50 protein-coding genes and 2 pseudogenes (1 of these 52 only partly in view) are annotated in these 56622 nt (G+C 73.2%); 32 read left to right on the top strand and 20 right to left on the bottom strand.

Annotated features, from left to right (window positions below):
- On the bottom strand, window positions 1–871 hold the 5' end (the start) of the coding sequence (locus tag ACFWBY_RS18310) for a penicillin acylase family protein (RefSeq protein WP_385338774.1). 1571 nt of this gene lie to the left of the window's left edge; only the first 871 of its 2442 coding nucleotides appear in the window; it begins with the start codon at window positions 869–871; its stop codon lies off the left edge, out of view.
- A 186-nt stretch (window positions 872–1057) separates the two neighbouring features.
- Here ACFWBY_RS18310 and ACFWBY_RS18305 point away from each other — a divergent pair, with 186 nt between their 5' ends.
- On the top strand, window positions 1058–2560 hold the full coding sequence (locus tag ACFWBY_RS18305; RefSeq protein WP_385338777.1) for a fatty acyl-CoA synthetase: 1503 nt from the start codon (window positions 1058–1060) through the stop codon (window positions 2558–2560).
- 90 nt (window positions 2561–2650) lie between these two features.
- Here ACFWBY_RS18305 and ACFWBY_RS18300 read toward each other — a convergent pair whose 3' ends face one another.
- Together ACFWBY_RS18300 and paaK are read right to left on the bottom strand one after the other, a co-directional pair.
- Window positions 2651–3475: a YhjD/YihY/BrkB family envelope integrity protein gene (locus ACFWBY_RS18300; protein ID WP_385338779.1), complete on the bottom strand. Its 825-nt coding sequence runs from the start codon at window positions 3473–3475 to the stop codon at window positions 2651–2653.
- Between the two features lie 190 nt (window positions 3476–3665).
- Window positions 3666–4979, bottom strand: a complete 1314-nt coding sequence (gene paaK, locus ACFWBY_RS18295; RefSeq protein ID WP_385338782.1) for a phenylacetate--CoA ligase PaaK — start codon at window positions 4977–4979, stop codon at window positions 3666–3668.
- Window positions 4980–5085: 106 nt separating this feature from the next.
- On the opposite strand from paaK, the gene ACFWBY_RS18290 reads away from it, so the two are divergent.
- Window positions 5086–5970, top strand: coding sequence for an alpha/beta fold hydrolase (locus tag ACFWBY_RS18290; RefSeq protein WP_385338785.1), 885 nt, complete (start codon window positions 5086–5088; stop codon window positions 5968–5970).
- Between the two features lie 78 nt (window positions 5971–6048).
- Here the strand turns inward: ACFWBY_RS18290 and ACFWBY_RS18285 are convergent, their stop codons facing one another.
- Window positions 6049–7716, bottom strand: a complete 1668-nt coding sequence (locus ACFWBY_RS18285; RefSeq protein WP_385338787.1) for an acyl-CoA synthetase — start codon at window positions 7714–7716, stop codon at window positions 6049–6051.
- 174 nt (window positions 7717–7890) lie between these two features.
- On the opposite strand from ACFWBY_RS18285, the gene ACFWBY_RS18280 reads away from it, so the two are divergent.
- From ACFWBY_RS18280 to ACFWBY_RS18245, 8 genes are all read left to right on the top strand, one after another.
- Window positions 7891–8691: a crotonase/enoyl-CoA hydratase family protein gene (locus tag ACFWBY_RS18280; RefSeq protein ID WP_385338789.1), complete on the top strand. Its 801-nt coding sequence runs from the start codon at window positions 7891–7893 to the stop codon at window positions 8689–8691.
- Window positions 8692–9120: 429 nt separating this feature from the next.
- Window positions 9121–10089: an OB-fold domain-containing protein gene (locus ACFWBY_RS18275; RefSeq protein ID WP_385338792.1), complete on the top strand. Its 969-nt coding sequence runs from the start codon at window positions 9121–9123 to the stop codon at window positions 10087–10089.
- Window positions 10089–11147: a thiolase domain-containing protein gene (locus tag ACFWBY_RS18270; RefSeq protein WP_385338795.1), complete on the top strand. Its 1059-nt coding sequence runs from the start codon at window positions 10089–10091 to the stop codon at window positions 11145–11147. Before ACFWBY_RS18275 ends, ACFWBY_RS18270 begins: the two co-directional genes overlap by 1 nt.
- Window positions 11144–12319 (top strand): thiolase domain-containing protein, encoded by a 1176-nt coding sequence (locus tag ACFWBY_RS18265; protein ID WP_385338798.1) that lies wholly within the window; start codon window positions 11144–11146, stop codon window positions 12317–12319. Before ACFWBY_RS18270 ends, ACFWBY_RS18265 begins: the two co-directional genes overlap by 4 nt.
- Window positions 12320–12451: 132 nt before the next feature.
- Window positions 12452–12679, top strand: coding sequence for a DUF397 domain-containing protein (locus ACFWBY_RS18260; RefSeq protein WP_385338914.1), 228 nt, complete (start codon window positions 12452–12454; stop codon window positions 12677–12679).
- Window positions 12680–12789: 110 nt separating this feature from the next.
- Window positions 12790–13206, top strand: coding sequence for an ACT domain-containing protein (locus tag ACFWBY_RS18255; protein WP_385338800.1), 417 nt, complete (start codon window positions 12790–12792; stop codon window positions 13204–13206).
- A gap of 125 nt (window positions 13207–13331) precedes the next feature.
- The gene (locus ACFWBY_RS18250; RefSeq protein ID WP_385338803.1) at window positions 13332–16274 is read left to right on the top strand and encodes an ATP-binding protein; all 2943 of its coding nucleotides are present in this window, start codon (window positions 13332–13334) and stop codon (window positions 16272–16274) included.
- Window positions 16275–16525: 251 nt separating this feature from the next.
- Complete coding sequence (locus ACFWBY_RS18245; protein WP_385338806.1) at window positions 16526–17026, top strand: hypothetical protein; 501 nt, start codon at window positions 16526–16528, stop codon at window positions 17024–17026.
- 38 nt (window positions 17027–17064) lie between these two features.
- Here ACFWBY_RS18245 and kstD read toward each other — a convergent pair whose 3' ends face one another.
- Both kstD and ACFWBY_RS18235 read right to left on the bottom strand, forming a co-directional pair.
- Window positions 17065–18861 carry a 3-oxosteroid 1-dehydrogenase gene (gene kstD, locus ACFWBY_RS18240; protein WP_385338809.1) on the bottom strand — a complete coding sequence of 599 codons (1797 nt, stop codon included), beginning with the start codon at window positions 18859–18861 and terminating at the stop codon, window positions 17065–17067.
- A 228-nt stretch (window positions 18862–19089) separates the two neighbouring features.
- Window positions 19090–20214: an aminoglycoside phosphotransferase family protein gene (locus tag ACFWBY_RS18235; RefSeq protein ID WP_385338812.1), complete on the bottom strand. Its 1125-nt coding sequence runs from the start codon at window positions 20212–20214 to the stop codon at window positions 19090–19092.
- A 230-nt stretch (window positions 20215–20444) separates the two neighbouring features.
- Between ACFWBY_RS18235 and ACFWBY_RS18230 the strand changes: the two genes are divergently transcribed.
- Window positions 20445–21926: a hypothetical protein gene (locus ACFWBY_RS18230; protein WP_385338815.1), complete on the top strand. Its 1482-nt coding sequence runs from the start codon at window positions 20445–20447 to the stop codon at window positions 21924–21926.
- Window positions 21927–22041: 115 nt separating this feature from the next.
- Here ACFWBY_RS18230 and ACFWBY_RS18225 read toward each other — a convergent pair whose 3' ends face one another.
- The gene (locus ACFWBY_RS18225; RefSeq protein ID WP_385338818.1) at window positions 22042–23469 is read right to left on the bottom strand and encodes a PP2C family protein-serine/threonine phosphatase; all 1428 of its coding nucleotides are present in this window, start codon (window positions 23467–23469) and stop codon (window positions 22042–22044) included.
- Window positions 23470–24097: 628 nt separating this feature from the next.
- On the opposite strand from ACFWBY_RS18225, the gene ACFWBY_RS18220 reads away from it, so the two are divergent.
- The 3 genes from ACFWBY_RS18220 to ACFWBY_RS18210 all read left to right on the top strand — a co-directional run bounded on the left by ACFWBY_RS18220 (window position 24098) and on the right by ACFWBY_RS18210 (window position 28950).
- The gene (locus ACFWBY_RS18220; RefSeq protein WP_385338820.1) at window positions 24098–26395 is read left to right on the top strand and encodes a molybdopterin cofactor-binding domain-containing protein; all 2298 of its coding nucleotides are present in this window, start codon (window positions 24098–24100) and stop codon (window positions 26393–26395) included.
- A gap of 15 nt (window positions 26396–26410) precedes the next feature.
- On the top strand, window positions 26411–26866 hold the full coding sequence (locus ACFWBY_RS18215; protein ID WP_385338823.1) for a (2Fe-2S)-binding protein: 456 nt from the start codon (window positions 26411–26413) through the stop codon (window positions 26864–26866).
- 122 nt (window positions 26867–26988) lie between these two features.
- Entirely contained in the window at window positions 26989–28950 is a 1962-nt protein-coding gene (locus ACFWBY_RS18210) for an APC family permease (protein ID WP_385338826.1), read from the top strand.
- Here ACFWBY_RS18210 and ACFWBY_RS18205 read toward each other — a convergent pair.
- The gene (locus ACFWBY_RS18205) at window positions 28865–30097 is read right to left on the bottom strand and encodes a helix-turn-helix domain-containing protein (RefSeq protein WP_385338829.1); all 1233 of its coding nucleotides are present in this window, start codon (window positions 30095–30097) and stop codon (window positions 28865–28867) included. The genes ACFWBY_RS18210 and ACFWBY_RS18205 overlap by 86 nt on opposite strands.
- 202 nt (window positions 30098–30299) lie before the next feature.
- Here ACFWBY_RS18205 and ACFWBY_RS18200 point away from each other — a divergent pair, with 202 nt between their 5' ends.
- The 9 genes and pseudogenes from ACFWBY_RS18200 to ACFWBY_RS18160 all read left to right on the top strand — a co-directional run bounded on the left by ACFWBY_RS18200 (window position 30300) and on the right by ACFWBY_RS18160 (window position 38737).
- A complete protein-coding gene (locus tag ACFWBY_RS18200) occupies window positions 30300–30863 on the top strand; it encodes a TetR/AcrR family transcriptional regulator (RefSeq protein ID WP_385338832.1) in 564 nt (187 codons plus the stop codon).
- Window positions 30864–30920: 57 nt separating this feature from the next.
- Window positions 30921–31562 carry a DUF6461 domain-containing protein gene (locus tag ACFWBY_RS18195; RefSeq protein ID WP_385338835.1) on the top strand — a complete coding sequence of 214 codons (642 nt, stop codon included), beginning with the start codon at window positions 30921–30923 and terminating at the stop codon, window positions 31560–31562.
- 168 nt (window positions 31563–31730) lie between these two features.
- Window positions 31731–31973: pseudogene (locus ACFWBY_RS18190) on the top strand (helix-turn-helix domain-containing protein); the annotation flags it as partial.
- 235 nt (window positions 31974–32208) lie between these two features.
- Window positions 32209–32607 carry a hypothetical protein gene (locus ACFWBY_RS18185; RefSeq protein WP_385338838.1) on the top strand — a complete coding sequence of 133 codons (399 nt, stop codon included), beginning with the start codon at window positions 32209–32211 and terminating at the stop codon, window positions 32605–32607.
- Window positions 32608–32654: 47 nt separating this feature from the next.
- Entirely contained in the window at window positions 32655–33449 is a 795-nt protein-coding gene (locus ACFWBY_RS18180; protein WP_385338917.1) for a transcriptional regulator, read from the top strand.
- Between the two features lie 71 nt (window positions 33450–33520).
- Window positions 33521–33937 (top strand): roadblock/LC7 domain-containing protein, encoded by a 417-nt coding sequence (locus ACFWBY_RS18175; RefSeq protein WP_385338840.1) that lies wholly within the window; start codon window positions 33521–33523, stop codon window positions 33935–33937.
- 97 nt (window positions 33938–34034) lie between these two features.
- Window positions 34035–34409 (top strand): hypothetical protein, encoded by a 375-nt coding sequence (locus ACFWBY_RS18170; RefSeq protein ID WP_385338843.1) that lies wholly within the window; start codon window positions 34035–34037, stop codon window positions 34407–34409.
- A gap of 161 nt (window positions 34410–34570) precedes the next feature.
- Entirely contained in the window at window positions 34571–38134 is a 3564-nt protein-coding gene (locus tag ACFWBY_RS18165; RefSeq protein WP_385338846.1) for a CDP-glycerol glycerophosphotransferase family protein, read from the top strand.
- Between the two features lie 120 nt (window positions 38135–38254).
- Window positions 38255–38737: a VOC family protein gene (locus ACFWBY_RS18160; protein WP_385338849.1), complete on the top strand. Its 483-nt coding sequence runs from the start codon at window positions 38255–38257 to the stop codon at window positions 38735–38737.
- Between the two features lie 65 nt (window positions 38738–38802).
- On the opposite strand, the gene ACFWBY_RS18155 is transcribed toward ACFWBY_RS18160, so the two are convergent.
- Window positions 38803–39534 (bottom strand): NAD-dependent deacetylase, encoded by a 732-nt coding sequence (locus tag ACFWBY_RS18155; RefSeq protein WP_385338852.1) that lies wholly within the window; start codon window positions 39532–39534, stop codon window positions 38803–38805.
- Window positions 39535–39648: 114 nt separating this feature from the next.
- On the opposite strand from ACFWBY_RS18155, the pseudogene ACFWBY_RS18150 reads away from it, so the two are divergent.
- Window positions 39649–39771 (top strand): annotated as a pseudogene (locus ACFWBY_RS18150) (ATP-grasp domain-containing protein); the annotation flags it as partial.
- A 42-nt stretch (window positions 39772–39813) separates the two neighbouring features.
- Window positions 39814–40704, top strand: a complete 891-nt coding sequence (locus tag ACFWBY_RS18145; protein ID WP_385338854.1) for a GNAT family N-acetyltransferase — start codon at window positions 39814–39816, stop codon at window positions 40702–40704.
- Window positions 40705–40834: 130 nt separating this feature from the next.
- On the opposite strand, the gene ACFWBY_RS18140 is transcribed toward ACFWBY_RS18145, so the two are convergent.
- From ACFWBY_RS18140 to ACFWBY_RS18130, 3 genes are all read right to left on the bottom strand, one after another.
- On the bottom strand, window positions 40835–41302 hold the full coding sequence (locus ACFWBY_RS18140) for a subtilase-type protease inhibitor (protein ID WP_385338857.1): 468 nt from the start codon (window positions 41300–41302) through the stop codon (window positions 40835–40837).
- A gap of 190 nt (window positions 41303–41492) precedes the next feature.
- Window positions 41493–41951 (bottom strand): Crp/Fnr family transcriptional regulator, encoded by a 459-nt coding sequence (locus ACFWBY_RS18135; protein ID WP_385338860.1) that lies wholly within the window; start codon window positions 41949–41951, stop codon window positions 41493–41495.
- A 131-nt stretch (window positions 41952–42082) separates the two neighbouring features.
- Complete coding sequence (locus tag ACFWBY_RS18130) at window positions 42083–42385, bottom strand: hypothetical protein (RefSeq protein ID WP_385338863.1); 303 nt, start codon at window positions 42383–42385, stop codon at window positions 42083–42085.
- Window positions 42386–42782: 397 nt separating this feature from the next.
- On the opposite strand from ACFWBY_RS18130, the gene ACFWBY_RS18125 reads away from it, so the two are divergent.
- Entirely contained in the window at window positions 42783–45512 is a 2730-nt protein-coding gene (locus ACFWBY_RS18125) for a DNRLRE domain-containing protein (protein WP_385338866.1), read from the top strand.
- A gap of 88 nt (window positions 45513–45600) precedes the next feature.
- Here ACFWBY_RS18125 and ACFWBY_RS18120 read toward each other — a convergent pair whose 3' ends face one another.
- Complete coding sequence (locus ACFWBY_RS18120) at window positions 45601–46050, bottom strand: DUF3224 domain-containing protein (protein ID WP_385338868.1); 450 nt, start codon at window positions 46048–46050, stop codon at window positions 45601–45603.
- A gap of 131 nt (window positions 46051–46181) precedes the next feature.
- On the opposite strand from ACFWBY_RS18120, the gene ACFWBY_RS18115 reads away from it, so the two are divergent.
- Window positions 46182–47462 (top strand): helix-turn-helix transcriptional regulator, encoded by a 1281-nt coding sequence (locus ACFWBY_RS18115; protein ID WP_385338870.1) that lies wholly within the window; start codon window positions 46182–46184, stop codon window positions 47460–47462.
- A gap of 113 nt (window positions 47463–47575) precedes the next feature.
- On the opposite strand, the gene ACFWBY_RS18110 is transcribed toward ACFWBY_RS18115, so the two are convergent.
- The 3 genes from ACFWBY_RS18110 to ACFWBY_RS18100 form a co-directional block, all read right to left on the bottom strand.
- Window positions 47576–47830, bottom strand: a complete 255-nt coding sequence (locus tag ACFWBY_RS18110) for a hypothetical protein (protein ID WP_385338873.1) — start codon at window positions 47828–47830, stop codon at window positions 47576–47578.
- Window positions 47831–47959: 129 nt separating this feature from the next.
- Complete coding sequence (locus tag ACFWBY_RS18105; protein WP_385338876.1) at window positions 47960–48334, bottom strand: S26 family signal peptidase; 375 nt, start codon at window positions 48332–48334, stop codon at window positions 47960–47962.
- 73 nt (window positions 48335–48407) lie between these two features.
- Window positions 48408–48962, bottom strand: coding sequence for a hypothetical protein (locus tag ACFWBY_RS18100; RefSeq protein WP_385338878.1), 555 nt, complete (start codon window positions 48960–48962; stop codon window positions 48408–48410).
- A 129-nt stretch (window positions 48963–49091) separates the two neighbouring features.
- Here ACFWBY_RS18100 and ACFWBY_RS18095 point away from each other — a divergent pair, with 129 nt between their 5' ends.
- Window positions 49092–49433: a hypothetical protein gene (locus tag ACFWBY_RS18095; protein WP_385338881.1), complete on the top strand. Its 342-nt coding sequence runs from the start codon at window positions 49092–49094 to the stop codon at window positions 49431–49433.
- On the opposite strand, the gene ACFWBY_RS18090 is transcribed toward ACFWBY_RS18095, so the two are convergent.
- The 3 genes from ACFWBY_RS18090 to ACFWBY_RS18080 form a co-directional block, all read right to left on the bottom strand.
- On the bottom strand, window positions 49400–49945 hold the full coding sequence (locus ACFWBY_RS18090; RefSeq protein WP_385338884.1) for an AAA family ATPase: 546 nt from the start codon (window positions 49943–49945) through the stop codon (window positions 49400–49402). The two genes, ACFWBY_RS18095 and ACFWBY_RS18090, sit on opposite strands and share 34 nt — an antisense overlap.
- Before the next feature lie 119 nt (window positions 49946–50064).
- Window positions 50065–50901, bottom strand: a complete 837-nt coding sequence (locus tag ACFWBY_RS18085) for a MerR family transcriptional regulator (RefSeq protein ID WP_385338887.1) — start codon at window positions 50899–50901, stop codon at window positions 50065–50067.
- 137 nt (window positions 50902–51038) lie between these two features.
- Window positions 51039–51563: a hypothetical protein gene (locus tag ACFWBY_RS18080; protein ID WP_385338890.1), complete on the bottom strand. Its 525-nt coding sequence runs from the start codon at window positions 51561–51563 to the stop codon at window positions 51039–51041.
- Between the two features lie 503 nt (window positions 51564–52066).
- On the opposite strand from ACFWBY_RS18080, the gene ACFWBY_RS18075 reads away from it, so the two are divergent.
- Window positions 52067–52369, top strand: coding sequence for a hypothetical protein (locus tag ACFWBY_RS18075; protein WP_385338893.1), 303 nt, complete (start codon window positions 52067–52069; stop codon window positions 52367–52369).
- 95 nt (window positions 52370–52464) lie between these two features.
- A complete protein-coding gene (locus ACFWBY_RS18070) occupies window positions 52465–53196 on the top strand; it encodes a peptidoglycan-binding protein (protein WP_385338896.1) in 732 nt (243 codons plus the stop codon).
- 19 nt (window positions 53197–53215) lie between these two features.
- On the opposite strand, the gene ACFWBY_RS18065 is transcribed toward ACFWBY_RS18070, so the two are convergent.
- Window positions 53216–53959 carry an SDR family NAD(P)-dependent oxidoreductase gene (locus ACFWBY_RS18065; RefSeq protein ID WP_385338899.1) on the bottom strand — a complete coding sequence of 248 codons (744 nt, stop codon included), beginning with the start codon at window positions 53957–53959 and terminating at the stop codon, window positions 53216–53218.
- Window positions 53960–54186: 227 nt separating this feature from the next.
- On the opposite strand from ACFWBY_RS18065, the gene ACFWBY_RS18060 reads away from it, so the two are divergent.
- Window positions 54187–55263 carry an RNA ligase (ATP) gene (locus ACFWBY_RS18060; protein ID WP_385338902.1) on the top strand — a complete coding sequence of 359 codons (1077 nt, stop codon included), beginning with the start codon at window positions 54187–54189 and terminating at the stop codon, window positions 55261–55263.
- A 251-nt stretch (window positions 55264–55514) separates the two neighbouring features.
- The gene (locus ACFWBY_RS18055) at window positions 55515–56549 is read left to right on the top strand and encodes a LacI family DNA-binding transcriptional regulator (RefSeq protein ID WP_385409672.1); all 1035 of its coding nucleotides are present in this window, start codon (window positions 55515–55517) and stop codon (window positions 56547–56549) included.
- Window positions 56550–56622 lie beyond the last annotated feature (73 nt).

The raw sequence follows: 56622 nt of genomic DNA, 5'->3' as shown, positions 1-56622 counted from the left end.
TCAGCTCGCCGGGGATGGTCTGCTGCGACTGCCAGAACCGGCGGCCGCCCTGCCAGGGGTAGTGCGGGTTTCCGAGCAGCAGGCCCCTGCCGTTCGCCGTGGTGGAACCGGCGAAGGCCACCGCGTTGGAACCCATGTCGTAGCGGGTGGTGTCGAAGAACTCCCGGGCCGCGTCGGCCGCGTCGGCCGGGTCGACCTCGCCGCCGCCTGCGCGGGTCCCCGCGACCGGGGGCCGCGCCGCCGTGATGCCGTCCACGGCGCGGCCCTGGCCGCCGAGCACCGACACGGCGAAGCCGCGGGCCGCGACATCGGTGACGGTGACCGGGCGGACCCAGGGCGCGCCCTTGCACGCCGGGTCGGTGATCTTGTTCTGGGCGAGCCAGGCGTTGTAGCCGGCGGCCCAGCCGCGCATCAGCTCCTTGACGTCCTTGCCCGGCCCGGCCGGAGCGGGCGCGGAGAGCAGCTTTTCCACGACTCCGGATGCGCGGACGCCCTTGAAGTACAGGTCGCTGGAGAGGTTCCCGGCCGCGGAGGAGAGCGAGCCGTCGGGCGCGGCGTCCGGGCCGAACCAGCGCGAACGCTCCCCGGAGACGGTCAGGAACCCGTCGGCGAGCACGCACACCTGGTCGGCGGCCTGCGCCCAGCCGGTGCCGAATCCGAGGTGGGCATAGTCCTGGGCCAGGATGTGCGGGATGCCGTTCTCGGTGTACCGGACGACGGCGGACAGGCCTCCACCGGACGGCCCCGAGCCCCGTTCCTGGGCGGCGGCCTCGGGTATCGCGGCGGTGGCGGCCAGGAGCGCGGCGCCGGTGACGGCGACGCGGCGGAGGAGCGGGCGGGTGCGACGGTGCCCGTGAGAAAAGTGCAACATACCTCCCAAGTAGCCTGCGGATGGGCGGGATCGCCCGTGCGGTGGGGGCGGTGCTTGTGTGCTCCCACACTCACGCAGGCCGACTGACACCCTGTCAACATCCCGTTTGGTATCCATGGGGGAGCGGACCGGCATCCGGGGGCCGCGGTCATTGACCCGTGCCGACGAGGGGGCGAGGATCCCGGTATGACGCCAGTGCGGAACAACACGGTCGACGGACTGGTCCACGACAGCGCGCGGCGCGTCCCGGACCGCACGGCGGTCCGCTACCGCGAACGGACCTGGACCTACGCGGAGCTCGACGCCGCCGTCTCCACGGGCGCGGCCGTGCTGCGCGGCCGGTACGGGCTGACCGAGGGGGACCGGGTCGCGACGTTCGCGCACAACAGCGACGCCTACCTCCTCGCCTTCCTCGCCTGCGCCCGGGCCGGGCTCACGCACGTGCCCGTCAACCAGAACCTCACCGGCGAGGACCTCGCCCACATCCTGGAGGACTGCGCGAGCTCCCTCGTCCTCGCGGACCCGGACCTGGCCGGACGGATCCCCGACGGGTTCGCCGTACGGCCGCTGCGCGACGCGCCCGGGTCCTTCCTCGCGGAGCTGGCCGAACCCGCGCCCTTCGCACGGTCCGGGGACCCCGCCGGGCTGGCGCAGCTGCTGTACACGTCCGGGACGACCGCCCTGCCCAAGGGCGCGATGATGACGCACGAGGCGCTCTGCCACGAGTACGAGAGCGCGATCGAGGCCCTGGACCTGGCGGAGGAGGACCTGCCGGTCCACTGCCTGCCGCTGTACCACTCGGCGCAGATGCACGTCTTCCTGCTGCCGTACCTGGCGGTGGGCGCGCGGAACACGATCGTCGACGCGCCGGACGCGGCGGAGATCTTCGACCTGGTCGAGGCGAGGGCGGCGGACAGCCTGTTCGCACCGCCGACGGTGTGGATCGCCCTGGCCGCCCACCCCGACTTCGCCGTCCGCGACCTGACCGCCCTGACCAAGGCGTACTACGGCGCTTCGATCATGCCGGTGCCGATCCTGGAACGGCTGCGCGCGCGGCTGCCGGGGCTCGGCTTCTACAACTGCTTCGGACAGAGCGAGATCGGGCCACTGGCCACGGTGCTCCGGCCGCAGGAGCACGAGGGGCGGATGGACTCCTGCGGTCGGCCGGTGCGCCACGTCGAGGCGCGGGTCGTCGGCGAGGACGGGGCGGACGTGCCCGACGGCACCGCCGGAGAGGTGGTGTACCGGTCCCCGCAGCTCTGCCGGGGCTACTGGAACGACGCGGAGGCGACGAAGAAGGCCTTCCGGGACGGCTGGTTCCGCTCGGGGGACCTGGCGGTCCGGGACGCGCAGGGGTACTACACGGTGGTGGACCGGGTGAAGGACGTCATCAACTCGGGCGGCGTACTGGTCGCCTCCCGGCAGGTCGAGGACGTGCTGTACACCCACCCGGGCGTGGCCGAGGCGGCGGTGGTCGGCCTGCCCGACGAGCGGTGGATCGAGGCCGTCACGGCGGTGGTGGTCCCGCGCGACGGGGTGACGGAGGCGGAGCTGCTCGCCTACGCCCGCGAGAAGCTCGCCCACTTCAAGGCCCCCAAGCGGGTCCTCTTCGTGGACGCCCTGCCCCGCAACGCGAGCGGCAAGATCCTCAAGCGCGCCCTCCGCGACCGCTTCTCGGCCCCCGCCTGACCGCTTGCCCGGACTGTTTGCCCGCCCGCCCGCCCGGACCGTCCGCGCGACCTGACCCCCGCGGTGGTCGGGACGAGCCGGTGGAGCGGGCTACGGCTCCGTCGGGTGGCCGTCGTCCCGGAAGCGGCGCAGGACGAGGTGTTCGTGGACGAGGCGTCCGAAGAGGGCGCCGCCGTAGACCACGAAGCCGACGCCGACCAGCCACGACTGGACGACCAGGAGGGTGCCGAAGGGGCCGTAGGTGACGGCGTTGGAGGCGATGAGCGGGGAGAACACCAGCTGCGAGAACACCCGCAGTCCGAGCAGGCCCAGACTCGTGGCGGCCGCGCCCGGGAGCAGGGCGCGCCAGCGGACCCGGCCGCCGAGGAGGAGCCGCTGCGAGCTCCAGAAGAACAGACAGGTGCCGATGAGATCGCCCGTGGTACCCAGCAAGGTGCCGATCGCGTCGTTCGACGGTGTGGGGATCGCGACCAGCAGCGCGAGGTAGCAGACCAGCAGGGCGAGCCACACCACGTGCCGCCACATGGTGTGCCAGCGGGCCGTCGGAAGGTCCCAGACCTTCTCGTACCCGGTCTGCACGGCGGAGCCGAAGGTCAGGCCGAAGACGGCCAGCGCGGCCAGACCGAACGCGGTGGTCCGCTCCAGCGCCAGGTCCGCGGCGCCGAACAGCATCTCGACCCGCTCCCTGGAGAACGCCGTCACCCCGAGGGCCTGGCCGAGCCAGCGGCCGAAGCCCGAGCCGCTGCCCGGCGCGGCGGCCGCGACCACGACGAGCAGGGGCACCAGGGTGAGGAAGCCGAGGGCGGCGAAGCCCATCGCCCGGTGCATCAGCTCCATCTCCCGGCCACGGCTCCACGCCAGCCCCGCCGGGGAGGCCTGGAGCCGGTCATGGAGCCGCCGGAAGAACGAGGTCACGCCTCTTCCCCTACCCGGACGGGCCCGCCGGTTCCCGGGTGGCCCCCCGAAGTGGGCCCGAAGGGGTGGACCCCGCGACGGATCCGGCGGAGCGGCGCCGGTGACGCGGCCGGGACGGGCCCAGCGGTGCGGCCGTGACGGGTCGAGCGGTACCGGTCCGGTGCGCGGCCGGTGCCCCGGAGTCCGCGGCTCAGGCCTCCCGGAGGTCCACCACGCGCTTGATCTTCCCGACCGACCGCTCGAGGGTCTCCGGATCCACCACCTCCACGGCGACCGAGACGCCGACGCCCTCCTTGACGGCCCGGACCACGGCGGCGGCCGCGGCGTCCCGCTGACCGGCATCGCTCTCCCGGCGCGCCTCGACCCGTACCGTCAGGGCGTCCAGACGGCCCTCGCGGGTCAGGCGGAGCTGGAAATGGGGGGCCAGGGCCGGTACCCGCAGGAGGACTTCCTCGATCTGTGTGGGGTAGAGGTTCACCCCCCGCAGGATGATCATGTCGTCGCTGCGGCCCGTGATCTTCTCCATCCGGCGGAACGCCGGCCTGACGGTACCGGGCAGCAGCCGGGTGAGGTCCCGGGTGCGGTAGCGGACGACGGGCATGGCCTCCTTCGTGAGCGAGGTGAAGACCAGCTCCCCGGCCTCTCCCTCCGGCAGCACGGCGCCCGTCAGCGGGTCGACCACCTCCGGATAGAAATGGTCCTCCCAGATGTGCAAGCCGTCCTTGGTCTCGGCGAACTCCTGCGCGACGCCGGGCCCCATCACCTCCGACAGCCCGTAGATGTCCACCGCGTCGATGTCCAGCCGCTCCTCGATCTCCCGGCGCATCTCCTCGGTCCACGGTTCGGCTCCGAAGATCCCGGTGCGCAGCGAAGTCGCGCGGGGGTCCAGGCCCTGGCGCTCCATCTCGTCCAGCAGGGTCAGCATGTAGGAAGGGGTGACCATGATGACTTCCGGCCGGAAGTCCTGGATCAGCCGGACCTGCCGGTCGGTCATCCCGCCCGAGGCGGGCACGACCGTACAGCCCAGGCGCTCCGCGCCATAGTGCGCGCCCAGGCCGCCGGTGAACAGTCCGTACCCGTACGCCACATGGACCATCTGGCCGGGTCTGCCGCCGGCCGCCCGTATCGAGCGCGCGACGACGTCCGCCCAGGTGGACAGGTCTGCGTCGGTGTATCCGACGACGGTCGGGCGGCCCGTCGTGCCGCTGGAGGCATGGATCCGGCGTACCTCGGAGCGCGGTACGGCGAACATCCCGAAGGGGTACTGGTCGCGCAGGTCGGCCTTGGTGGTGAAGGGGAAGAGGGCGAGGTCGGAGAGGGAACGGCAGTCGTCGGGACGCAGACCGGCCTTGTCGAAGGCCTGCCGGTAGAAGGGGACGCGCTCGTAGGCCCGGCGCAGGGTCGCGCGCAGCCGCGTCAGCTGGAGCTCGGCCAGCTCCTCCGGGCCCAGCCGTTCACCCTCGTCCGCACCGCCGCCGTCGAGGCCCTTCGTGTACCCGTCCATGCCGCCCACCCTTTCCGAGTCAACCGACCGATCATTCGGTAGATTGCCGGACCCCGGCGGCCAAATCAATTACTCGAACGGGTGATCGTCTGCTGAGATTTCACCCATGACGATCCCCGCACCCTCCACCTGCACGTTCACCACGTACGACGGAACCGAACTCGCCTACCACGTCCAAGGCGAAGGGCAGCCGCTCGTCTGTCTGCCCGGCGGCGCCATGCGGGCCTCCGCCTACATGGGCGACCTCGGCGGGCTGTCCGCCGGCCGCCGGCTGATCCTGCTCGACCTGCGCGGGACCGGGGACTCGGCGGTGCCCGCCGACCCGTCGACGTACCGCGTGGACCACCAGGTCGCGGACGTCGAGGCACTGCGGGTCCACCTCGGCCTGGAGAGCGTGGACCTGCTCGCCCACTCCGCCTCCGGCAACCTCGCCCTGCTCTACGCCGCGGCGCACCCGCGCCGCGTGCGCCGCCTCGCCCTCGTCACCCCGACCTCCTGGGCCGTCGACCTCACGGAGTCCCCGCAGGCGCGCCTCGCGGACGTCCGCAGACGGGCCGGCAGCGAGCCCTACGACACGGCCATCGCCGCCTACGAGCGGGCCCTCGCCGCCTTCTCCGCCGGCGGCACCCCCGACGAGGCCGACTGGGCCGCGTCCATGCCGCTGGCCTACGGGCGCTGGGACGACACGGCGCGCGCCCACGCGGAACTGAGCCCGGCACAGAAGAACGCCGAGGCGGCCGCGGCCTTCGCCGGCCCCGGCGCCTTCGACCCGCCCGCCACCCGGGAGGCCCTGCGCCGGGTCACCGGAGAGGTACTGGTCCTGGCCGGGGAGCTGGACTCCAACCCCTCTCCCGCCCTCGCCGCCCGGCTCGCGGAGCTCTTCGCGCGGGGCGTCGTCGACGTGCAGTCGGGCGGCGGGCACTTCCCGTGGCTGGACGACGAGGCGTGGTTCACGGCGCGCGTCGAGCGGTTCCTGGCCACCGGGGCCTGAGCGGCGCCGCGCCGAAGGACGGCACGCGAGAGGGGGCCGGGACCAATCCGGTCCCGGCCCCCTCTCGGCCACGGACGATCAGCGCGCGCCCTCCGCGCCCGCGCCCGCGCCCGCTCCCGTGCCCGCGTCCGCCTCCGTCGCCACCGACTTCGCCCACCGGTAGTCCGCCTTGCCGCTCGGGGAGCGCTGGATGGCGGGAGCGATGACCAACTGGCGCGGGATCTTGTAGCCCGCCAGCTTGGTGCGGCAGTGGCTCTGTATCTCGTCCAGCGTCGGCTCGGCCGCGCCCGCCCGGACCTGCACGACGGCGGCGACGTGGCTGCCCCACTTCGCGTCGGTGACGCCGGCGACCAGGGCGTCGTAGACGTCCGGGTGGGACTTCAGCGCCTGCTCGACCTCCTCCGGGTACACCTTCTCGCCGCCCGTGTTGATGCACTGCGAGCCCCGGCCGAGCACCGTGACGATGCCCTGCTCGTCCACGGTCGCCATGTCACCGAGCAGCACCCACCGCTCGGAGCCCTTCTGGAAGAAGGTCTCGGCGGTCTTGACGGGGTCGTTGTAGTAGCCCAGCGGAACGTGTCCGCGCTGCGCGAGGCGTCCCGGTTCGCCGACCGGCACCGGCTCGTGTGTCACCGGGTCGACCACCTGCGTCCGCTCGTTGACCTCCAGGCGGAAGCCCTTCTCGGGGCCGGAGTCGTTCGTGGCGCGGCCGTTGGAGCCGGACTCGGACGAGCCGAAGTTGTTCAGCAGCATCACGTTCGGCACGAGCTCCTGGAACTCGGCGCGCACGGTCTCCGACATGATCGCGCCGGACGAGGAGACGCTGAACAAGGAGGACAGGTCCGTGCCCTTCAGCGGCCCGTTCAGGGCGTCGATGAGGGGCCGCAGCATGGCGTCGCCCACGAGCGAGACACTGGAGACCTTCTCCTTCTCGATCGTGCGCAGCACCTCCTCGGGCGCGTACTTGCGGTGGATGACCACGCGCTGGCCGTAGTTGAAGGCGATGAAGGAGGTCAGCGTGGACGTGCCGTGCATCAGCGGGGGAGCGGGGAAGAAGGTGAGCCCTGCGCCGCGCGCCGCGACCCGCTCGGCCAGCTCCTCGGGCCGCTTCACCGGCTCGCCGGACGGCTCGCCGCCGAAGAGGCCGGCGAAGAAGAGGTCCTCGGCGCGCCACATCACACCCTTGGGCATGCCGGTCGTGCCGCCCGTATAGATGATGAACAGGTCGTCGGGGGAGCGGGGCGGGAAACCGCGCGCGGGCGATCCGGCCGCCTCTGCGTCCGCGTACGCGACGGGGGCGACCGACGGCTCCGTGGCGCCCTCGGGAGTCGGGCCGACGCGGATCAGGTGGCGCAGCCTCGGCGTCTGCGGCAGCGCCGCGGCGACCCGCTCCGTGAACTCGCCCTCGAAGACGAGCGCGGCGAGGTCGGCGTCGTTGTAGAGGTAGACCAGCTCCTCCTCCACGTAGCGGTAGTTGACGTTCACCGGTACGAGTCGGGCCTTGAGGCAGGCCAGCACGGTCTGCAGGTACTCGATCCCGTTGTAGAGGTGCAGCCCCAGGTGCTCGCCGGCCTTCAGCCCGCTGTCGAGCAGGTGGTGCGCGATGCGGTTCGCCGCCGCGTCCAGCTCGGCGTACGTGAGGCGGCGCTCGGCGCCGGTCCCGGGGTGGTCCACGTACACGAGGGCCTCGCGGTCCGGGACCACGTCCACGACCGACTCGAACAGGTCGGCAATGTTGTACTCCACCGGTCCTCCTGACCCAGAAAATCCCATGGCTGGTCTGCTCGGCGGTCATTAGAGCGTCGCCAACCCCAACAGGGAAGGGGACCGTCCAAGAAATCTGACTGGGTGTCAGAAAACTATTGAACTGCACCCGCCCCTCCTGCAACCTGTTCTAGGTCTTGAGACGGGAGGACGGCAATGGGTGGGACGGAACACCTGACCGTGGAACGCCACGGCGCCACGCTGGTGCTCACCATGAACAGGCCCGAGGCGAAGAACGCGCTCTCGCTGCCGCTGTTGGTGGGCCTGTACGACGGCTGGCTGGAGGCGGACGCGGACGACGCGATCCGCTCGGTGGTGCTGACGGGCGCGGGCGGGGACTTCTGCGCCGGCATGGACCTGAAGGCGCTGGCCGGCAAGGGCATGGCGGGCGACCAGTACCGGGACCGGCTCAAGGCCGACCCCGACCTGCACTGGAAGGCGATGCTGCGCCACCACCGGCCGCGCAAGCCCGTCATCGCCGCGGTGGAGGGGTACTGCGTGGCCGGCGGGACGGAGATCCTCCAGGGGACCGACATCCGGGTCGCGGGGGAGGGCGCCACGTTCGGGCTGTTCGAGGCCAAACGGGGGCTCTTCCCCATCGGCGGCTCGACGGTCCGGCTGCCCCGGCAGATCCCGCGCACGCACGCACTGGAGATGCTGCTGACCGGGCGGCCCTACGCCGCCGAGGAGGCGGCGCGGATCGGGCTCATCGGGCGGGTGGTGCCGGACGGCACGGCGCTGGAGGCGGCCCTGGAGATCGCGGAACGGATCAACGCGTGCGGGCCGCTGGCGGTGGAGGCCGTCAAGGCGTCCGTCTACGAGACGGCGGAGATGACCGAGACGCAGGGGCTGGCGTCCGAGCTCCTGCGCGGGTGGCCGATCTTCGACACCGCCGATGCCAAGGAGGGCGCGAGGGCTTTCGCCGAGAAGCGGCCCGCGCTGTACCGGCGCGAGTAGCCGGTGTCGGTGCGCGGCGGCTTCGATGCCGGTGCGGTGCCCGTGCCTGTGCCGGTTTCGCTGCCCGCGGGCGAGCCCGGGGTGCCGGCCGGGTCGCGGGCGCGGCACCGTTGCCGGGGGCGCCGCCCCGGGCCCTCGCGCCTCAAACGCCGGCGGGGCTGGTTGGGGGCGCCGCCCCCGGGCCGCCGCGCCTCGAACGCCGGCGGGGCTGGATACGGGTGCCGCTGGTTCGGGGTGCCGCCCCGGTCCCCGGGCCTCGAAAACCGGCGGGGCTGGATGCGCCGGGCCTTGGGTGCCGGTGGGGTTGGAATTGCCGTCGGTGGAGGGCCGGGAGTCGGCCTCGGCGGTGCTGTACTGCCGTCGGCGGGGCTGGAGTGGCCCGCCGGCGGGGCCTGGATCGTGACCGTCCCCCAACATCGGAGAGCCACCATGACAGCCGCGTCCCCACCGGAGATCCTCCGTGCGCCCCTCGTCGTCGAGTTCCCCTTCACCCGGTCCCTCGGGCCCGTGCAGAGCGCCTTCCTCACCGGGCTGCGCGAAGGCGTCGTCCTCGGGGTCATGACCGCCGGCGGCAAGGTGATGGTGCCGCCCGTCGAGTACGACCCCGTCACCGCGGAGGAGATCCGCGATCTGGTCGAGGTGGGTACCACCGGGACCGTCACCACCTGGGCGTGGAACGGCTCCCCGCGCCCCAACCAGCCCCTCGACACCCCCTTCGCCTGGGTCCTCGTGCGCCTCGACGGCGCCGACACCGCGATCCTGCACGCCCTCGACGCCCCCGGGCCCGAGGCCGTCGCCACCGGCATGCGGGTGCGGGTGCGGTGGGCGGCGGAGCGGACCGGGGCCATCACCGACATCGCCTGCTTCGAGCCCGCGGAGTCCCACGACGGGGACCCGGCCGCGCAAGCGGCTCCCCACGGCGGGGAGTTCGCCGACGCCGTCACCGGCATCGTCGCCGCGGCCCGCCTGGACTACACCTACAGCCCCGGCCGCGCGCAGACCGCGTACATCGCCGGCCTGTCCGAGCAGAAGACCATCGGCGAACGCTGCCCGTCCTGCCACAAGGTGTACGTGCCCCCGCGCGGCGCCTGCCCCACCTGCGGGGTGGCGACCACCGACCAGGTCGAGGTCGGCCCGGCCGGCACGGTCACCACCTACTGCATCGTCAACATCAAGGCGAAGAACCTCGACATCGAAGTCCCCTACGTCTACGCCCACATCGCCCTCGACGGCGCCGGCCTCGCCCTGCACGGCCGGATCGGCGGCATCCCGTACGACGAGGTCCGCATGGGCCTGCGCGTCGAACCCGTCTGGACCGAAGGCGGCCGCTACCCCGACCACTACCGCCCGACCGGAGAGCCGGACGCGGACTACGACGTGTACAAGGAGCTCATCTGATGGCCCGACATGCCCGCGAGGTCGCGGTGGTCGCCTTCGCGCAGAGCGACCACCTGCGCCGTACCGACGAGCTCAGCGAAGTCGAGATGGTCATGCCGGTCCTGCACCAGGTGCTGGCCCAGACCGGTCTGAAGGCCGGCGAGATCGGCTTCACCTGTTCCGGTTCCAGCGACTACCTCGCCGGCCGGGCCTTCTCCTTCACCATGACCCTCGACGGTGTCGGCGCCTGGCCGCCGATCTCCGAGTCGCACGTGGAGATGGACGGCGCCTGGGCCCTGTACGAGGCCTGGGTCAAGATCCAGACGGGCGAGGCGGACACCGCGCTCGTGTACGCGTACGGGAAGTCCTCCCCGGGATCCGTGCGCGACGTCCTCACGCGCCAGCTCGACCCGTACTACCTGGCCCCGCTCTGGCCGGACTCGGTGGCCCTGGCCGCCCTCCAGGCGCAGGCGCTCATCGACGCCGGCGAGACCGACGAATCCGCGCTCGCCGCGATCGGCGCCCGCAGCCGGGCCGCCGCGAGCGCCAACCCGCACGCCCAGCTCAGCGGCGCCGTCCCGCAGGGCGACTACCAGGTCGCGCCGCTGCGCACCGGCGACTGCCCGCCCATCGGCGACGGCGCCGCCGCCGTCGTCCTGGCCGCCGGGGACGTGGCGCGGCGGCTGTGCGAGCGGCCCGCGTGGATCACCGGCATCGACCACCGCATCGAGGCGCACAGCCTCGGGCTGCGCGATCTCACCGACTCCCCGTCCACACGGATCGCCGCCGAGCACGCGGGCGTCTTCGAGGGGCCGGTGGACACCGCCGAGCTGCACGCGCCGTTCTCCTCCCAGGAAGTGGTGCTGCGCAAGGCCCTCGGACTCGACGAGAGCGTGTCCGTCAACCCGTCCGGCGGCGCGCTCACCGCCAATCCGATCATGGCCGCGGGCCTGATCCGCATCGGCGAGGCGGCCGCCCGGATCCACCGCGGCGAGTCCGACCGGGCCGTCGCGCACGCCACCTCCGGCCCCTGCCTCCAGCAGAACCTGGTCGCCGTCCTGGAAGGGGACCGAGCATGAGCGCATCGGGCAAGGAGCCAGTGGCCGTCGTCGGCATCGGGCAGACCAAGCACGTGGCCGCCCGCCACGACGTCTCCATCGCGGGACTCGTACGGGAGGCGGCGGCGCGGGCACTCGCGGACGCCGAGCTGACCTGGGCGGACATTGACGCGGTCGTCATCGGCAAGGCCCCCGACTTCTTCGAGGGCGTGATGATGCCGGAGCTGTACCTTGCGGACGCCCTCGGCGCCGTCGGCAAGCCCATGCTCCGCGTGCACACGGCCGGTTCGGTGGGCGGCTCCACGGCCCTGGTCGCCTCCAACCTGGTGGCGGCCCGTGTCCACCGCACCGTCCTGACCCTCGCCTTCGAGAAGCAGTCCGAGTCCAACGCCATGTGGGGGCTCTCGCTGCCCGTCCCCTTCCAGCAGCCGCTGCTGGCCGGGGCCGGCGGGTTCTTCGCCCCGCACGTGCGCGCGTACATGCGGCGCACGGGCGCGCCCGACACGGTCGGCTCGCTGGTGGCGTACAAGGACCGCCGCAACGCGCTGAAGAACCCGTACGCGCACCTGCACGAACACGACATCACCCTGGAGAAGGTCCAGGCCTCGCCGATGCTGTGGGACCCGATCCGGTACTCCGAGACCTGCCCGTCCTCCGACGGCGCGTGCGCGATGATCCTCACCGACCGTGCGGGCGCGGCGCGTTCGCCGAAGCCGCCGGCGTGGGTGCACGGCGGGGCGATGCGCAGCGAGCCGACGCTCTTCGCGGGCAAGGACTTCGTCTCCCCGCAGGCGGGCAAGGACTGCGCGGCCGACGTCTACCGGCAGGCCGGGATCACCGATCCGCGCCGCGAGATCGACGCGGTCGAGATGTACGTGCCGTTCTCCTGGTACGAGCCCATGTGGCTGGAGAACCTCGGCTTCGCCGAGGAGGGCGAGGGCTGGAAGCTCACCGAGGCAGGCGTCACCGAGCTCGACGGCGACCTCCCCGTCAACCCGTCGGGCGGAGTCCTGTCCACCAACCCGATCGGCGCCTCCGGCATGATCCGCTTCGCGGAAGCGGCCCTCCAGGTGCGCGGACTGGCCGGGGAACACCAAGTCCCGGACGCGCGGCGGGCGATGGGGCACGCCTACGGCGGCGGCGCGCAGTTCTTCTCGATGTGGCTGGTCGGGGCCGAACCGCCGGCCTCCTGAACGCGGGCCCGACCCCGGGGCGGGGTGCCGTACAGGCCACGGGTGACAGATCGTGGCCTGTGCGTCGCCGCGTGCGATCGCTAACCTGACCCCGGGACGACGTACCGGGAGGACACGCACGTGGCAGAGAGCATGACTTCGCAGGCGCCAGCCGGCTGGGGAAAGCCGGACCTCGATCTGACCGAGGCGGACTGGCAGTCGAGCAGCCGGGGGGAGGGCGACGTCCAGATCGCCTTCGTGGAGGGGTTCATCGCGATGCGCAACGGCGACCGCCCCGAAAGCCCCTCGCTGATCTTCGCGCCGGACGAGTGGCGCAAGTTCGTCCTGAACGCGCGGGGCGGGGAGTTCGACCTGACGTAGTGCGGACGCACGGCCCGGAGCGGCCCGGCCGCCACCTCCGCGGTGGCGGCCCGGGCCGCTCGGTCGTATCCGGACACAGTCGTATCCGGACAAAAGGGTAAGGTGTCCGCATGAGTGGAGAGAGCGACCTGCGGAAACTGCTGAGCGCGATGCGCCCCGAACTGAACGACGGGCTGTACGTGTTCTGCACCATCCCCGGAGACACCGACCCCGAGGCCCTGGCCGGCCTCACCCCCGTCGCCAGCATCCTCGAACCCGAGGGGCTCACCCTCGTCCTCGCCCAGGAGGAGGCCGACGGGGCCGGCCTCCCCTACGAGTACACCGCCGGCTGGATCACCCTGCGCGTCCACTCCGCCCTGGACGCCGTCGGCCTCACCGCGGCCTTCGCCACCGAACTCGGCGCCCACGGCCTCAGCTGCAACGTCATCGCCGGCTACCACCACGACCACCTCTTCGTGGCCGCCGACCGGGCCGCCGAGGCGGTGGCCGTCCTGGAAGCGCTCGCGGCCCGCTCCGCGGAGGGCTGAGCCCGCCCGGGAGGCCCCGGGCGGCACCCCGACAAGAAGATCCGCTCGTTTTCCCGCACGGGCCCTCCCGGGCAAGTGCGCGGGCGTACGCTGATTCTTCTGAACGGGCCTGGGGGGTACCAGCCATGACGGAACGCCGGACCCGAAAACGGCGCACGCTGTTCGAACGCGACGTGGAACTCGCCGCCGTGGACGAGGCCCTGGACCAGCTGACCGGTCCCGGCCCCGACGCGGGCGGCGCCCTGCTGGCCCTCTCGGGACCCGCCGGCCTCGGCAAGACCACCCTCCTCGCCGAGGTCCGCCGCCGCGCCCATGCCGCCTCCTGCACCGTCCTCGCCGCCCGGGGCGGCGAACAGGAGCAGAGCCAGCCCTTCCACGTCGCCCGCCAGCTCATGCAGCCCCAGCTGGCCGGCTCCTCCGACGCGGAACTGCGCGCCGCCCTCGGCAGCTGGTACACCATCGTCGGCCCCGCCCTGGGCCTGTGCGCCGCCGAACAGGGCGCTCCGCCCGACCCCCAGGGCCTGCGCGACGGACTCGACTGGGTCCTCACCCACCTCATCGTGCAGCGCGCCCCCGTCGCACTCGTCCTCGACGACGCCCACTGGGCCGACCCCGAGTCCCTCTCCTGGCTCGCCGCCTTCGCTCCGCGCGCCGAACACCTTCCGCTGCTCCTCGTCGTCGCCTACCGCCCCGACGAACTGCCCGCGCACGCCGAGGCCTTCCGCACGCTGCCCGGACGCGCCGGACACCGACCGCTCACCCTGGCGCCGCTCACCGAGGAAGCCGTCTCCACCCTGGTCCGCGAGGCGGTCGGCGAGCACGCCGACGACGCCTTCTGCCGGGAGGCCTGGACCGTCACCACCGGCAACCCCTTCGAAGCCGTCGAACTCACCGCGAAGGTACGGGACAAGGGCCTCGCCCCCGTCGAAGCCAGCGCCCCGCTGCTGCGCGACCTCGCCGCCGCCCAGCGCGGCAGCGGCCTCGTCGCCCGCCTGCACAGCCTCGGCCCCTCCACCGTCCGCTTCGCATGGGCCTGCGCAGTCCTCGGCACCGCCATCCCCCGCGACCTCGCCGCGCGCGTCGCCGGCCTCGGCGCCGAGGAGGCCGTCGACGCCACCGAGCGGCTGCGCCGCGCCCGCATCCTCTCCGCGCCCGCCGAAGCCGTCGCGGCCGAAGCTGCGGCGCCCGAAGCCGCCGCGCCCGAAGCGCGCGGACCCGGCGGTACCGGCAGCCGCAGCGGCCTCGGCGGCCCGGCCGGCTTCGGCGAAGAGGACTCGGCCGGGCTGGAGTTCGTCCACCCCCTCATCGCCACCTCCATATACCGCGCCATCCCCGACGCCCTGCGGGTCGCCCTCCACGGCAAGGCCGCCGCGGCCGTCGTCGACGCCGGACTCGGGCCCTCCGCAGCCGCCCGGCACCTGCTGGAGACCCACCCCGAGAACGACCCCGGGGTGGTGCGCACCCTGCGCGAGGCCGCCGGCGAGAACCTCCGGGCCGGCGCCCCCGAAGCCGCCCGCCGCCAGCTTGCCCGGGCCCTGCGCGAGCCTCCGGACTTCGACGAGCGGGCGGCCGTGCTCTACGAACTCGGCTGCGCCTCCCTGCTCACCGAGCCCGCCACCACCGTCAACCACCTGCGCGCCGCCCTCGCGGAGCCCTTCGAGGACCCGGCGCTGCGCCAGGGCATCGTCATCCGGCTGGCCCAGGTGCTCTCGCACAGCGACCGCCTCGCCGAGGCCTCGGAGTGCCTCGCGCGGGAGATCCCGTCCACCCAGGACGTGCGCGCCCGGCTGCGCCTGCAGTCCGAGCAGTTCATGTGGGACGCCTTCAACGCCGCCGAGACCGACTCCCCGGCACGCTCGCGGCGGCTCGCGAAGCTCGCCGACCGGCTGACCGGGCGGAACCTCACCGAGCGGTATGTGATCGGGCTGCGCGCGTGGGACGCCTGCCTGCGCGGGGAGCCGGTCGACGTGGCCCTGCACCACGCGGGCCGGGTGCTCGAGACCGGGTTCAGCTGGGCGCACGAGGACCGCGGGTTCGAGGTACCCGTGCTCGTCGCCATGGTGCACATGTACGCCGACCGGCCGGGGCGGGCCGAGGAACTGTTCGAGGCGGGCACCGCGGAGTTCGAGCGGCAGGGCTGGCGCGGGGCGCACCTGTCCTTCGCGTACAGTCTGCGCGCCTACATCCGCTACCGCCGCGGACGGCTGGCGGAGGCGGAGGAGCTGGGACGGGCCGGGCTGCGGCTCGCCGAGCGGGTCGGGCGGCGCACCCCCGTGCACTGGTACGCCATCGCGATCCTCCTCACCACGCTGCTCGCCCGGGGCAGGGTCGACGAGGCCTGGGAACTGGCACGGGAACACGAGTACGGGGAGCCCTTCCCGGCGGCCGTCGTCTTCCCGGACTCCCAGACGGTCTACGCCGAGCTGCTGCTCGCACGCGGTCAGACGAAGGCCGCGGTGGCGGAGCTGGAGGCCGTGGACCGCAGGCTGAGCCCGCGGGGGATCCAGAACCCGACGTGGTGTCCGTGGCGGTTGCACCTGGCCCGCGCGGTGGCCGCGGAGGACCCGTCGCGGGCCCGGGAGCTGGCCGCGGACGCGGTACGGCGGGCCCGCGCGTTCGGGGCTCCGTCGGGCATCGGCCAGGCCCTGCGGGTGGCGGCGGAGGTGGCCCCCTCGGGGCCCGGGCGGCCGGCGCTGCTCGAAGAGGCGGTGGAGCTGCTGTCGGCTTCCCCGGCGGGCTACGAACTGGCGCTCGCGCTGACCGCGCTGGGGCAGGAGCGGCGCGACGGGGACGTGCTGCTCCGGGCGGTGGTCGCGGCCCGCCAGTGCGGGGCGGACGCTCTGGTGGACACCGCCACGGAGGCACTGCTGGCGGTCGGCCTCCCCGGCCCGTGCGTGGTCCTCTGGGAGGACGCGCTGGACGGGGACGACTGGAAGGTGGCGCAGCGGCTCCTGGCCGGTGACGCGACGGTCTCCGAGGAAGAGCAGTCGCCCGTGTACCGCAAACTGGGCACGGACCGAGCGGGCCTGCGGGAGGCGGTGGCGGCGTCGGCCCAGTGGAATCGCTGACGCCCGCGGGGCCGGACGGTTCAGCCCAGCCGGAGCCCGGGGCGCAGGCTCCGGGGGTCGGGGCGCGGCCTGGGTCCCAGGCCGCGGTAGGGACACCCCGGGCGGCCCGGCGGGCCCGGGCCCGGTCCGGAGCCACGGCCCCGCCCCCACCCCTGGCCGTGGCCCCGGCGGGCCCGGGGCCCGGTCCGGAGCCACGGCCAGGGGTGGGGGCGGAGGGCCGGGAACGGCGGCCGGGCACGTACCATGGCGGCATGTCCTTCCTCCGCCGCCACCGCGCCGCCACACCCGACGGCCCGGACTTCGACGTCCTGGCCATGGACCCGGGGGACTGGCCGGGCAATCTCGGGGCCGGGCTGCTGCCCGCGCCCGACGGCAGTTGCCAGGGTGTCTTCCTCCGCTACGACCTCTTCGGCGGACGCGGCCCCGCGATGATCATCGGAAACCTCCCCGAGGGTTCCCCCGCCCGTGACCTCTCCGACGGCCAGGTCCCCTTCGAGGTGGCCCAGCTCCTCGACGCCCTCGAGAACGAGGAGGACGTCGAGGTCACCGGTGCCGAGGACTGCCCCGTCATGCAGGGCGACAACCTCCTCATCGTCCGGAAGATCAAGCTCTCCGAGAGCCGGATCAGCTGCGTGCAGTTCGACCGCAGCGACAACGTGCTGGTCACCATCGCGAGCTGGGACCGCCCGATCACCGACGACCTGTACGCGCTGCTGAAGCCGCTCCCCGCCGAGCTCTTCCAGCAGGGCTAGACCGCCGCGGGGCTAACCCGTGGGCGGCCCGGCCGCCGTCACGCGTCCGCGATGTCGTTCGCAGCCACGTAGCCGAACGTCATCGCGGGGCCGATCGTCGATCCGGCCCCCGCGTAGCTGCGCCCCATCACGGCCGCGCTCGCGTTGCCCGCCGCCCACAGGCCCCGGATCACCGATCCGTCCTCCCGAAGGGCGCGGGCCCGCGCGTCCGTGACGATGCCGCCCTTCGTGCCCAGGTCGCCCGGCACGATCTTGAAGGCGTAGAACGGTGGCGCCCAGACCGGGGCCAGGCACGAGTTCGGGTGGACTCCGGGGTCCGTGTAGTAGTGGTCGTACGCCGTGTCACCCCGGTGGAAGTCGGGGTCGGAGCCGTTCCACGCCTGCGCGTTGAACCGGTTGAGGGTGGAGCGCAGGGCGCCCGCCGGTACCCCGATCTGGTTCGCCAGGGCGTCCCAGGTCCACGCCTTCTTCGCCGCGCCCGCCTGGTACCAGGAGTCGGGAAAGACGATCGTCGGCAGGATGTCCTTGAACAGGTACTTGCTGCGGTAGTTCTGGTCGACGATCAGCCACGCCGGGATGTGCGACCCGGTCGCGGCCCGGTCCTTGTCGTACATCACGTGCACCACATCGCTGTACGGAGCCGCCTCGTTGACGAAGCGGGCACCGTTCCCGTTGACCATCAGGCCGCCGGGCAAGGTCCGTTCGGCCAGACAGAAGTACGGCTCGCCCGGCAGCGGGATCGACGGACCCCACCAGGCGTCCTCCATCAACGAGAGTGCGGCGCCCGCCCGTTGGCCCGCGCGGATGCCGTCGCCCGTGTTCTCCTTCGCCCCCACCGACCACTGGGTGCCGATCGGCTGCTGCTGGTACTGGGCCCGCATCTGCGCGTTGTGCTCGAAGCCGCCCGAGCCGATGACGACCCCCTTGCGGGCGCGCACGAAGCCCCGTACGCCCTCCTTGTCCACGACCACGCCGGTGACCGCGCCGCCCTCCTGGACCAGGTCGACGAGGGGACTGTTCAGCCAGACCGGGACACCGGCCCGCATCAGCCCTGCCCGCAGGCCGGCCGCGAGGGCCTGGCCCATGGTCAGCGGCTTCTGCCCGCACAGCGCGGCCGCCGTGCCGCGCGCCAGGCATTCGGTGGACACGGCGAGACCCTTGGCGTTGACGGCGGCGAGGTTGAGCCACTTGTAGTCCTGGCTGAACACCACCATGCCGGCCGGCACGGGCATGTACGCCGGGTTCAGCCGGGCCAGTTCGGCGCCGAGGATGTTTCCGTCGATCTGGTCGGGCTCGATGGAGCGGCCGTTCGGGAGCCCGCCGGGCAGATTCGGGTAGTAGTCGCTGTATCCGTCCATGAAGCGGAAGCGCAGCGGGCTGTTGGCCATCACGAAGTCCAGCATGCGCGGCCCGTTGGCGAGGAAGGCGGCCTGCCGCTCGGCCGAGGAGCCGTTGCCGACGACGGCCGCCAGGTAGGTCGCCGCCTTCTGCGGAGTGTCCGGGACACCCGCGCCCAGGATCACGGAGTTGTTCGGCAGCCAGATGCCCGCGCCCGAACGGGCGGCCGAACCGCCGAACGTCGGGGCCTTCTCGACGACGAGCACGCTCAGTCCCCGCTTGGCGGCGGTGAGCGCGGCGGTCATGCCGGACGCCCCGGAACCGACCACGACGACGTCGTACTCGCCGAGCGCGGGTCCGTCGGCGGCGTGCGCGGCGGTGGACGGCAGCACGGTGGCGGCGAGCACCCCGGCGCCGGTGCCGGCGAGGACCGTCCGGCGGGAGGGGAGGGCGGAACTCGGTTCGGAGCGCGCGGCGGAGGCGGTTCTCGCGGTCATGGGCAGGCTCCAGCGAAGAAGGGAGTGAGCGGTGGATCCAGCATTCTGATGCTGAGTCAGAAAAGGTCTTCGGGGGATCATGTGAAGTCAAGGCATACGGGACGGTCGCCCCGCACCGTGCTGCCCGGTAGGACGACGATCGCGGCACGCGGCCACAAAAAAGCCCGGCCCGGCCCTTCCCGAAATCGGAAGAGCCAGGCCGGGGGTCGTTCGCGGATCAGCGGGGAATCAGCGGGTGCCCACCGCCGCGCGGAGGGCCCTGCGGGCCATGCCCGCGTCGTCGTGCAGGCGCCGCAGCAGCAGGCGCTGCTCCTCACCCGAGGACTGCGCGCCCGCCGGGAGGGAGGCGGCCGGGCCGGCCGCCAGCATCGAGCGCTGGACCGCCGTCTCGGACATCCGGATCTCCCGGGTCAGCACCAGCATCAGGTTGACCAGGAACGCGTCCCGGGCGGCCGGCCCGGCCGCCTGGGCCATGCGGCTGATCTGGGCCCGGGCGGCCGGGGCGTCGCCCAGTACCGTCCACAGCGTGGCCAGGTCGTAGCCCGGGAGGTACCAGCCCGCGTGCTCCCAGTCGAGGAGCACCGGCCCCGCCGGGGACAGCAACAGGTTCGACAGGAGCGCGTCGCCGTGGTTGAACTGCCAGGGGGTACCGGACAGTTTCACCCCGTGCAGCAGCTTCTGCAGGTCACCGAGGTCCCGGTCGGTCAGCAGGCCCAGTTCGTAGTCCCTGGCGATGCGCCGGCCGTAGTTCAACGGCCGCCCGAAGAGCTCCTCGGCGGGCTGCCAGCCGTTCACCTGGCGCACCGCCCCCAGTGCTGCCCGCAGGTCGGCCCTGGGCGGGGACTCCACCGGATGCCGCTGCAGCGCCGCGACCCGGCCCGCCATCCGCTCGACGACCAGCACGCAGTTCTCCGGGTCGGCGGCGATCAGCCGCGGCACCCGGACCTGCGGGCGGTGCCGGACGAAGGTCCGGTACGTCGCTATTTCGTGCCGGTACCGCTCGCGCCATTCCGGCGAGTGATCCAGTAAGACCTTCGCGACGGCCGTCATCCGCCCGGTGGTCCCCACCAGCAGGACCGACCGGCCACTGCGCCGCAGCACCTGCACCGGAGCGAACTCCGGACAGATCCGCTGGACCGCCGCGAGCGCGGTGCGCAACTGGGCTCCCTGCGGGCCCGAGAGGTCGATTCTTCCACTGAGCGGCTGCGATCCGGTACCCGGCATGCGCCGAGCCCGTACGACGCCCTGTGTCGTCGCCGCGGGGCGGCCGGGCTCGAGGTAGGGACTGCCCCCCGCGGGGAGCGTGCGGTGCGGCCGGACGGGTGCGGACACGGAGGTCGTTGCTGCGTACATGGCGTTACGGATCCCTTCGTGCGCCGACGAGTTGCGTACGCCGCCCCGCCGGATCCCGTGCATCACCCTGGGGAGTTCCGCCGGTGACCGGGTCGGGGAGGCGCATTCCTACCTGACACCCGGCCGTGGGTGGCGGACCACATTGCGTGCCCTGGCGAACCCTGGCGAATAGTCGCTCGGCATCTGACGGGGGGTTACTGTCAACTCAGCCGAGAACCTGGGGGCTTGACGTGAGCAAAGGACCAAACACCCGTCTGAACGACCTGTTCGGCCTGGCCGGCTGGTCGAAGGGTGAACTGGCGAGGATGGTCAACCGGCAGGCGGCTTCCATGGGCCACCACCAGCTGGCGACCGACACCTCGCGGGTGCGGCGCTGGATCGACATGGGGGAGACCCCGCGCGAACCGGTTCCCACGGTACTGGCAGCCCTGTTCACCGAGCGGCTCGGTCGTGTCGTGACCATCGAGGACCTCGGGTTCGTACGGCAACGGCGCACCACCAAACGGCAGCCGGACGGGGAGAAGGAGAACCCCGACGGAATGCCCTGGGCGCCCGAACGCACAGCCGCGGTCCTCACCGAATTCACGGGAATGGACCTCATGCTCAACCGTCGCGGTCTGATGAGCGCGGGTGCCGCGCTCACCGCCGGCTCAGCCCTCAGCAACGCCATGTACGACTGGCTCCACACCGACCCCGCCCGCGCGAAGGGCGCGCGGGGACCTGACGACTACATGCAGGCCGACGCGGCGGGCTACGACCGCTACGAGGCCGCGCCCATCGGCTCCCAGGAGATCGAGGCCCTGGAGCGCTCGGTGGAGGTCTTCCGCGCTTGGGACGCCTCCCGAGGGGGCGGCCTCCAGCGCAAGGCCGTGGTCGGACAGCTCAACGAGGTCGGCGGCATGCTCGCCTACCACCATCCCGACCACCTGCAACGGCGGTTGTGGGGCGTCGCGGCCAACCTGGCGGTGCTGGCGGGCTGGATGTCCCACGACGTGGGCCTGGAGCCGACCGCCCAGAAGTACTTCGTGATCGCCGCCCACGCGGCCCGCGAGGGCGGCGACCGGCCGCGCGCGGGTGAGGCGCTCTCCCGCGCCGCCCGGCAGATGGTGCACCTGGGCAAGCCGAACGAGGCCCTCGACCTGATGAAGCTGGCGCAGTCCGGCTCCGGCGAGCAGACCCTGCCCCGCACCCGCGCCATGCTGCACACCATCGAGGCCTGGGCGCAGGCCGCGCTGGGCAAGGGCCAGGCCATGCGACGCACCCTGGGCGAAGCCGAGGACCTCTTCGTGTCCTCCTCGGGCGACGTGCCGCCGCCGTCCTGGATGCAGCACTTCGACGAGGCCGACCTGCACGGCATGCAGGCCCTGGCCTTCCGCACCCTCGCCGACCACGACCCCTCCGCGGCGCCGATCGCCCAGAAGCACGCCAAGGAAGCCCTGCGGCTGCGGGCGGACGGCCACCAGCGCTCGAAGATCTTCGACTACATCTCGATGGCCTCGGCCTGCTTCATCGCCGACGACCCGGAGCAGGCCGACCGCTACGCCCGCCTCGCCCTCGTCTCGATGAACGAGACCTCCTCGCACCGCACGTGGGACCGGCTGCGGGAGATGTACCGACTGACCGGCCACTACTCCGGCTTCGCCGGCATCGAGGAGCTCCGCGAGGAGATCGAACTCGCCCTGCCGGACGGCCCTGTGGCCCGTACGGTCTGAAGCGGGTACGGTCCGGGCGCCCGTGGCACCCCGAGCACGCAGACGAGGAAGGCCGCGCCCTCCGGCGCGGCCCTGCATCTCGTACGCGCACGGCCCCGTGGCGTGGGCCCGGTCGCTACGAGCCGATCCTCGCCACCAGCACACAGGCGTCGTCCTCGCGCTCGCCCTCGCCGAACTCCCCGATGACCATGCGCACGCATTCCTGTGCCGACCGCGCGGCCGAGAAGTGCGGTGCCAGAGCCAGCAGCCGCTCGGTCCCGTCGGCCTTGCTGAACTCGATGCTGCGCGGCGTCAGCCCGTCGGTGTGCAGGACGAGCACGTCGCCGGGCTCCAGCCGCTCCTCGGCCTGCCCGTACGCGGCTCCGGAGGTCGCTCCGAGCAGGACGCCCTCGGGCGGCAGCAGCGAGCGGCCCTGACCGCGCCGGAACAGCAGCGGGGCGGGATGGCCGGCCTGCGCCCAGGACAGCACCCGGCGGGCGGGGTCGTAGCGGCAGCACACCGCCGATCCCAGGGCGGGCTGAACGGAGGTTTCCAGGAGCTGGTTCAGCCAACCCATCAGGGGGCCCGGGTCGATGCCCGCCATGGCCATCCCGCGCAGGGCGCCGAGCATCATCGCCATGCCGGAGGTGGCGGTCACGCCGTGCCCGGTCAGGTCGCCGACCGTCAGCATGGAGTGGCCGTCGGGCAGTTCGAGCGCGTCGTACCAGTCGCCGCCGATCAGCGCGCTGGTCGCCGAAGGCAGATAGTGCGCGGCGACGTCCAGGGCCCGGGTGCTGTCGTGCGGGAACCCCAAGGAGCCGCGCCACGGAGGGAGCACGGCCTCCTGCAGCTCGACCGCCAGCCGGCGTTCGGTCTGCGCGATCTCCTGCCGGCGCTGCAGCGAGTCACGCGACTCGCGCACCGCCCGCTGGCTGCGGCGCAGTTCGCTCACGTCGCGCAGCACGGCCCACATGGAGGCCGTACAGCCGTCGGAGTCGAGTACCGGCTCGCCCCTCATGTGCAGGGTGCGGACCCGGCCGTCGGCCCGGACGATGCGGAACTCGCCGTCTATGGGCTTGCCGTCCACCAGACATGCCGTCACCATCGCCGTCAGCAGCGGTTGGTCCTCGGAGAACAGGGTGGAGCCCAGTTCGTCGAGGGGCAGCGCGCCGGCCTCCGGGGAGCGGCCGAAGATCTGGAAGAGCTCGTCGGACCAGCTGACCTCGTCGGTCAGCAGGTTCCATTCGGCGCTGCCGACCCGGGTCTGCTGGGCCTCCGCGCCGGTCTCGGGAGCCGCCTGCGGCACCGCTACGGACTCGGGTGCGGCGGGTGGCAGGCCCTCCTTGAGCTGGCCCAGGTGCGCGCGGAGGTCGTCGAGGTGGTGCACGGCGAGATCGCACAGTGCGCGTTGCCAGCGGCCCTGCGCGTCGTCGTCGTCGACGACGGTGTCGCGGCGGACGGCGTCTACTTCTCCCCGGAGCCTTCGGGTCTGGGAGATCAACGCGTCCACCGACCCTGGCTCGGGGGGCTGCGCGGGGCGGTCCGCGTACAGGTGGGACGGCATGAGAACTCCGATACAGGCGCGGCACGGCCAAGTCGAGGAGGACCGGTTCTGATGGAAGGGCCTGTAACGACTCTTGCACAGGCGGCGACGGCCTGTAAGGCGTTTGGCAACATCCGTAGCGGGCTTGCTTGAGGCATATGCCTGGGGCCTCCCGGCCGCCTCGGGGTGTGCGAACGAATCCGGTCAGTCCTGCCGGCGGATCGGGACCCGAGCCCCGTCGACCCCTGCGGTGTCCGGGCCGCTGCTCGGCGAGCGGCACCGGGCGGACCGCGTGGGCCGGAGTCCGGTGCGCGCGGCACCGTGCCGGACTCCCGACCCGTTTCCCCCGTCGCCCCTCCGCGGCCGGAAACCGGCCGTCCGGAGGGCGGCGGTCGATCGTACGGCCGAGGTGTACGAGGGGCGCCGGCCCCGCGCGCCCGCGAAAACCGGTGCGGGACCTGAATCAACCCGCGCGGGCCGGTACCCCCCGAACGGAGGACCCCCGTGTTCCGGCCGAACTCCCCGCACGCCGCTGCCAGAGCCCGGCCCGGGACTTCCCAGCGCACCGGGTGATCGCTACCCTACGTGTCGGTAACGAGCCGGGGAGGCCCGCTTCGGCGGGCTGCGCGCAGGGCGGGGACACAACGACATGACCGGGCAGAGCCACGCCCCGACCGACGGTCCCAGCCGCGCGGAGGATCCCCGGGAGGGGTCCGGCAGCGCTCCGGACGGGCGGCCCGAAGGGCGCAGCCGGCGGTCCTTCCTCACCTATCTCGTCGCGGCGCCGACCCTCGCCCTCGTCACGCGCGCCGGAGCCGACGCCCTGGTTCCGCAGCCCGCCCACGCCGTGGTCCCGACCCTGCCGGCCATAGCGGACCTGGTCGATCTCGGCGACCTGTTCATCCTGGCCGGCGCCCCCACCTCCGCCCTGCTCGCGCTCGCCGTCGAAGCCGACGGGACCGTCCGCTTCAGGCTCCCGCGCGAAGAAGTGGGCCAGGGCCTGACCACCGCGGTGGCGATGCTCGTCGCCGAGGAACTCGACGCGCCCCTGGCCGCCGTGCGGGTCGAACTGGACGACGCCCGACCCGAGCTGGTCTTCAACCAGCTCACCGGCTCCTCCAACTCCATCCGCTCCCTCTACGGACCGGTCCGCCAGTGCGCCGCCACCGCCCGCGCCCGCCTCGTCGCGGCCGCCGCCCGGCGCTGGAGCCTCCCGGCCTCCTCCCTCACCACCGCGAACGGCGCGGTCCGCGCCCCCGACGGCCGCACCGCCGGCTACGGCTCGCTCGCCGCGGCCGCCGCGGACCCCGCCCTGATCGTCCTCGGCGCCACCCCCAAACCGGCCGCGCGGCACGCGCTCGTCGGCAGGCCGACGAGCCGGATCGACGCCCGTGCCATGGTCACCGGCGCCCAGCGCTACACCCTCGACCTCGACGTCCCCGGCGCCAAGCCCTGCGTGGTCCGGCGCCCGCCGACCCTCGGCGGCAGCGTCCGCGCGGTGTCCAACCTCGCCGCCGTCCAGGCCATGCCGGGCGTCCTGCACGTGGTCGCCGTCGCCACCGGTGTGGCCGTCGTCGCCGAGACCTTCGGCCAGGCGCTCGACGCCAAGGCCGCCCTCCAGGTCACCTGGGGCCCGGGCCCCGCGGACCAGCTCTCGGACGCGGCCGTCCGTACGAAGCTGCGCGCCGCCACGCCGCCGCTCCTGGTGCCGCCCCTGCTCACGGCCCACGTGGACGCCGAGTTCGACTTCGCCTTCGTCAGCCACGCCCCGATGGAGACCAACTCGGCCGTGGCCGACGTCCGCGACGACCGCGCGGAGATCTGGTCCGGACTCAAGTCCCCGATCGTGGCCCGCCAGACGATCGCCGCCGACCTCGGCCTGCCGCTCGACAAGGTCACCGTCCACGTGGTCCAGGCCGGCGGCTCGTTCGGCCGCAGGCTTTTCTTCGACGCGGCCCTGGAGGCGGCCCGGATCTCCAAGGCCTGCCGCCGCCCGGTCCGCCTGATGTGGACCCGCGTCGACGACACCCGGCACGGCCGGATGCGCCCCGCCACCCACCACAAGATCCGTGCCACGCACCTGCTCGGCGAGGTGCTCAGCTTCGAGCACCGGGTCGCCGCCGCCGAGACCGACTTCCGGCACGGCCTCGGCGAGATCATCACCGCCACCGCCGCGAGCCTTCCGCTCGGCATCGGCAACGCGACCCTCGCCCAGACGCTGTTCCTCACCACGATCAAGTCCCCGTACCACTTCGGGCTCACCACGCAGACGCTCACCGAGGTCCCGACCGGGGTGCCCACCGGTTCCTGGCGCTCGGTGTACTCGGCGAACACCCGGGGTGCCGAGGAGATCGTGGTCGACGAACTGGCCGCAGCGACCGGGCGGGACCCGTACCGGTTCCGCCGCACCTTCCTGAAGACGGCCGCCCAGCGTGCCGTGCTCGACAAGGTGGCGACGGAGGGGGAATGGGGCCGCGCCATGCCGGCCGGGTGCGCCCAGGGCATCGCCTTCCACGAGGAGTACAAGTCCCGTACCGCCTGCCTGGTGGAGATCGACACCAGGGATCCGGAGCACGTGCGCGTCACCAAGGCGGTCATCGCCGTCGACGTGGGCCTGCCCGTCAACCCGCGCGGTCTGGAGGCGCAGATGATCGGCGGTCTCACCGACGCCATCTCCACCACGCTGAAGGCCGGCCTGCACCTGGACAAGGGCCTTCCGTTGGAGGGCAGTTACAGCCAGTTCCACTGGGCGCAGCAGCGCGACACCCCGCGTGACGTACGGGTCTTCGTGCTCCCGGCGACCGGCACGGAGCCGGGGGGCGCGGGCGAGCTGGGCCTGCCCGCCGCCGTCGGCGCGATCGCCAACGCCTACGCACGGGCGACCGGCACCAAGCCGCGCAGCTTCCCCCTCGACTTCGACGTCGACTTCACCCCCTACCCCCGCTAGTCCAGGAGCCGAGCCGTGCCCTCGCACACCTTCACCGTCAACGGGCAGAGCGTCACCGTGGACGCGCCCGACGATCTGCCCCTGCTGTGGGTGCTCCGCGACATGCTGGGCGTGCGCGGCCCCAAGTACGGCTGCGGCGTGGACGTCTGCAAGGCCTGCACCAGCCACCTCGACGGCGCGGACGTCCGCCCCTGCGTCGTGCCGGTCTCCGCGTGCGCGGGGAGGTCGGTCACCACGATCGAGGGCCTGGCGAACGGCGACGAACTGCACCCGGTTCAGGAGGCCTGGCTCGAACAGGACGTCTCGCAGTGCGGTTTCTGCCAGCCGGGCCAGATCATGGCCGCGGTGGCGCTGCTCAAGCGGACGAGCACGCCCACGGACGAGGACATCGACGCGATCGCCAACATCTGCCGCTGCGGCACCTACTTCCGCATCCGGGAGGCGATCCGCAGCGCGGCCGCCAAGATGTAGGCGCGGGAACCGCGGCGGCGCGGCGTCGAAGCCGTGTTCGGTTCGGACGCCGGCGGGGGTTCACCCCGTGACACAGGGCCCATGAAGGACGGATCCGGGCGATTGTGTCTGATCATGCCTGAATGAGGCGTATCAATGCGAAACGCGTGCTGGTCGGTGAACCGCTCGACACGGCGCGTCTGGGCGAGACCCTGCTGCCCAAGCGGCTCGCCCTGCCGATCTTCTGCAGCGACCCGCTCTCCTCGGTGGCCTACGCCACCGAGGAGATCCTGCTGATCCTCGCCCTCGGCGGCGTCGCGCTGCTCCACCTCGCCTGGTACGCGGCGGCCGCCATCGTCTTCCTGCTCGTGGTGGTCGTCGCCTCCTACCGGCAGACCTGTCACGCCTACCCGGGCGGCGGCGGAGCCTACGTCGTCAGCTCCAAGAACCTCGGGGAGGGCGCCGCACTCACCGCCGCCAGCGCCCTGCTCGTCGACTACGTCATGACGGTCGCGGTCTCCGTCGTCTCCGGCGTCTCCGCCATCACCTCCGCCATCCCCGCCCTCGACGACCACGAAGTCCTCATGTCGGTGGCTTTCGTGGTGCTGCTGACCCTGATGAACCTGCGCGGCGTGCGGGAGTCGGGCCGGGTCTTCGCCATCCCGACCTACGGCTTCGTGCTCGTCATCTACCTCATGTTCGCGGTGGCCGCCTACCGCCTCGCGACCGGCGACACGATCCGCGCCGAATCGGCCGACCTGCCGATCACGGAAGCCGGCACCTACGCCGGGCTCGCCCTGGTGCTGCTCGTGCTGCGTGCCTTCGCCTCCGGCTGTACGGCACTGACCGGCGTCGAGGCCATCAGCAACGGCGTGCCCGCCTTCGAGAAGCCGAAGAGCCGGAACGCGGCGAACACCCTCGCGGTGATGGGCGCGCTGGCCGTCACCATGTTCGGCGGGATCACCGTCCTCGCCATGAACTACGAGGTGCACGTCGCGGCGGATCCGACCGAGCTGGGCCTGCCTCCCGGAACCCCGATGTCCACCGCGCTCGCACAGATCGGCCGCGCCACCTTCGGCGACTGGCACTTCCTCTTCTACGTGCTCCAGGCCGTCACGGCCGGCGTGCTGATCCTCGCGGCGAACACCGCCTTCAACGGATTCCCGATGCTCGCCTCCATCCTCGCCAAGGACCGGTACGTGCCCCGCCAGCTCTACAACCGGGGCGACCGGCTCGTCTACTCCAACGGCGTCGTCCTGCTGTCGCTCGCCGCCATCGTCCTCATCGTCGCCTTCGACGCCCAGCTGACCCGCCTCATCCAGCTGTACATCATCGGCGTCTTCGTCTCCTTCACCCTCTCCCAGGCCGGCATGGTCCGGCACTGGAAACAGGAACTCGCCTCGCCCGCGACCCCGCGGGAGGAACGGATCCACATCCACCGCCGGCGCGCCATCAACGCCGTCGGCGCCGTGATGACCTCCGTGGTCCTGGTCATCGTCCTGGTCACCAAGTTCACCCACGGCGCCTGGCTCGTCGTCATCGCCATGCCGCTGCTCTTCCTCGGCATGAAGGGAGTGCGCCGCCACTACGACACCGTGGCGCGGGAGGTGGCCGTCGCCCCCGGGGTCACACCGCGCAAGCCCGCCCGCCACCACGTCGTCGTCCTCGTCGCCGCCGTACAGGCCCCAACGCTCAAGGCCCTCGGCTACGCGATGGGACTGCGGCCCGACACCCTGACGGCCCTCTCGGTGGCCGCCGACGAGCAGGACGCGGACCGGTTGCGGCAGGCATGGGCCGAGCACGACCCGGGCATCGCGCTGAAAGTGCTGCACTCCCCGTACCGCGAGGTCATCGGGCCGGTGCTCGCCTACCTGCAGGAGCAAGCGGCCGCCGAGGGGACGGACATGCTCTCGGTGGTGATCCCCGAGTACGTCGTCGGGCACTGGTGGGAGCAGCCCCTGCACAACCAGAACGCGCTGCGGCTCAAGGCGCGGCTGCTGTTCACGCCCGGGGTCGCGGTCATCGACGTCCCGTACCTCCTGGAGTCGGCGAAGTCCGCCGGACGGCAGGCGCCGGAGCCGGGGGCGGAGCGGACGCGGGGGTAGCGGAACGCTGGGTCACCGCCGTGTGGGCCAGCGCCAGTTCCACCACGTGCGCCGGATCGGACAGGGACCGGCCGGTTAGCTGCTCCAGACGGCGCAGCCGGTTCGAGACGGTGTTGCGGTGGCAGTAGAGCCGCTGCGCCGCGTACGTCGTCGAGCCCTGGCAGGTCAGCCAGGTGCCCAGGGTGGTCAGCAGGACATGGCGGTCCTGCGGCGCCAGCGCCAGGACGGGCCCCAGCACCACCTGGCGCAGCCGGCCCGCGAGCTCCGGCTCGGCCGCGACCAGGGCCGCCGGCAGGCGCTCGTCCAGCAGGGTGGTGTGCGGGCCCTCCGCGGCCGGGGCGGCGCGCAGCGCGAGGACGGCCAGGCGGCGGGCCACCGCCAGCTCGGCCGGCGCCGCCACCACCGGGCTCACCCCGGCGCGCACCCCGAGCGGGGCGAGCGCGTCCCGTACGGATTCCAGCGGAAGGTGGCCGAGGTCCACGAGCCCGGTCTCCCCGTCGGCCCGGATCCGCCACAGCACGCGCGGGGCGCCGAAGGCGGGGCGCGCGTCCGCGTTCCCGCCGGGGCCGAGGGCCACGACCGCGAACCGGCCGCGCTCCGCCAGCCCGAGCCGGTGCGCCGACTCGGCGGTGGCCTCCGCAGGACCGGCGCCGTCGAGCAGGGCGTCGAGGTGTGCGGCCCGCAGCTCCCGTTCGCGCTCCTCGCGCAGCGTCTCGGCCCGCCGGTAGGACTGCGCCGCGGCGTCGGCCATCCGGTCCACGACGTCCCACAGCGCGGGCGCCTCGGGCAGCAGCCGCGGCAGCGCGGCCCGGTCGTGGGCTGCCACCGCCTCGGTCAGGGTCTGCCACAGCAGCCGGCCGCCGAGCCGGTACACGCGCAGCAGGGAGTCGAGCGGCAACCCCTGCCCGGCGCGGAGCGCGCCCTCGGAGCGGGCGTCGGCGAGGTCGGGCGGCAAGCCGCGGGAGGCGCCGGCGACCCCCTCGACGGCCTGGCGCAGGATTTCGTGCAACCGGTCGCGCAGTGCGGCCCGCCCGAGCAGGGCGGCGTAGGCGGGTTCCTCGGTCGGCAGCCGGTCGGCGAGCCGCTGCGCCGCGACGGCGACGCGGCGGTTCAGGTCCTCGCGTATCTCCTCGATGATCCGCTCCATGACGGGCAGGGTGGCACGGCGGAGGGGGCGGTGGGGAGGGCCGGGACGGTGCGGGGTCCGCTAGCGTGTCCGAAGCACTGCACATGCAGTGCATATGCGGCGGTCATAGCAGCGGTGCGTGCGGGGCCCGGCGTACGGGCGGCCGCCGCACCGCTCACGCCGTGCCGCACGGCTCCGCGTCCACACCGTCAGGGATCCGCCCATGCGCCAGAACCCGGAGCGCCGCGCCGCGCTGCTCGACGCCGCCATCGAAGTCCTCGCCCGCGAGGGCTCCCGGGGGCTGACCCTGCGCGCGGTGGACGCGGAGGCCGCCGTCCCGACGGGCACCTCTTCCAACTACTTCTCCAACCGCGCCCAGTTGCTCGTGCAGATCCTGCACCGCACCCGGGAGCGGCTGACGCCCGATCCGGCGGACCTGGCCGGACCGCTCGACACCAGGGTGCTCCTCGGCCGGCTCGTGGAGCGCATGCGCCGCGAGCGCAGCGTCCACACCGCGATGCTGGAACTGAGGCTGGAAGCCACCCGGCGGCCCGAACTCCAAAGCGAACTGGCCGGATTCCAGGGCGCCGAGCTGGAGGCGAACATCGCCTGGCACCTGGAGGCGGGACTGCCGGGGGACCGGCAGGGCGTGGTGCTGCTGTACCTCGCCATGCTGGGCCTGATCGTCGACGACCTGACCGCGCCGGGGCTGCTGGACCCCTACCCGCTGGAGGGGCTCATCGACGTGATGGTCGAGCGCCTCCTCCCGGAGCACCCCGCCGACTGACTATCGTGCCCCGAGGGGGAGCACCGGCGGTACCGGCACGAAACGCGGGAGGGCACCGTGGAGACGGCGGACATCACCAGCGACGGCGGCAGCGGCGAAGCGGACGGCGGCATCCAATGGCTGGCGGACCGGGAGGCTTGGTACGTCAGCCTGACCTTCGCCCGGGGCATCGGCCCCGAGGAACTGGCCGCGCGGCTCGGCGCGATACCCGGCGTCCGTCCCGGCCCGCTGGGTGCGATCGACGCGTGGAGCATGGTCACCGAGACGGTGGACGGCGACGGGGTGGCCCGGGTCGGCAGCTGGGGCGGCTGGTCCTTCGCCGTCGAACACGGCGTGCCGGCCGGGGCGCAGCGCCTCGCCGAGATCTCCCGCGGCGGCGCCGAGGCCGTCCACCTCGACCCGCAGCCGGACCGCCCGCCCAAGCAGTTCGCGTACGCCCGCGACGGCGAGCTCGTCTGCTGCTTCGGCCTCGGCGAGGAGTACTGGCGAGGCGGCCACCGGCCCGACTTCCTCCTGCCGGAACTCATCGAGGCCGCGGTCCTCACCCCCGAGGGCGGCCACGCCCGCCCCGACGGGGAACCGCACGCGGTCCGGGACCGCCTCACCCTGCGCGTCCTGGAGCACCGCTTCGGTCTCTCCCTCCCGCGCCGCCTCGTCGAGGAGGCCCTCCTGCCGGCCTTCGTGACGTGCGCACGGTGACCCGCGGCCAACGACCTGCGCGCAGTGACCGTTCCCGCCGAAACCGCTCTCGACGGTCGGGATTGGTTGATCTTATGCTCGGGTTTACGCGCGTCCGCTGGTTTTGCGGCCGGTGAGCGACTTTGATGGGTTTTCGCCAGGCCTCGTACCGGAGCAGGGGGACCACTCATGGGCACCGACCGCAGCCAGAAGGACAGTTCGGACCACAACGCCGCCGCCGCACCCACCCTCATCGGTTCCGTCCAGAGGGCGCTGCGCCTCGTCGAAGCGATGTACGCGGAGGACGGGGCTACCGCCAAGCGCCTCGCGCGCCTCACGGGCATCCCGCTGCCCACCGTCTACCACTTGCTCCGCACCCTCAGCCACGAGGGCTACGTACAGCGGGAGGGCGGATCGTTCCGACTCGCGGACGGTATGCCGCTGCCGCTCGCCTCGTGAATTCGTCGCCCGCAGAGCCGATGTGGGCAAATGGATCAACGCAATGATCAAATTCCGATTGGTTCCGGCCAAGCTGTCACGTGCTACCGCGCATGTTCCAGCGGAAAATGCCAGAACACCCTTTCGCTCTGTGGAAGTTGAGTAAGTTCCTCCTGTCGCGCCGTACGACCGTGCACCACGCACGGTGCCGGCCGGGAGGGGAGCCCGCGTGCCCGGGATCGACGAGTGCCTGCTCGAAGCCATGACCCTGCCTGGAGCGAGGGGGGCCGCGCTGGTCGACTGGAGCAGCGGACTGGCCCTCGGCACGGTGGGGGAGTCCCCGGTGGGAGACCACGAGACCACCGCGGCCGAGACCGCCGAGCTGGCCCGGGCGGCCGCCGAGTACGAGTCCTTCGCCCCGGCGGAACCGGGCTCGGGCGAGAGCGCCGGGCCGCCCGTCGAGGACCTGATCGTCACCACCCGGACCGGATACCACGTGCTCCGCTTCGTCGAGACCAGCTTCGACAGCAGCGTCTTCCTGCACCTGTGGCTCGACCGGGCCGACGGCAACCTCGCCCTCGCCCGGCACCGGTTACGGGCCCTGGCCGAAGGGCTGGTACTCAAGTGAGTGCCACGGCCCTGCCCGGCATCCCGTCCCCCTCCGCGGCCCGTGCCCTGCCCGACGGCCAGGCTGCGGCCCCGGCCGCCGTCTCGCCCCTGCTCACCCGGCTCGCCGCCGAGCGCGCCACCGGCGCGCTGCTCCGCGAGCGCGGCACCCTCTTCCTGGAGGACGGCCGCGTCGTGCACGCGGAGAGCCCCGCCACCCCCGGCCTCGACGTCCTGCTCACCACCGGCGGCGGACTCACCCACGAGCGCTGGACCGACGCCGTGAACCAGGCCGGCGCCCGCCGCCAGGTCGCCCGCTTCCTCGTCGACAGCGGGGGCATGGCCGGGGGCGAGCTGGAGATCTGCCATCTCGCCGCGATATTCGACGCCGCCTTCTTCGCGCTCTCCCCGGGCAGCGGACCCTCCCGCTTCCGCCGCGGGGCCACCCACTGGATCGGCTCCGTCCGCTCCGTCCCGGCCGCCGCCGTCGAGCGGGAGACCCGGCGCCGCCGGGAACTGCTCGACGCGGTCTGGCCCTACCCGCTGCTGGACACCGCCCCGGTCGTACCCCGGGCCGCCGCCCCCGGGCAGACCGTCACCGCCCGGCAGCGGATCCTGCTGGACCAGGCGGACGGCGTACGGACACCGGCGGACCTGGCCTGGGTGCTGGGCCGGCCGGCCTTCCACACCCTGCTCGACGTACGACGCCTGGCCGCGGCCGGTCTGGTCGAGACCCCGTACGCCTCGGCGGCGGCCCCGGTCGCCGCTCCCGAGACGACCCTGCCCGACTGGATGACGCAGGCCCAGTCCCCGGACGTGGCGTTGCTGCGCCGGCTACGCGACGCACTGGAGGCAAGCCTGTGAGGCTCCCGCTGCGACCGGCCCAGCGCGGCGACCGCTCCGAGCGGAGGCAGCCCGAAAGGAGAAAGGCCGACATGAGCACGGTGCCCGCCGAGGCGGAGGCCGAGATACTCGCCGAGCTGGCGCGGCTGCGGGCCCGTGTCCCGCAGCTCACCGGCGCACTCGCCGCCAGCGCCGACGGCCTGGTCCTCGCCCACGACAGCGCCGCCACCGAAGCCGAGTCCGTCGCCGCGCTGACCGCGGCCGCCCTCGGCGTGGCCCAGCGTCTCAGCGACTGCACGGGCCAGGGCGCCTTCCGCGAGCTGCTCGTTCGCGGCGAGGGCGGCTACGTCGCCACCTACGCGGCGGGCGACGCCGCGGTCCTGACGCTGATAGCCGAGCCGCGCGTCAACGTCGGCCGGCTGCACCTCGAGGCCCGGCGCTCCAGCCTGCGCATAGCCGAGCTGCTCGACCGCAGTCTCGGCCGGCGCGGCCTCGGCACGATCACCTAGCCGGGAGTCCCCGCCTGGGTGAGCCCGGGCGTCCCCCGACCACGTTCCTCCGCACCGACCGAATTCCTGGACAGAGAAACAGAAAGAGGAGACAACCATGGCCAATGTGGAGACCGCCCTCAAGGAAGCCGCCACGACCATCGACGGCGTGATCGGCGTCGCCCTGGTCGACTACAGCAGCGGCATGGCCCTCGGCACCGTGGGAGGCGGCAAGGACCTCGACCTCGGGGTCGCCGCGGCGGGCAACACCGACGTGGTGCGCTCGAAGGTCCGCACGATGGAGCTGCTCGGTCTGAAGGACGAGATCGAGGACATCCTGATCACCCTCGGAACCCAGTACCACCTGATCAGGCTCATGAAGAGCCGGGGCTCTTCGGGGCTCTTCCTCTACCTCGCGCTCGACAAGGGGCGGGCGAACCTCGCGATGGCCCGCCACCAGCTGAAGAAGATCGAAGCGGAACTGGAAGTGTGACCCGATGACGGCGAGGTGGCGGACGGCTGAACTCATTGCCGTCCGCCCCGGCGGCTTCTTGTATATGTCCGAGATGTGCGATTTCTGTCATCTCGTTACAGAGTAGGATGCTGCAAACGGCTGATCATCACAATGTAAATACGCTGGAGAACTCGCCACCCATGCCACCGCGCCTGAGCATCGTCGTCCCCGTCTACAACGTCGAGCTCTATCTCGACGAATGCCTGGAGTCCATCGCAGCGCAGACATTCGACGACTTCGAAGTCGTGCTCGTCGATGACGGTTCCACCGACGGCAGTGCGGCACTGGCACAGGCGTTCGTCGACCGCGACGACCGCTTCCGGCTGGTTCTCCAGAAGAACGCGGGACTCGGGGCCGCCCGCAACGTCGGCGCCCGTCACATCACCCCGGGCACCGAGTACCTCGCGTTCGTCGACAGCGACGACACCATGCCGTCGTACGCGTACCAGCGGCTGATCGACGCCCTCGACGCGACCGGCTCCGACTTCGCCGCGGGCAACGTCAAGCGCTTCCGCTCCGTCGGCATGCAGCAGTCCTGGGGCCACCGCACGGCTTTCGCCACCACCAAGCTGAAGACCCACATCTCCAAGCTGCCCGCGCTGGTCACCGACCGCACCGCGTGGAACAAGGTCTACCGGCGGACCTTCTGGGACGAGCACGGCTTCCAGTACCCGGAGGGCATCCTCTACGAGGACGCTCCCGTCAGCATCCCCGCGCACTACTTCGCCACCAGCGTCGACATCCTCAGCGAGTGCGTCTACCACTGGCGCGTCCGCGAGACCGGCGAGCGCTCCATCACCCAGCGCTCCACCGACCCGGTCTCGGTCATCGACCGGGTGGCCTCCGTACGCCTGGTGCGCGAGGCGCTCCAGAGCAAGCAGGGTGCCGCCTACGACCGCTACCTGCGCGAGTACGACCGCAACGTGCTGAGCGAGGAACTCCCGCTCATCTACAAGTACGTGGCCGAGGCCGGTCCCGAGTTCCGCGCCGCCTTCACCAAGGAGGTCGGCGGTCTCATCCGGGAGATCGGCACCGGCCCGTGGTCCGACCTCACCGTCGCCGACCGGCTCAAGGCCTACCTCGCCGGGGAGGGCCGGATCGAGGAGTTCATCGCCCTCTTCCGCCACCAGCGCGACTTCACCTACAGCGTGCCCGCCAAGGGCCTGGCCCGCCCCCAGGCCGACTACCCCTTCCTCAAGGCACCCGTCCCCGCGAAGGTCCTCACCCTCGGCCCGCGCGAACGCCGCGTCGTCAGCCGGCTGGAAGAGGCCCACTGGTCCGACGGCAAGCTGCTGCTGCGCGGCTACGCCCTGCCCGGGCACCTCGGCGCCGAGAGCCGCCTCGGGTCCCGGAAGATGCTGATCTTCCGGGAGAACGGCAAGCGCCGCCGGACCGTCGTCACCACCCGCACGGTCGCCTCCCCGATGGCCACCGTGAACTCCCCGCACCTCGCGCTGCGGCACGCCGACTGGGCCGGTTTCACCGCCGCCGTCGACCCCACCGCCTTCCAGACGGGCGGCAAGTGGAACGACGGCGAATGGAGCACTTCCGTCGCCGTCACCGGCGCCGGCGGCCTGCACCGCGCCCGTCTGCGGGGCGGTGAGCACGACAGCGGACAGAACCCGCCCGCGCACTGGGTCGCCCCCGACGTGCGGGTCGTGCCGAGCGCCGTGGGTTCCCTCTCCCTCCGGGTGGAGATCGTCCGCGCCCGCGCCCTGGGCGTCCGCCCCTGCGGTGACGACGCCGTCGAGGTGACCGGCGAGCTCGCCGCAGAGGTCGGCGCCGGCGCCACCCTGCGCGCGGTGCACGTCTCCACCGGGACCGTGCTCACCTTCCCGCTGGAGACCTCCGCCGCCGTCGCCGGTGGCCGGATCCCCTTCACCGCGCGCGTGCCGCTGGCCGGCCTGGCCGCGGTGCCGGACGCTCCGTGCGAGCCCGGCGAGTGGACCCCCGAGCCGTGGAGCCTGTCCGTGACCGGCGCCGCGGGCGGTGACCACCGGCTGGCGCACGACGAGCGCGCCGGGTTCGCCGGCCTGGTCGTCCCCCTGCCCGGCGAGGAGACCGGCCGGGCCCTCTACGTCAAGCGCGGCACCACGGGCCACCTCACCCTGTCGGTGCAGACCTCGCCGCCGCTCGTCGACTCCGTCGAGGCGAAGGACGGCGCCCTGACGATCCGGGGCCGCTTCGTCGCGCCCGTCGACGAGCCGTACGAGCTGGTCCTGCACGACTCCTTCGGCCTCGAGTTCTGCTACCCCGTCAGCCGTGACGGCGACGCCTTCGAAGCCGCCTTCGAGCCCGTGCTCCCGGACGGCTACGCCGGCCGCACCGCGCTGCCGCAGGGCCGCTGGTGGCCCACGCTGCGCCCGGTCTCCCAGGGCGGGGACACCGCCGGCCTCATCGGAGTCGACCGCGGCGTACCCCTGCAGTTCGCGCTGGACGCCCTGCACTCGGGACCCCACGCCGTCACCGCTCGGGGCCGCCGGATACGCGTCGAGTCCCGCCTCTACGACCGCCTCGCGCTGATCGCCGACCCGCTGATCAGCCCGCACGACCGGTCGCACTACGCGCAGCGGATCGCGCGCGACGTGACGTACCCGGCGCAAAGCGCCCTCCCGGTCAAGGACATCGTCGTCTACGACACCTTCCGGGGTTACGGCGCCGGCGACTCGCCGCGCGCCATCCACGAGGAGCTGGTGCGCCGCGGCGAGAAGCTGGAGCACGTCTGGCTGGTGCGCGACGGCCGCGCCGAGGTCCCGGCGACCGCCCGCGCGGTCCAGTACGACAGCCTCGAATCGTGGGACGTGCTCGCGCGGGCCCGCTACTACGTGGTCAACGACAGCGTTCCGCTCGCCTTCCGGCGCCGTCCCGGCCAGACCGTCGTGCAGACGTGGCACGGCACGCCGCTGAAGCAGATCGGCCACGACTTCGTGCACGACTACTACACCAGCCCCGAGGTGTTGGAGTCGCTGGAGCACGACAGCGCCCAGTGGTCGCTGCTCGCCTCCCCGGGCTCGTACGCGACGCCCGTCCTCAAGCGGGCGCTCGGCTACGACGGCGAGGTCATCGAGTCCGGCAGCGCGCGTACGGACGCGCTGCTGCGGCCCGACCCGGAGCGGATCGCGGAGATCCGTTCGCGGCTCGGCCTGCCGGAGGGCAAGAAGGTCGTCCTGTACATGCCCACGTGGCGGGAGAACCGCCTGGGCTGGACGGTGGCCTCCGGCTACCGCCTCGACCTGCGGATCGACCTCGACGCGGCCCGCCGCGAGCTCGGCGAGGACCACGTCCTGCTCGTCCGCGGCCACCACAAGGTCACCGAGCAGGTCCGCGAGGGCGTTCGCGACGGTTTCGTCAGGGACGTGTCCCGCTGGCCCGACCCCACGGACCTGCTGCTCGTCGCCGACGTCCTGATCTCGGACTACTCCTCCGCGATCTTCGACTTCGTCCACACCGACCGGCCGGTCCTGCTCTTCACCTATGACCTGGACCACTACCGCGACACGCTGCGCGGCTTCACCTTCGACTTCGAGAAGAAGGCCCCCGGTCCGCTGCTCAAGGACTCGGCGAGCCTGATCGAGGCCGTACGGAACGCGGACGCGGTGGGCGCGCAGTACGCGAGGGCGCGGGCGGACTTCCGCGAGGAGTTCTGCGACCTGGACGACGGCCACGCCGCCGAGCGGATCGTCGACCGCATGCTCGACATGTAGCCCACAGGAGTGCGATCCAGACCGGATGAAGACCGGCCCCGGCCCCGCCGATGAGTTTCGGGGCCGGGGCCGGTCTCTATGTACGGGACGCAATCCCGCACACGCACTCTGGAGGCAGTCATGGCGAACAACGGATTCACGACGTGTCTGTGGTTCGACGGCCGGGCGGAAGCCGCCGCCGACTACTACCTGTCGGTCTTCAAGGACGGCAAGATCGGCCGCATCGGCCGCTACACCGAGGCGGGCCCCGGTCCGGAGGGCGAGGTCCTGGTCGTCGAGTTCGAGATCAACGGACAGAAGTTCGTCGGCCTCAACGGCGGCCCCGAGTTCACCTTCTCCGAAGCGGTCTCCTTCCAGATCCACTGCGCCGACGAAGCGGAGGCGGACTACTACTACGCCGCCCTGACGAGCGACGGCGGCCAGGAATCCGCCTGTGGCTGGGTCAAGGACAAGTTCGGGGTCTCCTGGCAGGTCATCCCGCCCGGTGCCATCGATCTGATCAGCGACCCCGACCCCAAGCGGGCCGCCCGGGCCACCGAGGCCATGCTGAAGATGACGAAGCTGGACGTGGCGCTGATGCGGCGCGCGGCCGACGCGGCGTAGCCGTACGGGACAGCGCTCCGCGCGCTGCCGTCACAACGGTGCCCGGCCCGCGGTGACGACCGGACCTACGACTCCGCGCCGATCCGGGCCAGGAGCGCCGGCAGCGCCGTGCCGATCGGCTCGCGGATCACCTCGTCGGCGAGGGAGTCGTACGGGGTCTCCTGCGCGTTCACGATGATCAGGCGGGCCCCGGCCTCCGCGGCCATCCCCGCCAGCGAGGCCGCCGGCTGCACCTGGAGCGTCGATCCGACGGCCACGAACACCTGGCACCCCTTCGCGACGGCGACGGCCCGCGCCAGCACCTCCGGGTCCAGCCGCTGGCCGAACATCACGGTCGCCGACTTGAGGATCCCGCCGCACGCGAGGCAGGCGGGATCGGGCTCCCCGGCGGCGACCCGGGCCAGTGCCTCTTCCATCCCCGACCGGGACCGACAGGCCGTGCACACCACGGCCCGCGCCGTGCCGTGCAGCTCGAACACCTTGCGCGCGGGCATCCCGGCGAGCTGGTGCAGCCCGTCCACGTTCTGCGTGAGCACCCGTACCGGAGTCCCGCCGCGCTCCAGCTCCGCCACCGCGAAGTGCGCGGCGTTGGGCCGCGCCGCCAGCGCCCCGATCTCGGCCCGCATCAGCCAGGACCTGCGCCGGATCTCCGGGTCGGCCATGTAGTACTCGTAGGTCACGAGCTTCTCGGCGCCGGGCGACCGACGCCACAGGCCCTGCGGGCCCCGATAGTCGGGGATCCCGGAATCGGTCGACATACCGGCCCCACTGAAGACTGCGACGAGCGGCTTTCCCATACGTCGACTGTAAGGAGCACGGACCCCCCGCCGCGATCGTATTGATCCCGGACGGGCTCACGCACCGCGCCGGAGACCCCGCACGGGGTCCGCTCGGAGCTCCGTAGGTGACGGACGGACCTCGCCCTGCGCGCCGACGGGGTCTGGCGGGTCGTCGAGGTGGGCGACGGGCAAGTGAGCGACGCGCACCGGGAGACCGATCCCGCGGCGTTCGCCCGCCTCCTGACGGCCGGTTAGGGCCCGCTGCGCGCCTCCCGGGCATCTGGTACAACACCGCACATGACGGGATCGACTGGATTCGAGATCAACGGCGCGAGCGCCGCCGACCTGGCGCTGATCCGGGACTGGGCCGACGAGGAGGGCTGGAACCCAGGGGCGTCCGACCGGTTCGCGTTCGCCGTCGCCGACCCGGACGGCTTCCTCGTCGGCCGGCTCGCAGGGGAGCCCGTGGCCTGCGTCTCGGCCGTGCGGTACGGCGCCGACTTCGGTTTCCTCGGCTTCTACATCGCCCGCCCCATGGTGCGCGGGCAGGGCTACGGCATCCGGATGTGGCAGGCCGCCATGGAACGGCTCGACGGGCGGCTCGTCGGGCTGGACGGGGTGGTGGAGCAGCAGGAGAACTACCGCAAGTCCGGTTTCCGGCCGGCCTGGAACAACGTACGCCGCGAAGGCGTGCCGCGGGCCGGGGCTCCGGCGGCGGGAAGGGGCGCCGGCGTGGAAGCCGGGAGGGAGCCCGGAGTGGAGATCGTGGATGCGGCCACGCTTCCCTTCGGGCAACTCGCGGCCTACGACCGGAAGTTCTTCCCCGCGCCGCGCGAAGCCTTCCTCGCCGCCTGGGTCGCATTGCCGGGCCGCACCGCCCTCGCCGCCGTCCGGGACGGCCGGATCGAGGGATTCGGTGTCATCCGGCCCTGCAGTGCCGCCTCCCGCGTCGGCCCGCTCTACGCCGCCACCCCGGCCGTCGCTGCCGCCCTGCTGCTCCGGCTCGCGGAGTACTCCCCGGACGGCGCCGTCTGCCTCGACGTGCCGGACGCCAACCCGCGGGCCACCGCCCTGGCGGTCGGCCTCGGCCTGTCCCCGACCTTCGAGACCGCCCGGATGTACACCGGCGCGGAGCCGGACGTCGACCTGGCCGGCATGTACGCGGTCACCAGTCTGGAACTGGGCTGACGCCGCGAACCGGCCGCTCCCGCGACGGGGGAGGTGCCGGGGCGGGCCCCCGGGTGCCCGGCGGGGCCCCGGCCGGACGGCGGTCGCACGGCGCCGCCCGGCCCGGTGGCCCCTCGCACGGGGCGGGCGCTCAGATGCCGAACAGCACGCCGACGCTGTTGCGCAGCCCGCACGGGTTGGCGTAGGTGTACGAGTAGCTCAGGCGCCGGCCCTGCCAGACCCCGTCGGCCGTCACCGTCACCGGGTCCCACTCCCGGGTACACGCCGCGTCCGAGCGGGGCTCGGCCAGGGCGTCGAGTTCCGCTCCGCTGGCCCGTAACTCGCGACAGGCCGCCGCCGGGGCCGGGTGGCTCCCGCCCGGCCGGGGCGCGCAGACGAGGGTGACCGCGCGCAGCACCGTACCGCTCGCGGCGTCGTCCCCGTCCGTGACGCTCAGTACCAGCGCGGACGGTGCGTACAGGCTCCCCGCGTCCGCGGGCGCCGCGCCGGCGGTCCCGGCCGAACCGGAGACCGCCAGCACGGTGAGGGCGGCGAGCCCCGCGGTGGCCAGCGAAAGACCCGCGGGCCTCCTGGTGACGGTGGATCGTATGGATCGCATGGCGAACACTCCTCGCGTCGTTGCGTCGGATAACGGACGCGAGTCTTGCCCATGCGGAAGCGGAACGCCCGTTCGCACCTCTACTTCTCGTCACCGAACGCATCCGCATGACCGCAGACCGCAGCGGTGGGCGGGCGCTGACCTGTGGGGGAGCGGCGGGTTTAAACGGCCGAACACCCCCACCTCGCGGTCAGCTCGCGGCGGCGTGGGGGGCGAAGCGGTCCAGGAGACGGGTACGGGTCTGCTGTAGCCGCAGCGCGAGGACCCGGCCGACCCAGTGGCCGATGGCGGAGCCGAAGGCAGGATCGGCGTCCATGAGCATCCGTACGGTCGTGGCGTCGAACTCGTAGGCACGGACCGGCGTCATCGCCTCGGCGCCCAGCTGCCACACGTACGGCGGGAACAGCCATGACCAGCCCACCAGCTCGCCGGGGCCCAGGCTTTCGATGGGGGTGGGCCGACGGCCGGGCACCGGGATCTCCAGGGTCACCGTGCCGGAGCGCACGATCCAGAAGGACTCTGCCCGGGTGCCCTCGTCGAAGATCCGCGCGCCCTCGCGGAAATTGACCTCACGGGCGTGGGACATCAGCCGCCCACGGTATTCGGTGGACAGGACGGCAGCGATCCGGATGGGGGAAGGTGTGCTCACGACGGCCTCCGATCGGGACCCCCCCCGTTACCCCCAGTGTCCCCGACGCGGGACCGATCGGACCCCCGCTCCCGCGAGCGATGTTTCCCCGGCCGAATCTTTCGGATACGGGACAGTCCCGAGGGCTGCCCTCAGTCCTCCACGTCGACCTCCAGGCAGGCCAGCTCCATCGCGTCGAGGACGGCCTCGTGGCTGCGCCGGCTCAGCTCGGAGACGTTCTCGATCTGGGCCGTCGCCCAGGACGCCAGGGTCATCACCAGCACGCGCAGTCCGTCGGTGCCGAACTCGGCGAGGATCGCGTCGGCGGTGAGCATCGCCTCCTCGGGGACCCGCTCCGGCGGTTCGAGGCCCGCGAGGCCGCGCAGCAGGGCCAGGGTGCGGCGGGATATCTCCGGGGTCATCCTCGCCAGCCGCAGGTCTTCGTCGTCGTCCATCACGCCCCCACCCTCCGGTGTCGTGCTGTGCGGTGCCGTGCCGTGCCGTGCGGTGCCGTGCGGTGCCGTGCGGTGCCGTGCCTGTGTGTCCGGGTCGCCGGGTCGCCCCCACAGGGCACGGTAGAGGCGCGGGGACCGGACGGGGCGGCAATCGCGAGAACCGGAAAGATCCGCAAGGGTGCCGGCCCCGGCTCCCGGTGGCGGTTTCCCCTTCGCTTTCCGGTTGCGGTGTCGCATCCGATACGTCAAGTGTGATGAACGGAGCGGGGATTCCCCTTAGGGTGCGCCCGTAGTCACGGCCGTGGACGGCTGCACGCCCGTTCCCGGCCACATCGCGATCCGTGCACGGCCCCGCGCAGTCCAGACGCGGTGGGGCGCGCAACGTTCTGGGGGGTTCATGCGTAGATCAAGAGGGCTGGCGACCGCTCTCGCCCTGTCCTTGGCCGGGACCGGAGCCGTCGTCGGCCTCGGCCTCGTCGAGGAGGCCGCCGCGGTCACCCCGCCGGTGGCCTTCACCGCCGACGCGCTGCCCACGTGGCAGGCCAACGGTGTCGTGTGGGCCCTCGCGGAGGCGGGCGGCCAGATCTTCGTCGGCGGCACCTTCTCCGCCGTCCGCCCGCCCGAGGGCGCCGCGGGCAGCGAACGGCCCGCCGTGAACTTCGCGACGCTCGACGCCGCGACCGGCGCCCCGACCTCCTGCGAGTTGTCCTTCACCGTGGGTACCGGCACGGCCACCGTGCGCGCGCTCGCACTCTCGCCGGACAAGGAGACCCTCTACGCCGGCGGCTACTTCGGCGCCGTCAACGGAACCCCGGTCTCCAGCCTCGCCGCCATCGACGTGGCGACCTGCACGGTGAAGACCGGCTTCCGCCCCGCCTTCGCCGCCACCGTCCGGGCCCTCGCCGTCACCGGCGACACCGTGTACGCGGGCGGCGACTTCCTCACCGTCTCGGGGCAGCAGCGCGAGCGCTTCGCGGCCGTGGACTCGACCGACGGCGCGCTGAAACCCTTCACCGCCAACGCCGACGAGCCGGGCCGCGCCATCGAGGTCACCCCGGACGGCGCGCACGTCCTGCTGGGCGGGGACTTCTTCACCGTGGGCGGTGTGGACACCCACGCCCTCGCCGTCGTCGACGCGACGAGCGGCGCCCTCGCCAAGGCCTACCCGGGCTTCATCGGGACCAACTCGGTGGTCAAGGACATCGCCACCGACGCGACCGGCTTCTACACCGCGAACGAGGGCACGGGCGGCGGCGTCTTCGACGGCCGGATCGCGCTCGACCTCGCCGGCTTCGGCCAGCGCTGGCGCGACACCTGCCTCGGCGCGACGCAAGCCGTGCTCCCGTACCAGAACGTCCTCTACAGCGCCTCGCACGCGCACGACTGCGCCAGCGTCGGCGAGTTCCCCGACGGGCAGCGCCACCACCTGCTGGCCCAGCCGACCACGAGCGTCGGCAAGCTGGGCTGGGCGCCCGACACCAACGACGGCATCGCGGAGAGCATCGGTCCGCGGGTGATGACGGTCGGCTCCAAGGCGGGTGTCCAGTACCTCTGGGTCGGCGGGGAGTTCACCACCGTCAACGGAGCGGCGCAGCAGAGCCTGACGCGCTTCGCCTCCACCGGGGACACGGGTGCGCCCACCGTCCCGCTCGCGAGTGCCGTGAGCTACGGGCCCGGTGCGGTACAGGTGCGTTGGCGGACCAGCCTCGACCTGGACGACGGCACGCTCACCTACAGGATCTACCGCAACGGCTCGGCCACGCCCATCGCCACGGTCGCGGCGGACTCGCTGTTCTTCCGCCGCCCGCAGGCCTCCTGGACCGACACCACGGTCACCCCGGGCCAGTCGTACACGTACCGCGTGACGGCGACCGACGCGGCCGGCAACACCAGCGCCCTGTCCGCGACGGCGAGCGTGACGGCGGTGAGCTCCGTCGACGCCTACCCGAACGCGGTCCGCGCGGACGGGGCCCAGCTGTTCTGGCGCTACGACGAGTCGGCCCTGCCCTTCGTCGCGGACTCCTCCGACAGCAACCAGAGCGGCGTGCACCTGAACGCTCCCGCGCTGCGCCGCACGCCCGGCGCGGTCTCGGGCGCGAGCACGGCCATCGGCTTCAACGGCACGGACACCCAGGTGTACGGGGACCGCCGCCAGACGGTCGGCAACAGCTACAGCATCGAGACCTGGTTCAAGACGGGCACGACCCGGGGCGGCAAGCTCCTCGGGTTCGGCAGCAACCAGTCGCGCACCAGCGAGCAGTACGACAAGCACGTGTACATGACCAACGACGGACGGCTGGTCTTCGGCGTCTACACGGGCGCCACCCGTACGATCAAGACCGCCGCCGCGTACAACGACAACCAGTGGCACCACGTCGTCGCCACCCAGGGTCCGGGCGGCATGACCCTGTACGTCGACGGCGTCCAGAAGGGCACGCTGAACGTCACGACCCACGAGAGCTACACCGGGTACTGGCACGTCGGCGGAGACAACCTCACCGCGTGGCCGGACCGCCCGATGAGCGACTACTGGGCGGGCGACCTCGACGAGACCGCCGTCTACCCGAGCGTCCTGAGCGCGGCCCAGGTGCACAACCACCACGCCCTGGCCACCGCACCGGCCGACTCGGTCGTCGAGGTCACGGCCGCGGAGGACACCTACGCCAACGCGGGCGCCCCGGGAACCAACTACGGCACCTCCGGCTCGCTCGCGGTGCGCGGAAGCTCCTTCTACGCGAGCTACCTGCGCTTCGACCTGCCCGCCGCGCCCGCGGGCACGGTGCTGAAGTCGGCCACGCTCGGCGTGAAGACCAGCACGACGAGCGGTGCGGGGACGACGGACACCGCCTCGGTGCTCCCGATCAGCGGCTCCTGGACGGAGGCCGGAACCACGTACACCAACCGGCCCGCGCTCGGCGGCCCGGCCCTCGGCACCTTCGCCGGGATCCCGGACGGCTCGGCGGTCCACACCACCGGGCTGGACCGGGCCGCCGTAGCGGGGGCGCTGGGCAGCTCGTACGGCCTGGCACTGAGCAGCACCGGCACCGACGCGCTGTGGCTGTGGTCCTCGGAGGCCCAGGCCAACGAGGGGACGCCGCGGCTGACGCTCACCTTCGGCGCGCCGTAGGCAGGGGGCGGGCGCGGCGGCAGCAGACCGTTGCGCCCGCCCGCCGCCGCGCCGCTACGGCCCGGCCGGTGCGGGCTTCCTGAAGGATTTACGGAAGGTCGTACACGAAGGTGTAATCCACCGAGGTGTCGCCGTGTCGGTAGACGAAGGAGCCCGATCCGGTGAGGCCGGCGAGCTCGACCGTGCCCGATCCGGGGACCACCTCGAAGGCGCAGCGGGTGGTGCCGGTGGCGTCGAAAGTGCCGCGCTCCTCCAGGACGAAGCTGCCCTTCCGGCCGCCGACGCTGCCGGTGACCAGTTCCATGCCGGCGAAGGAGCCGGTGCTCTCGGCCGTGTAGGCGATCGCGTACGAGCACGCCGTGTCCCGGGCGGTGACGACGCCGGTGAACGCGTTGGTGACCGTCGCGCGGGCCAGGCGGGGGAAGGGTGCTTCGGCGGGGCCGACCGGGTGCTCCTCCCAGTTCTCGAACGTGAAGCCGCCGGAGGCGGTGGTGGTGGGGGTGGCCGGGGGGACGTGCGCGGGTGCGGGCGTGGACACGGGAGCTCCAGGGTCGGTTGGTTGCACGGGTCGGGATGGGGCGGGACGGGACGGGGCGTCGGGGCGACAGGCCGGGCCCGACGCCCGCTCGTGAACAGCCTGTCCGGCATACCTGACATCCCCTGTCAGGTATGCCGGACAATGACGGGATGCGCGCCGACCGGCTCCTCTCCCTGCTCCTGCTGCTCCAGAACCGCGGCCGGATGACCGCACCCGAGCTCGCCGCCGAGCTGGAGGTCTCCGTCCGCACCGTCTACCGCGACGTCGACGCCCTCGGGGCCTCGGGAGTGCCCGTCCACGCGGACCGGGGGCCGGCCGGCGGATTCCGCCTCATGGACGGCTACCGCACCCGGCTCACCGGCCTGACCGACGCCCAGGCCGGCTCCCTGTTCCTCGCCGGCGCCCCGGGCCCCGCACGGGACCTCGGCCTCGGCGCCGATCTCGCCGCCGCCCAGCTGAAGCTCCAGGCGGCCCTTCCCGCCGAACTCGCCGACCGGGCCCGGCAGATCCAGCGGCGCTTCCACCTCGACGCCCCCGCGTGGTTCCGCGACGCCGACCCCGTCCCGCACCTCGGGGCGATCGCCCGGGCGGTGTGGGACCAGCGGATCCTGCGCACCCACTACCGCCGCTGGGGCGGCGAGGTCCACCGCGAGCTGTGGCCGCTCGGCCTCGTCCTCAAGGGCGGCATCTGGTACCTCGTGGCACGGGCCGAGGCGCGACCCGAGACACGGGCCGAGGCCGAGCCGGGCGATCCGGCAGCCGTGCGGGCCGAGGCGGAGCCGGGCGATCCGGCAGGCGTGCGGGCCGAGGCGGAGCCGGGCGATCCGGCAGGCGTGCGGGCCGAGGCCGAGCCGGGCGATCCGGCAGCCGTGCGGGCCGACGTGCCGCAGGGCGTGCCGACCGACCTGCGGGCGGGCGGGCGGGCCGACGTCCCGGCCGGGGTGCGGACCGGCGCCCGGGCCGACGTGCGGACGGGCGGGCCGGCCGAAGCGAGGGCCGACGCCCGTGCCGAGGGCGACGTGCGGACCTACCGGGTGGGGCGGTTCCTCGCCGTCGACTGCCTAGACGAGCGTTTCGAACGGCCCGCCGACTTCGAACTCGCCGCGTACTGGGAGCAGTCCGCCCGCCGCCTGGAGGCGGCCGTGCGCCGCCAGACCGCCGTCGTACGCCTCTCCCCTCGCGCCCGCCGCCTGCTGCCCATGCAGTTCGGCGCGGCGGGCGTCCGCGCCCTCGCCTCCACCGGTCCCCCCGACGCGGACGGCTGGACCCGGGTCGAACTCGACGTGGAGTCCGACGCCGTGGCCGTCGGGGACCTGCTCCGCCTCGGCACCGAGGCCGAGGTGCTCGGCCCGCCCGAACTGCGCCGGGCCCTCGCGCGGGCGGTGGCGGAGCTGGCCGAGCGCTACCGCTGAGAACCGGTCGCGCCGGGCCCGGCCGCCTGGTGATCCTCCACGGATGACGATCCGGAGGGGAGTACCGCGCCCGGGGCCGTGAGAGCCTGGCCGTCCGTTCCGGCCTTGCCTGGCTAGTCGGCGGCATCCGCGAGTTGGGCGTCGCTCAGTGGGGGATCGAACCCCGCCGGGAACAGGAGCATCACCGGCTGGGGCCACATGTTCTCCAGGCCGTGCTCCCCGCAGTACAGGGCGACGAGATGCGGCCCGACCCCGCAGCCCTCGTGCCGGTAGGGGCGGTCATGCGTCTGGCAGAAATACCCGAACCTCCGGCAGTCGTCTTCTTCGGTCGGCTCGTAGAAGCTGGGATCGCGAACGATCGTGGTCACCGGTTCCTGCAGGTTGAACCGGGGGATGGGCCGGGGATCACACCAGAGCAGTCGGGGAGGTAGCACCCTCCCATCTTGCCCCGAGGCCGACCTGTGCGGACCAGTGGGCCGTCGGGCAAAAGAGACGCCTCAGGCCGGCCGGGCCGGCCCGGTCGGCTCGGCCGTGCGGACCTTCGCCGCCGCGCCCGGGCGGGGGACGCCCTCCACCGCGACGCAGATGCCGAAGACGCGGTCGCGGCTCGTCCAGCCGTTGACGCGGCCCCGGTTGTTGCCGATCTGGACACGGTGGCGCGGGGCGTCCACTGCCTTCACCAAGTGCAGGTACACGGTGCCGGACACACGGGCCAGGACGATGTCCCCGGGCTCCAGTAGCGCCGGTTCGACCGGGGCGACGCGGACCCGTTGCCGGCTGCGGACGAGCGGAACCATCGACGTGCCCGTGGGCCGGAACTCCACCGTCGCGCCGGCGCGGACGCGGTCCGCCTGTACGTCGAGCATGCCCATCGGGCGAGTGTGCCCCGGCCCCGCCGTGCGGGGGTATCGGTTTTCCGCTGCCGCGCCGAAGAACTGGGCCGCGTCAGGGGGCCGGTGGCGGCTCCACCTCCAGGAAGCGTCGCCGGCGCGGGCCGCGGTACAACAGGCAGACCCAGCCGAGCGGTTCGAGCACCGCCGCGCAGGCGGTCAGGCGCTCCTGCTCCTCCTCGGCCGCGCCGCTGCCCGGCGGTCCGAGCCAGGTGACCTCCACCCGGCCGGCTCCGGACGGGGCCGGCCCCACCCGGTATCCGGTCCGTGTGCGCGTCGCCGCCCGCGGGTCCGGCGGATCCGGCCGGTTCGGGGGATTCCGAGGGTTCGGGGGGTTGGGAGGGGTCACCGGAACCCGCTGGTCGGGGGGATCCTGGGGGTCCTGCGCCGATGGCGGGATGCCCGCCGCCTCCAGTACGAGTGCCACCGCGCGCGGCATCTGGCGCAACTCCCACGGCGCGGGAACCGTCGTCCCCGCCGGTCCGTTGACCAGGCGGCGGATCTGCAACAAGCCCTCGTAAGCGGTACGGAGATCCGCCGCCCGCCCGGCCGCGGGTGGCGCCGGGCCGTCGCCGCTCGCCGGCTCGAAGCCCTGCCCGGGTGTCGTCACTGGCCACCGCCCCTCATTCGTCCACGTCCACGTCTGCGTCCACGTGCGTCCTCGTCTGAGTACCTCACACCCAACGGCCTGAGTATCCGCCCGGATTCCCCGGACCGCCCCCGCTGATCGAATGGGGGCATGACCTCCGAAGCCTCCTCCGCGACTGCCACCGCCACCGCGCGCACCGCGAACCGCCCGCGCGTGCAGCAGCGCGTGAACACCGCGGGTACGGCGCTGGCCGTGGCCCTGGTTCCACTCGTCGTCGGGGTCCTGGTCGCGAAGGGGCTCGCAGCCGACCCCCACGCACCCGTCAACGCCCTGATCACCGGCGGCGGCCAGCGCGCCACCCTGCCCCGGGCCGAGTGGCGCCGGCGCGGGCACGCCACGATGCGCCGGCTGCGCTCGGCCCGCCGCGGCACCCTGCGCGGCACCGCGCGGGGCTGCGCCTATGTCCGCGGCCGGGGCCCGGCCGCCCGTTGAGCCCGTAGCCAGGCGTCGGCGGCCCGTGGGGAGTGCAGCCGCACCACCGTCAGCGGGGCGAACCGCGCGTCGCCCGCCCGTCGGCCGATCTCCGCGCGCCGGGACGCGTACCGCGACCAGGCCCACCAGGCGGGGTGGTCGGGGCGCAGCCACTCCCGCCAGCGCTCCCGGTTGCCGCCGAACAGCCGCTCCCGCAGCAGGCTCCGGCGCACCGAGCGCAGCAGGACCCGGCGCATGACGACGGGGCGCGCGTGGTCCAGCCAGACCACGTTGTCGGCCCGCCGCCACAGGAGGTCGCGTACGGCCTCGGGGCCGGAGGAGTCGAAGATCCACCGCTCGCTCCGCGCGATCCGGGCAGCGTCGGCGGCGTAGGACGGGCTGACGGTCCACCCCGGCCCGGTGAAATGGAGGGCGTCCATCTCGTGGTACGGCAGCCCGAGCCGCCGTCCCAGCCCCCGGGCCAGGGTGGACTTGCCGGCCCCGCTGATGCCGACGACGAGTACGCGCTGCATGAGCGGAGCCTAGAGGGTGTTCGCGGAGGGACGCCGAACTCGGACGCCGAACTCAGCGCCGAGACTCAGACGCCCAATTCAGACGCAAAGCTCGGACGCCCGACTCGGCGCCCCGAAAGTCAGACGCCGAGCGGTTCCTGGAGCTCGGTGACCCACTGTTCGCGGTCCTCGGGGCAGGCCAGGGTCAGCTCGCGCGCGTACCCGGAGGAACGCTCCCCGTTCGCGTCGATCCACTGGGCCAAGGCCTGCGCGGTCGGCAGGACGCGGTCCATCGAACCCCGGTGCACGACCGTCGCGGCCCGCTCGACGGCCGGCAGCACCACGATCCGCACGTCGCCTCCGAGGTCCTCGGCCCGCACCGCGGCCGCCACCGGCAGTCCGGCGTGGACCAGTACGGCGCCGGGACGCTCCGGGTCGCCGGCGTCCTCGTAGTACGCGACGCCCGGAGCGGTCGGGGTGATCCCGGCCTCCTCGACGCGCCGGCACAGTTCGTCGTACAGCGGGCCGATGACCGGGCTGATGTCCTGCGGCTCGTAGCTCCCCGCGATCGCGCTCAGTTCGGCGAGCCGGACGGGCGGAAGGCTCTTCACGACGATGTCGATGGAAGGCATGGTTCCCTCGTTCTCGATGGTCCGGAGCCTCGACTCGACCTGGGTCAGCCGGGCCGCCGCGGCGGCCATGGCCGACTCCAGTTCCGCCTGCCGCAGCCGCAGCATTCCGCGCAGCTCATCCGCGCCCACGAGCTCGTCGAGTATCGAGCCCACCTGTTCCAGGCTGAAGCCGAGCTCTTTGAGCGCGATGACGCGGTTGAGGCGGGCGAGTTGCCCGGCCTCGTAGTAGCGGTAGCCGCTGACGGGGTCGACACGGGCGGGGCGCAGCAGTCCGAGGGCGTCGTAGTGACGCAGCATCCGGACCGACACCCGGCCGTGTTTGGCGAAGTCTCCGATGATGAACATGACGCCTTCCAGTGGAGGGCCTGACACGGTGTGAGGGTCAAGCCCGAGCACACTAGGGCGTCTGGTGTGCCGGGGCGCGGGCGGAGGGCCCCGGCTCGTGCCGGACGTTCGACGGGGCGTGGGGGCATCGGTCCACTTCAGCGACCACCTGACTGCCGGACGCACAGGTCGACGACGGACGGCGGCATGGTGCCTTCCGCGGCCGCGCACAGCTCGTCCAGGCGGGGCGACTGGGCCGGCAGCCGCCCGGGCCGGGCGGGCGCGGACTGGGGCGGGTGCGCCCGCCGCGGCGTCGCCGCCTTGGTGTGGCGCTCGGCCGGACGGGGTGCCTTGGCGACGCGCCGACCGGGGTCGCGCTCCTGACCGCTCTCGCCGCTGCGGCCGTCCTGACCCCGGTCGGCGCCGGGAGCCGCCGGGAGCGCGCCGAGGGGCAGCGGATCGCCGGGTGGTCCGTGCGGCTCGGAGACGCCGGAGGTGTCGTCGGCCGGACGGGTCCCGCCGGGCGTACCCGGACCGTCGGGTGGTTCGGGTGATTCGGGCGCGTCGACGGGCGGTACGGCGCCCCGCGCGGGCACGTCGGGGACGCGCGGACCGACCGACACGCAGCCGGCGCTCGCGAGGAGTGCGGCGAGGGAGAGGGGCAGGACCCGGCGTAACTGCATCGGACCACCATGCCGCACGGGTCGGAGGGCCGGAACCCGTGCTCACGCGTGCGGGTGGGAGCGCTGCCGATCGGCAGCGGATCCCCGCGCCGGCCGCGGCGGATCGGCAGCGGACCCGGAAGGGAACCGGAGCGGGCCTGGCCGGCGGGAGCGGGGCCGCGGTGGGCGAAACGTTTCTGAGCCGTTGCCGAATCTGTCCGGCAGGGTCACCCGGATCGTTTCCGCCGCGTCGGCAGGTTTCACCGGTCCGGGAGGGCTCGTGCGTGGACGGGGGTGGACCCGAAAGCAGTTGACCGTCCGGTATGCGGACGCCCGGCTGACCGCCCTGTGGAGGAACCGGCCCCCCGTGCGGGGGTTTGGTCGAAGTCGTCATGTGCACATAGGGCGGATGGGGTGCATCGGACATCAGGCTTGACCCGGGGCATCCCCGGGGGAAAGAGTGCGCCGGGCGAGAACCACCGCCCGGACCGGCGTCCCGTCCCCCGAGCGGCAAGCGCCACCGCATGAGCCGCACTTCGGAGATGTCCTACATGCCCCTATCCGCCCGCTCTTCGCTCGCCTCGCCCGCGATCGGCGGTTCCCTCGCAGCCACCGCCCCGGGCGCCCTCGTGGCAGCTCCCGGCGGCCGGCCGGCCGTGGTCACCGCGAGGGCGTCCGGTACGCCGGGTGCCTCCGGTGCGGGCGGCTCCGGCGGCGGACTCGCACCGACCGGCGTCGGCAGGGCCGTGCCGCCGGCCATCGGCGGCGCCGTCATACTGGCTGCCGGTACCGGAACGGTCCTGGTCGCCCGGCGGCGCAGGGCCTGACCGGCCGGGTACGGGGGCCGACACCGCACCGCCGCGCCGGCCTCCGTCCCCGCCGGGAGACAACCGTGTCCCCTGACCCCGATGAGAGTGGGATCGTGCCCGACGACGATCGGTTGCTCGTCCGCCCCTACGTCGCTCCCACGGGCCCGCCGTCCGGGTCGGCGTTCCCCGCCTGGCCCGAGGAGGACGCGCGGGTTTTGGTACCGACCCGGTTCGAGCCGCCCGGCGCCGCCCCCGAGCCCCCGTCGGCCCCCCTGCCGGCTCCCGCGTCCGTGTCCCGGGCCCGGCCCGTCGCCGACCGGCGCGGCAGCCGGCTCCCGCTCGCCGGGCTCGCCCTGCTCGCACTCGGCGCGGCGGGCGTCCTCGCCGTCCTCCTGCCGGGCACCGAGGAGGAGGCGCCGCGCGCCGTGGCCCCGCCCGGCCTGTCCGTGCCGATGCTCCCGCTGCGCAGCCCCGGAGCGGGTGAGGAACCTTCGCCTGCCCAGGAGTCCGTACGGCCCGCCGAGACCCGCGCTCCCTCCCCGACGGCCCCGCCCGTGCCCGGCCCGCAGGCGAGCGCGAGCCGGGACGCGAAGCCGTCGGCGACCCCGGCCACGCAGCCGCCGGGGGAGGCGGCGACCCTGCGTCCCGGGGACCGGGGGGCCGAGGTGCGCGCCCTGCAGGAACGGCTCTTCGGCCAGGGGTTCACATACGTCTCGGTCACCGGGGTCTACGACGGGCACACCCGGCGCGGTGTCACCCAGCTCCAGCAGGACCGGAGCATCAAGGGCGACCCGCAGGGCGTCTACGGTCCGGCAACGCGGGCGGTCTTCCCGATCGACGGCTGACACGCCGGCAGGACGGGCCTCACCGTCCGCCGGAGACGCGCAGGACGGTCCCCGTCGTGTACGCGGCGTCCGCGGAGAGCAGCCAGGCGACGGCCGCGGCCACCTCCGCGGGCTGCCCGGCCCGGCCGAGCGGGATCCCGGACGCCGCGAGCGCCGGGCGGTCGGGGTCGCCCATGGCGGCGTGCATGCCGGTGTCGATGATGCCGGGGGCCACGGCGTTGACCCGGATCCCGTCGGGGCCGAGCTCCTTCGCGAGCCCCAGGGTCAGGGTGTCGGTGGCCGCCTTCGTCGCGGCGTAGTGGACGTAGCGGCCGGGGCTGCCGAGGGTGGCGGCCGCGGAGGACACGTTGACGATCGCGCCGCCGCCGGACCGGGCCATGTCCTGGGCGGCCCGGCGGCAGCAGAGCAGGTACCCGAAGAGGTTCACGTCCAGTACGCGGCGCAGGTCCTCGGTGCTGGTGTCGGCGAGACGGCCCGGGGTGCCGGTCACCCCGGCGTTGTTGACCAGGCCGCTCACCACGCCGAACTCGGCGCCGGCGATGTCGAAGAGCCGCTCGACGCCGCACTCCTCGGAGGTGTCGCCGCGTACGGTCACGCAGCGGGCGCCGGCCGCGCGCACGCGCTCGGCGGTGGCCCTGGCGGCGGTTTCGTCGCGGAGGTGGCCGAGCACGACGTCGTGCCCGTCCGCGGCGAGCCGGACGCAGGTCGCGGCGCCGATGCCGCGGCTGCCTCCGGTGACGACGGTGACCGGACGACGTGACATATGAGCCTCCCGTGTGACGCATTGCCCGTGTCGTGCCCACCCCCATGATCACGGAGCCGGGACGCTCCTGCGCCGCGCGATGCGCCGCGCCCGAAGCCGCGGGGAGCGCCGGGGAGACAAGTAAGGGGGGCGGGGCCCTAGCACCGCGATAAATGCTGGACCAGTGGAAATGCGAGGTCGCAGAGTGGCCGCGAGACCTGACGCCGCCACAATCGAGGAGCACCGCCATGTCGACCCTGAGGGTCACCGTCGAGGAGATCTCCGTCCACCCCCACCCGAACGCCGACGCGTTGGAGCTGGCGCAGGTGGGCCTCTACCGGGCCGTCGTCGCCAAGGGTGCCTACCGCACCGGCGACTTCGCCCTCTACATACCGGAACAGGCCGTACTGCCGACCGGTTTGATCGAGGAGCTCGGCCTGACCGGCCGACTCGCCGGCGCTGACGCCAACCGGGTCAAGGCCGTCCGGCTGCGCGGCGAACTGTCGCAGGGCCTGGTCTGCCGGCCGCGCGCACTGGCCGACGCGGACCTCGCTCGGGCGGCCGGGGAGGGCACGGACTTCGCCGAGTCGCTCGGCATCACCAAGTGGTCCCCGCCGATCCCGACGACCATGAACGGGGAGGTGGAGGCCGCCTCCGAGCTGCTCCCGTGGGTGGACGTGGAGAACCTCCAGCGCTACCCGGGCATCTTCGAGCCCGGTGAGCCGGTCGTCCTCACGGAGAAACTGCACGGCACCGCCTGCCTGTTGACCTACCTCGCCGAGGACGACCGGGTGCTGGTCTCCTCCAAGGGCTTCGGATCCAAGGGGCTGGCGCTCCGGGAGGACGAACGCAACCTCTACTGGCGGGCCGTGCGCGGCCACGGCGTGCCCGAGGCCGCCGCGCGGCTGGCGAAGCGGCTCGGTGCGACCAGGGTCGGGATCTTCGCCGAGGTGTACGGCAAGGGGGTCCAGGACCTGGCGTACGGGACCGACGTACGGACCGCCGAAGCGGCACCCGGTTACGCCGTTTTCGACGTCTCCGCCGAGATCGACGGCCAGGTGCGGTGGCTGGACCCCGAGCAGGTCCTCGCGGACGGCGAACTGCCTTTGGTGCCCAAGCTGTTCGAAGGCGCGTACGACCTGGACACGGTTCTGGAGTGGGCGAGCGGCCGGGAGACCGTATCCGGTCGGGGCCTGCACCTGCGCGAGGGCGTCGTCATCCGGCCCGCGGAGGAGCGCTACAGCCCGGTGGTCGGCGGCCGCGCCATCGCGAAGGCCGTCAGCCCCGCGTACCTGACGCGCAAGGGCGGTACGGAGTACGAGTGAGGGCGCAGCGCGGGCGAGCTGCCGCTCCGAGCTGCGATCGAGGTCCAGGAGGTCTGACGGGCCCACAAGGGCTGAGACGTACGGGAGGTTCGGGAGAGGCGGGAGGTCCGGGAGGTTCGGGAGAGCTGGTTGAGCCGGGAGGTCAGGGGGTCGCCTTTCCGGGCACCGAGGGCCCCGCGCGATCCGTCAGGAGGCGGCCCAGCTCGGAGGGGCCGAAGGGGCCGCCGCGCGCGGGCGGCTACAGTGCGGCCATGGACGGATCGAGCACGGGCGCCGCCACCGGGACCGCCCCGACCCTGGAAGACGTGGCGCGCGCGGCCGGGGTGTCCCGGGCCACGGTGTCGCGCGTGGTCAACGGTGTCCGCAATGTGGACCCGGTCATCCAGCAGGCGGTTCAGCAAGCCGTCGCGGCGACCGGGTACGTACCGAACCGGGCCGCCCGTTCCCTGGTGACCCGCCGGTCGGGGGCGGTGGCGCTGGTGGTCTCGGGCGCGGGAGCCAACGCCGACCGGGTGTTCCAGGACCCCTTCTTCGGGCGGGTCGTGAGCGGGGTGGTACGGGCGCTGCGCCCGCGCGGGGTGCACCCCGTCCTGATGTTCGCCGACGGGCAGGAGGACCGCGCGCAGGTGCTGGCGTACCTCTCCCAGGGCGGCGCGGACGGTGCGCTGCTCGTCACCACCGACGGCCGCGACCCGCTGCCGGGAATGCTCGCGGACGCCGCCCTGCCCGCGGTGCTCTTCGCGCGGCCGGCGCCTCCGGTCGGGCTGGACTGGGTCGACGTGCGCCATCGCGAGGGCGGGGCACTGGCGGCGCGGCACCTACTGGCCCGTGGCCGCGGGCGGCTGGCGGCCATCGGCGGACCCGCGGACGTGCCGGCGAGCCGGGAACGGCTGGCGGGTTTCCGCGAGGCGCTGGGCGGCGGATCGCTGCGCGTGGCCCATGCGGACTTCACGTTGGACGGCGGCGAGCACGCGATGCGCGTGCTGCTCGCCGAACAGCCGGACCTGGACGGGGTGTTCGCGGCGAACGACCTGATGGCGCAAGGGGCCTGCCTGGTGCTGCGCGAGCACGGCCGGCGGGTTCCGGACGACGTCGCGGTGATCGGCTTCGACGACTCCGGCGCGGCGGTGGCGGCCCGCCCCCGGCTGACGACGGTCCGCCAGCCGGTGGAGGACATGGCGGCGGAGATGGTCCGCCTCCTCCTGGACCGCGTGGCCGGCACGGCTGCCCCGGCACCGACGGCGGTGCTCTTCGATCCGGAACTGGTGGTCCGCGACTCGGCGTGAGCGCCGCCGACCGCACCCGACCACACCCGAGGGCCCTACGGTCACCGCCCGCCCCCCGCCCGCCGCCCGCCGC

The organism is Streptomyces sp. NPDC060049, assembly GCF_042736715.1.
Taxonomy (GTDB): domain Bacteria; phylum Actinomycetota; class Actinomycetes; order Streptomycetales; family Streptomycetaceae; genus Streptomyces.
The sequence above is the reverse complement of the archived record's forward strand: the minus strand, read 5'-3'. Positions and strand labels throughout refer to the sequence as shown.

Bases quoted from the DNA above. Each gene is read 5' to 3' on its own strand.
- ACFWBY_RS18210 (WP_385338826.1), top strand. From the start codon at position 26,989: ATGAGGCGTATCAATGCGAAACGCGTGCTGGTCGGTGAACCGCTCGAC.
- ACFWBY_RS18225 (WP_385338818.1), bottom strand. From the start codon at position 23,469: ATGCCGTCCCACCTGTACGCGGACCGCCCCGCGCAGCCCCCCGAGCCA.
- ACFWBY_RS18165 (WP_385338846.1), top strand. From the start codon at position 34,571: ATGCCACCGCGCCTGAGCATCGTCGTCCCCGTCTACAACGTCGAGCTC.
- kstD (WP_385338809.1), bottom strand. From the start codon at position 18,861: ATGACCGCGAGAACCGCCTCCGCCGCGCGCTCCGAACCGAGTTCCGCC.
- ACFWBY_RS18090 (WP_385338884.1), bottom strand. From the start codon at position 49,945: ATGCAGCGCGTACTCGTCGTCGGCATCAGCGGGGCCGGCAAGTCCACC.
- ACFWBY_RS18280 (WP_385338789.1), top strand. From the start codon at position 7,891: ATGGGTGGGACGGAACACCTGACCGTGGAACGCCACGGCGCCACGCTG.
- ACFWBY_RS18205 (WP_385338829.1), bottom strand. From the start codon at position 30,097: ATGGAGCGGATCATCGAGGAGATACGCGAGGACCTGAACCGCCGCGTC.
- ACFWBY_RS18105 (WP_385338876.1), bottom strand. From the start codon at position 48,334: ATGGGCATGCTCGACGTACAGGCGGACCGCGTCCGCGCCGGCGCGACG.
- ACFWBY_RS18160 (WP_385338849.1), top strand. From the start codon at position 38,255: ATGGCGAACAACGGATTCACGACGTGTCTGTGGTTCGACGGCCGGGCG.
- ACFWBY_RS18275 (WP_385338792.1), top strand. From the start codon at position 9,121: ATGACAGCCGCGTCCCCACCGGAGATCCTCCGTGCGCCCCTCGTCGTC.
- ACFWBY_RS18055 (WP_385409672.1), top strand. From the start codon at position 55,515: ATGGACGGATCGAGCACGGGCGCCGCCACCGGGACCGCCCCGACCCTG.
- ACFWBY_RS18260 (WP_385338914.1), top strand. From the start codon at position 12,452: ATGACTTCGCAGGCGCCAGCCGGCTGGGGAAAGCCGGACCTCGATCTG.
- ACFWBY_RS18235 (WP_385338812.1), bottom strand. From the start codon at position 20,214: ATGTACGCAGCAACGACCTCCGTGTCCGCACCCGTCCGGCCGCACCGC.
- ACFWBY_RS18250 (WP_385338803.1), top strand. From the start codon at position 13,332: ATGACGGAACGCCGGACCCGAAAACGGCGCACGCTGTTCGAACGCGAC.
- ACFWBY_RS18140 (WP_385338857.1), bottom strand. From the start codon at position 41,302: ATGCGATCCATACGATCCACCGTCACCAGGAGGCCCGCGGGTCTTTCG.
- ACFWBY_RS18200 (WP_385338832.1), top strand. From the start codon at position 30,300: ATGCGCCAGAACCCGGAGCGCCGCGCCGCGCTGCTCGACGCCGCCATC.
- ACFWBY_RS18080 (WP_385338890.1), bottom strand. From the start codon at position 51,563: ATGCAGTTACGCCGGGTCCTGCCCCTCTCCCTCGCCGCACTCCTCGCG.
- ACFWBY_RS18085 (WP_385338887.1), bottom strand. From the start codon at position 50,901: ATGTTCATCATCGGAGACTTCGCCAAACACGGCCGGGTGTCGGTCCGG.
- ACFWBY_RS18130 (WP_385338863.1), bottom strand. From the start codon at position 42,385: ATGGACGACGACGAAGACCTGCGGCTGGCGAGGATGACCCCGGAGATA.
- ACFWBY_RS18115 (WP_385338870.1), top strand. From the start codon at position 46,182: ATGCCGGACAATGACGGGATGCGCGCCGACCGGCTCCTCTCCCTGCTC.
- ACFWBY_RS18145 (WP_385338854.1), top strand. From the start codon at position 39,814: ATGACGGGATCGACTGGATTCGAGATCAACGGCGCGAGCGCCGCCGAC.
- ACFWBY_RS18305 (WP_385338777.1), top strand. From the start codon at position 1,058: ATGACGCCAGTGCGGAACAACACGGTCGACGGACTGGTCCACGACAGC.
- ACFWBY_RS18255 (WP_385338800.1), top strand. From the start codon at position 12,790: ATGAGTGGAGAGAGCGACCTGCGGAAACTGCTGAGCGCGATGCGCCCC.
- ACFWBY_RS18245 (WP_385338806.1), top strand. From the start codon at position 16,526: ATGTCCTTCCTCCGCCGCCACCGCGCCGCCACACCCGACGGCCCGGAC.
- ACFWBY_RS18155 (WP_385338852.1), bottom strand. From the start codon at position 39,534: ATGGGAAAGCCGCTCGTCGCAGTCTTCAGTGGGGCCGGTATGTCGACC.
- ACFWBY_RS18095 (WP_385338881.1), top strand. From the start codon at position 49,092: ATGACCTCCGAAGCCTCCTCCGCGACTGCCACCGCCACCGCGCGCACC.
- paaK (WP_385338782.1), bottom strand. From the start codon at position 4,979: ATGGACGGGTACACGAAGGGCCTCGACGGCGGCGGTGCGGACGAGGGT.
- ACFWBY_RS18290 (WP_385338785.1), top strand. From the start codon at position 5,086: ATGACGATCCCCGCACCCTCCACCTGCACGTTCACCACGTACGACGGA.
- ACFWBY_RS18060 (WP_385338902.1), top strand. From the start codon at position 54,187: ATGTCGACCCTGAGGGTCACCGTCGAGGAGATCTCCGTCCACCCCCAC.
- ACFWBY_RS18125 (WP_385338866.1), top strand. From the start codon at position 42,783: ATGCGTAGATCAAGAGGGCTGGCGACCGCTCTCGCCCTGTCCTTGGCC.
- ACFWBY_RS18175 (WP_385338840.1), top strand. From the start codon at position 33,521: ATGAGCACGGTGCCCGCCGAGGCGGAGGCCGAGATACTCGCCGAGCTG.
- ACFWBY_RS18075 (WP_385338893.1), top strand. From the start codon at position 52,067: ATGAGCCGCACTTCGGAGATGTCCTACATGCCCCTATCCGCCCGCTCT.
- ACFWBY_RS18220 (WP_385338820.1), top strand. From the start codon at position 24,098: ATGACCGGGCAGAGCCACGCCCCGACCGACGGTCCCAGCCGCGCGGAG.
- ACFWBY_RS18265 (WP_385338798.1), top strand. From the start codon at position 11,144: ATGAGCGCATCGGGCAAGGAGCCAGTGGCCGTCGTCGGCATCGGGCAG.
- ACFWBY_RS18270 (WP_385338795.1), top strand. From the start codon at position 10,089: ATGGCCCGACATGCCCGCGAGGTCGCGGTGGTCGCCTTCGCGCAGAGC.
- ACFWBY_RS18170 (WP_385338843.1), top strand. From the start codon at position 34,035: ATGGCCAATGTGGAGACCGCCCTCAAGGAAGCCGCCACGACCATCGAC.
- ACFWBY_RS18065 (WP_385338899.1), bottom strand. From the start codon at position 53,959: ATGTCACGTCGTCCGGTCACCGTCGTCACCGGAGGCAGCCGCGGCATC.